This window comes from Empedobacter sp. R132-2 (genome assembly GCF_030324375.1).
Lineage (GTDB): Bacteria > Bacteroidota > Bacteroidia > Flavobacteriales > Weeksellaceae > Empedobacter > Empedobacter falsenii_B.
Genome location: NZ_JACAGG010000021.1, coordinates 1 through 49,669, shown reverse-complemented (window position 1 = coordinate 49,669; position 49,669 = coordinate 1). Strand labels below are relative to the sequence as shown.

47 protein-coding genes and 1 tRNA gene are annotated in these 49,669 nt (G+C 31.9%); 18 read left to right on the top strand and 30 right to left on the bottom strand.

What is annotated here, in order from left to right:
- Positions 1–107 precede the first annotated feature (107 nt).
- The 3 genes from HXZ69_RS10465 to HXZ69_RS10455 form a co-directional block, all read right to left on the bottom strand.
- Complete coding sequence (locus tag HXZ69_RS10465; protein ID WP_286495897.1) at positions 108–1,160, bottom strand: NAD(P)/FAD-dependent oxidoreductase; 1,053 nt, start codon at positions 1,158–1,160, stop codon at positions 108–110.
- A gap of 148 nt (positions 1,161–1,308) precedes the next feature.
- Positions 1,309–1,382 (bottom strand) — tRNA-Met (locus HXZ69_RS10460).
- Between the two features lie 203 nt (positions 1,383–1,585).
- On the bottom strand, positions 1,586–2,767 hold the full coding sequence (locus HXZ69_RS10455; RefSeq protein WP_286495896.1) for a pyridoxal phosphate-dependent aminotransferase: 1,182 nt from the start codon (positions 2,765–2,767) through the stop codon (positions 1,586–1,588).
- 112 nt (positions 2,768–2,879) lie between these two features.
- Here HXZ69_RS10455 and tpx point away from each other — a divergent pair, with 112 nt between their 5' ends.
- The gene (gene tpx / locus HXZ69_RS10450) at positions 2,880–3,380 is read left to right on the top strand and encodes a thiol peroxidase (protein WP_114997736.1); all 501 of its coding nucleotides are present in this window, start codon (positions 2,880–2,882) and stop codon (positions 3,378–3,380) included.
- Between the two features lie 67 nt (positions 3,381–3,447).
- Here the strand turns inward: tpx and HXZ69_RS10445 are convergent, their stop codons facing one another.
- Positions 3,448–4,338 carry a 3-hydroxyacyl-CoA dehydrogenase family protein gene (locus tag HXZ69_RS10445; RefSeq protein WP_114997739.1) on the bottom strand — a complete coding sequence of 297 codons (891 nt, stop codon included), beginning with the start codon at positions 4,336–4,338 and terminating at the stop codon, positions 3,448–3,450.
- A gap of 198 nt (positions 4,339–4,536) precedes the next feature.
- Complete coding sequence (locus tag HXZ69_RS10440) at positions 4,537–5,541, bottom strand: Gfo/Idh/MocA family protein (protein WP_114997742.1); 1,005 nt, start codon at positions 5,539–5,541, stop codon at positions 4,537–4,539.
- A 71-nt stretch (positions 5,542–5,612) separates the two neighbouring features.
- Here HXZ69_RS10440 and HXZ69_RS10435 point away from each other — a divergent pair, with 71 nt between their 5' ends.
- Positions 5,613–6,260, top strand: a complete 648-nt coding sequence (locus HXZ69_RS10435; protein WP_038332579.1) for a protein-L-isoaspartate(D-aspartate) O-methyltransferase — start codon at positions 5,613–5,615, stop codon at positions 6,258–6,260.
- Between the two features lie 48 nt (positions 6,261–6,308).
- Here the strand turns inward: HXZ69_RS10435 and HXZ69_RS10430 are convergent, their stop codons facing one another.
- From HXZ69_RS10430 to HXZ69_RS10420, 3 genes are all read right to left on the bottom strand, one after another.
- Positions 6,309–6,737 (bottom strand): PepSY-like domain-containing protein, encoded by a 429-nt coding sequence (locus tag HXZ69_RS10430; RefSeq protein ID WP_114997745.1) that lies wholly within the window; start codon positions 6,735–6,737, stop codon positions 6,309–6,311.
- 65 nt (positions 6,738–6,802) lie between these two features.
- A complete protein-coding gene (gene porY / locus HXZ69_RS10425; RefSeq protein ID WP_221854498.1) occupies positions 6,803–8,077 on the bottom strand; it encodes a sensor histidine kinase in 1,275 nt (424 codons plus the stop codon).
- Position 8,078: 1 nt separating this feature from the next.
- Positions 8,079–8,750 (bottom strand): response regulator transcription factor, encoded by a 672-nt coding sequence (locus HXZ69_RS10420; protein ID WP_221854497.1) that lies wholly within the window; start codon positions 8,748–8,750, stop codon positions 8,079–8,081.
- Positions 8,751–8,844: 94 nt separating this feature from the next.
- On the opposite strand from HXZ69_RS10420, the gene HXZ69_RS10415 reads away from it, so the two are divergent.
- Positions 8,845–9,861, top strand: coding sequence for a threonine aldolase family protein (locus tag HXZ69_RS10415; protein ID WP_286495895.1), 1,017 nt, complete (start codon positions 8,845–8,847; stop codon positions 9,859–9,861).
- Positions 9,862–9,899: 38 nt separating this feature from the next.
- On the opposite strand, the gene HXZ69_RS10410 is transcribed toward HXZ69_RS10415, so the two are convergent.
- Both HXZ69_RS10410 and HXZ69_RS10405 read right to left on the bottom strand, forming a co-directional pair.
- A complete protein-coding gene (locus HXZ69_RS10410) occupies positions 9,900–10,409 on the bottom strand; it encodes a hypothetical protein (RefSeq protein ID WP_286495893.1) in 510 nt (169 codons plus the stop codon).
- Positions 10,410–10,502: 93 nt separating this feature from the next.
- A complete protein-coding gene (locus tag HXZ69_RS10405; protein ID WP_286495892.1) occupies positions 10,503–11,678 on the bottom strand; it encodes a trans-sulfuration enzyme family protein in 1,176 nt (391 codons plus the stop codon).
- Positions 11,679–11,921: 243 nt separating this feature from the next.
- Between HXZ69_RS10405 and HXZ69_RS10400 the strand changes: the two genes are divergently transcribed.
- Positions 11,922–13,064 carry a DEAD/DEAH box helicase gene (locus tag HXZ69_RS10400; protein ID WP_286495891.1) on the top strand — a complete coding sequence of 381 codons (1,143 nt, stop codon included), beginning with the start codon at positions 11,922–11,924 and terminating at the stop codon, positions 13,062–13,064.
- A gap of 72 nt (positions 13,065–13,136) precedes the next feature.
- Here the strand turns inward: HXZ69_RS10400 and HXZ69_RS10395 are convergent, their stop codons facing one another.
- Both HXZ69_RS10395 and aspA read right to left on the bottom strand, forming a co-directional pair.
- Complete coding sequence (locus tag HXZ69_RS10395) at positions 13,137–13,442, bottom strand: hypothetical protein (RefSeq protein ID WP_114997765.1); 306 nt, start codon at positions 13,440–13,442, stop codon at positions 13,137–13,139.
- 52 nt (positions 13,443–13,494) lie between these two features.
- Entirely contained in the window at positions 13,495–14,892 is a 1,398-nt protein-coding gene (aspA, locus tag HXZ69_RS10390) for an aspartate ammonia-lyase (RefSeq protein ID WP_114997768.1), read from the bottom strand.
- Between the two features lie 108 nt (positions 14,893–15,000).
- Between aspA and HXZ69_RS10385 the strand changes: the two genes are divergently transcribed.
- Positions 15,001–16,209: an acyltransferase family protein gene (locus HXZ69_RS10385; RefSeq protein WP_286495890.1), complete on the top strand. Its 1,209-nt coding sequence runs from the start codon at positions 15,001–15,003 to the stop codon at positions 16,207–16,209.
- A 162-nt stretch (positions 16,210–16,371) separates the two neighbouring features.
- Here HXZ69_RS10385 and HXZ69_RS10380 read toward each other — a convergent pair whose 3' ends face one another.
- On the bottom strand, positions 16,372–17,031 hold the full coding sequence (locus HXZ69_RS10380; protein WP_286495889.1) for a helix-turn-helix domain-containing protein: 660 nt from the start codon (positions 17,029–17,031) through the stop codon (positions 16,372–16,374).
- Positions 17,032–17,124: 93 nt separating this feature from the next.
- On the opposite strand from HXZ69_RS10380, the gene HXZ69_RS10375 reads away from it, so the two are divergent.
- The 6 genes from HXZ69_RS10375 (at position 17,125) to HXZ69_RS10350 (ending at position 26,321) form a co-directional block, all read left to right on the top strand.
- Positions 17,125–17,517, top strand: coding sequence for a type III secretion system chaperone family protein (locus tag HXZ69_RS10375; RefSeq protein WP_219034890.1), 393 nt, complete (start codon positions 17,125–17,127; stop codon positions 17,515–17,517).
- A 12-nt stretch (positions 17,518–17,529) separates the two neighbouring features.
- The gene (locus tag HXZ69_RS10370) at positions 17,530–18,234 is read left to right on the top strand and encodes a PspA/IM30 family protein (RefSeq protein WP_125350044.1); all 705 of its coding nucleotides are present in this window, start codon (positions 17,530–17,532) and stop codon (positions 18,232–18,234) included.
- Positions 18,235–18,303: 69 nt separating this feature from the next.
- Entirely contained in the window at positions 18,304–18,501 is a 198-nt protein-coding gene (locus HXZ69_RS10365; RefSeq protein ID WP_125350043.1) for a DUF4177 domain-containing protein, read from the top strand.
- A 19-nt stretch (positions 18,502–18,520) separates the two neighbouring features.
- The gene (locus tag HXZ69_RS10360; protein WP_125350042.1) at positions 18,521–19,213 is read left to right on the top strand and encodes an OB-fold-containig protein; all 693 of its coding nucleotides are present in this window, start codon (positions 18,521–18,523) and stop codon (positions 19,211–19,213) included.
- Positions 19,214–19,312: 99 nt separating this feature from the next.
- Positions 19,313–21,397 (top strand): flotillin family protein, encoded by a 2,085-nt coding sequence (locus HXZ69_RS10355; protein ID WP_221856601.1) that lies wholly within the window; start codon positions 19,313–19,315, stop codon positions 21,395–21,397.
- A gap of 85 nt (positions 21,398–21,482) precedes the next feature.
- On the top strand, positions 21,483–26,321 hold the full coding sequence (locus HXZ69_RS10350; RefSeq protein ID WP_221856599.1) for a DNA repair ATPase: 4,839 nt from the start codon (positions 21,483–21,485) through the stop codon (positions 26,319–26,321).
- 30 nt (positions 26,322–26,351) lie between these two features.
- On the opposite strand, the gene prfH is transcribed toward HXZ69_RS10350, so the two are convergent.
- The 5 genes from prfH to HXZ69_RS10325 all read right to left on the bottom strand — a co-directional run bounded on the left by prfH (position 26,352) and on the right by HXZ69_RS10325 (position 31,684).
- Positions 26,352–26,975, bottom strand: coding sequence for a peptide chain release factor H (prfH, locus tag HXZ69_RS10345; RefSeq protein WP_219035381.1), 624 nt, complete (start codon positions 26,973–26,975; stop codon positions 26,352–26,354).
- A gap of 2 nt (positions 26,976–26,977) precedes the next feature.
- A complete protein-coding gene (locus HXZ69_RS10340; RefSeq protein ID WP_219035380.1) occupies positions 26,978–28,369 on the bottom strand; it encodes an RtcB family protein in 1,392 nt (463 codons plus the stop codon).
- Between the two features lie 2 nt (positions 28,370–28,371).
- On the bottom strand, positions 28,372–29,133 hold the full coding sequence (locus HXZ69_RS10335) for a hypothetical protein (protein ID WP_219035379.1): 762 nt from the start codon (positions 29,131–29,133) through the stop codon (positions 28,372–28,374).
- A gap of 374 nt (positions 29,134–29,507) precedes the next feature.
- Positions 29,508–31,196: a beta-mannosidase gene (locus HXZ69_RS10330; RefSeq protein ID WP_409450440.1), complete on the bottom strand. Its 1,689-nt coding sequence runs from the start codon at positions 31,194–31,196 to the stop codon at positions 29,508–29,510.
- Positions 31,121–31,684: a glycosyl hydrolase 2 galactose-binding domain-containing protein gene (locus HXZ69_RS10325; protein WP_219035377.1), complete on the bottom strand. Its 564-nt coding sequence runs from the start codon at positions 31,682–31,684 to the stop codon at positions 31,121–31,123. Before HXZ69_RS10325 ends, HXZ69_RS10330 begins: the two co-directional genes overlap by 76 nt.
- 263 nt (positions 31,685–31,947) lie before the next feature.
- Between HXZ69_RS10325 and HXZ69_RS10320 the strand changes: the two genes are divergently transcribed.
- The 3 genes from HXZ69_RS10320 to HXZ69_RS10310 all read left to right on the top strand — a co-directional run bounded on the left by HXZ69_RS10320 (position 31,948) and on the right by HXZ69_RS10310 (position 34,599).
- Positions 31,948–32,238, top strand: coding sequence for a helix-turn-helix transcriptional regulator (locus HXZ69_RS10320; RefSeq protein ID WP_219035376.1), 291 nt, complete (start codon positions 31,948–31,950; stop codon positions 32,236–32,238).
- Positions 32,239–32,364: 126 nt separating this feature from the next.
- Positions 32,365–34,161: a translation elongation factor 4 gene (gene lepA / locus HXZ69_RS10315; protein ID WP_038332533.1), complete on the top strand. Its 1,797-nt coding sequence runs from the start codon at positions 32,365–32,367 to the stop codon at positions 34,159–34,161.
- Positions 34,162–34,254: 93 nt separating this feature from the next.
- Positions 34,255–34,599: a DUF4260 domain-containing protein gene (locus HXZ69_RS10310; protein ID WP_286495883.1), complete on the top strand. Its 345-nt coding sequence runs from the start codon at positions 34,255–34,257 to the stop codon at positions 34,597–34,599.
- On the opposite strand, the gene HXZ69_RS10305 is transcribed toward HXZ69_RS10310, so the two are convergent.
- On the bottom strand, positions 34,594–35,586 hold the full coding sequence (locus tag HXZ69_RS10305; RefSeq protein WP_286495882.1) for a 2-hydroxyacid dehydrogenase: 993 nt from the start codon (positions 35,584–35,586) through the stop codon (positions 34,594–34,596). The genes HXZ69_RS10310 and HXZ69_RS10305 overlap by 6 nt on opposite strands.
- A gap of 172 nt (positions 35,587–35,758) precedes the next feature.
- Between HXZ69_RS10305 and HXZ69_RS10300 the strand changes: the two genes are divergently transcribed.
- From HXZ69_RS10300 to HXZ69_RS10290, 3 genes are all read left to right on the top strand, one after another.
- On the top strand, positions 35,759–37,297 hold the full coding sequence (locus HXZ69_RS10300; RefSeq protein WP_286495881.1) for a serine hydrolase: 1,539 nt from the start codon (positions 35,759–35,761) through the stop codon (positions 37,295–37,297).
- 62 nt (positions 37,298–37,359) lie between these two features.
- A complete protein-coding gene (locus HXZ69_RS10295; protein WP_286495880.1) occupies positions 37,360–38,244 on the top strand; it encodes a DMT family transporter in 885 nt (294 codons plus the stop codon).
- A 29-nt stretch (positions 38,245–38,273) separates the two neighbouring features.
- A complete protein-coding gene (locus HXZ69_RS10290; RefSeq protein WP_286495878.1) occupies positions 38,274–38,906 on the top strand; it encodes a CatA-like O-acetyltransferase in 633 nt (210 codons plus the stop codon).
- Positions 38,907–38,946: 40 nt separating this feature from the next.
- Here HXZ69_RS10290 and HXZ69_RS10285 read toward each other — a convergent pair whose 3' ends face one another.
- From HXZ69_RS10285 to HXZ69_RS10260, 6 genes are all read right to left on the bottom strand, one after another.
- Complete coding sequence (locus HXZ69_RS10285) at positions 38,947–39,537, bottom strand: hypothetical protein (protein WP_286495877.1); 591 nt, start codon at positions 39,535–39,537, stop codon at positions 38,947–38,949.
- 23 nt (positions 39,538–39,560) lie between these two features.
- Complete coding sequence (locus HXZ69_RS10280; protein ID WP_286495876.1) at positions 39,561–40,208, bottom strand: DUF2306 domain-containing protein; 648 nt, start codon at positions 40,206–40,208, stop codon at positions 39,561–39,563.
- 94 nt (positions 40,209–40,302) lie between these two features.
- Entirely contained in the window at positions 40,303–40,803 is a 501-nt protein-coding gene (locus HXZ69_RS10275; RefSeq protein WP_221856512.1) for a regulatory protein RecX, read from the bottom strand.
- Positions 40,804–40,991: 188 nt separating this feature from the next.
- Positions 40,992–41,639: a ribulose-phosphate 3-epimerase gene (rpe, locus tag HXZ69_RS10270; RefSeq protein ID WP_280036965.1), complete on the bottom strand. Its 648-nt coding sequence runs from the start codon at positions 41,637–41,639 to the stop codon at positions 40,992–40,994.
- 85 nt (positions 41,640–41,724) lie between these two features.
- Complete coding sequence (locus HXZ69_RS10265; protein WP_286495875.1) at positions 41,725–42,300, bottom strand: DUF3575 domain-containing protein; 576 nt, start codon at positions 42,298–42,300, stop codon at positions 41,725–41,727.
- A gap of 60 nt (positions 42,301–42,360) precedes the next feature.
- On the bottom strand, positions 42,361–42,750 hold the full coding sequence (locus HXZ69_RS10260) for a hypothetical protein (protein ID WP_038332499.1): 390 nt from the start codon (positions 42,748–42,750) through the stop codon (positions 42,361–42,363).
- Positions 42,751–42,848: 98 nt separating this feature from the next.
- Here HXZ69_RS10260 and mgtE point away from each other — a divergent pair, with 98 nt between their 5' ends.
- Positions 42,849–44,168: a magnesium transporter gene (mgtE, locus tag HXZ69_RS10255; RefSeq protein WP_125350025.1), complete on the top strand. Its 1,320-nt coding sequence runs from the start codon at positions 42,849–42,851 to the stop codon at positions 44,166–44,168.
- A gap of 38 nt (positions 44,169–44,206) precedes the next feature.
- Here mgtE and HXZ69_RS10250 read toward each other — a convergent pair whose 3' ends face one another.
- The 5 genes from HXZ69_RS10250 to HXZ69_RS10230 all read right to left on the bottom strand — a co-directional run bounded on the left by HXZ69_RS10250 (position 44,207) and on the right by HXZ69_RS10230 (position 48,904).
- Positions 44,207–45,073 carry a sigma-70 family RNA polymerase sigma factor gene (locus tag HXZ69_RS10250; RefSeq protein ID WP_019975176.1) on the bottom strand — a complete coding sequence of 289 codons (867 nt, stop codon included), beginning with the start codon at positions 45,071–45,073 and terminating at the stop codon, positions 44,207–44,209.
- A gap of 124 nt (positions 45,074–45,197) precedes the next feature.
- A complete protein-coding gene (hutG, locus tag HXZ69_RS10245; protein WP_286495873.1) occupies positions 45,198–46,139 on the bottom strand; it encodes a formimidoylglutamase in 942 nt (313 codons plus the stop codon).
- Between the two features lie 2 nt (positions 46,140–46,141).
- On the bottom strand, positions 46,142–46,747 hold the full coding sequence (locus HXZ69_RS10240) for a trimeric intracellular cation channel family protein (protein WP_286495872.1): 606 nt from the start codon (positions 46,745–46,747) through the stop codon (positions 46,142–46,144).
- 38 nt (positions 46,748–46,785) lie between these two features.
- Complete coding sequence (locus HXZ69_RS10235; RefSeq protein WP_221856505.1) at positions 46,786–47,394, bottom strand: trimeric intracellular cation channel family protein; 609 nt, start codon at positions 47,392–47,394, stop codon at positions 46,786–46,788.
- A gap of 127 nt (positions 47,395–47,521) precedes the next feature.
- Positions 47,522–48,904: a trimethylamine monooxygenase gene (locus HXZ69_RS10230; RefSeq protein WP_221856503.1), complete on the bottom strand. Its 1,383-nt coding sequence runs from the start codon at positions 48,902–48,904 to the stop codon at positions 47,522–47,524.
- Between the last annotated feature and the right edge of the window lie 765 nt (positions 48,905–49,669).

The window sequence follows — 49,669 nt, the reverse complement described above, 5'->3', positions numbered from 1 at the left end:
ATTCAATCAATAAACAGAAACCAAAATAGAAATATTAACAAATTAAAAATTAATATTACCTAAATGCACTACGGGTTTAAAAAATATTTCTATTTATTTTGTTAAAATTAGTCAATAGCTTTGACAACCGCTTTTTCGGCTTCTTTTCTTGTCCCGTCGAAACCATCAACACCAGAAACAGTTGTGTATTTCAAGACAAATTTTTTCCCAGGATTCATTCTATTGTAAACAGACTGACACATTAACGTTGCTTCATGGAAACCACATAAAATCAATTTCAATTTTCCTGGATAAGTATTTACGTCTCCAATCGCGTAAATTCCTTCGATATTTGTTTGATAATCTAAAGCATTATTTACCTTGATTGCATTTTTATCAATCTCCAATCCCCAATTTGCAATAGGACCTAGTTTTGGAGAAAGACCAAACAATGGAATAAAATAATCTGTTTCAAGTTCAAAAGTTTCACCTTCTTTTTCAATTACCAAACTTTCCACTTTTCCTTCACCTTTGATTCCAGTAATTTCTGCAGGAGTGATTAAATTAATTTTTCCAGCTTTTTTCAATTCAATTACTTTATCAACAGAATCTAACGCTCCACGGAACTCATTTCTTCTGTGTACCAACGTAACTTCCGCAGCCACATCAGCCAAGAAAATCGACCAATCCAAAGCAGAATCTCCACCACCAGCAATTACGATTTTTTTATCACGGAACAGTTCAGGATTTTTTACAAAATACTCCACTCCGTTTTCTTCATACGCTTCGATGTTTTCGATAATTGGCTTACGAGGCTCAAAAGATCCAAGACCACCAGCAATGGCAACCGCTTTTCCTTGTACTTGCGTTCCTTTATTTGTTGTTACAATAAAAGTTCCGTCTTCTTGCTTATCAATTGTTGCAGCTTGTTCGTTTAATGTAAAACCTGGCTCAAATTGTTTGATTTGCTCCATTAAATTGTCAATCAATTCACCTGCACCAACAGAAGGATAACCAGGAATATCAAAAATTGGTTTTTTTGGATACAATTCTGTCAATTGCCCTCCAGGTTGAGGAAGAGCATCAATAATATGACATCTCATTTTTAATAAACCTGCTTCGAAAACGGCAAAAAGACCAGTTGGTCCAGCTCCGATTATAACTATATCTGTTTGAATCATTTTTTTGAATTTTATTTAGAACGTTATTAAATTGAATGCAAATTTAATGAATTTGAAAGGATTAATCGATGATTATCATCAGAAGTCTAATAATATTTATTGATAATAAAAAAGACAAATTCAATAATGAATTTGTCTTTTGAATTTGTAGCGAAGAGCAGAATCGAACTGCCGACCTCAGGGTTATGAATCCTGCGCTCTAACCATCTGAGCTACCTCGCCTTGTTTTTAGTGGTGCAAATATAAGAGGTTATTTTCGATTAAAACAAATCTTTTTTGAAATATTTTCAATAAAAAGTCGCTTAAATAGGCTAATCAATTGAATTTCATTAAAATTAAAATCACATTTTTTTTAAGAAAATATCATCCACAAAAAAATCCTCAAGTAAAACTTGAGGATTTTGATATTTTATCTATTTTTCTACTTACGCTAAAGCATTTTTGATACGTGTCATTGCTTCTTTCAACTCTTCTACAGACGCCGCATACGAGATACGAATACAATTTTTAGACCCGAAAGCCGAACCAGAAACAACTGCAACTTGTGCATGCTCTAATAAATATAAAGCTAAATCATCTGCATTGTTAATTGTAACGCCATTGTATGTATTTCCGAAAGTTGCCGTAACGTCTGGGAATAAATAGAAAGCTCCTTTTGGTTCGTTAACTTTGAATGTTGGAATTTCTCTCGCCCAACCTAACATCAATTCACGACGTTCTGCAAACGCATCAACCATGTATTGAACTGAGCTTGGATCTGCTTCTAAAGCCGTAATTGCCGCTCGTTGAGCGATAGACGTTGCTCCCGAAGTCACTTGTCCTTGTAACGTTTCGCATGCTTTTGCTAACCAAGCTGGCGCTCCAATGAAACCAATTCTCCAACCTGTCATTGCGAAAGCTTTTGCTAAACCATTTACAGTTACTGTTTGATTATAAACTTCTGGGAAAGATGCTATCGAAACATTTTTATCTCCATAAACAATGTGCTCATAAATTTCGTCCGAAATAATAATCACATCTGGATATTTTGCTAAAACCTCAGCCAAACCTTTCAATTCTTCTCTTGTGTAAACTGATCCTGACGGATTACAAGGAGATGAATAAATAATAGCACGAGTTTTATCTGTAATTGCAGCTTCTAACTGTGCTGGTGTAATTTTGAAATCAGCTTCTAAAGTTCCTTCCACAAAAACTGGCGTTCCTCCTGATAATTCTACGATATCTGAATAAGAAACCCAATAAGGTGTTGGAATAATTACTTCAGTTCCTTCGTCTACAATTGCTTGTAAAACATTATAAATAGATTGTTTTGCTCCAGTAGAAACAACAACTTGATTTGCTGTATATTCAATATTGTTATCACGTTTAAACTTCTTACAAATTGTTTCCTTCAAATCTGCATACCCTGCAATTGGAGGATATCCTGAATAATTTTCGTCGATAGCTTTTTTAGCTGCCTCCTTGATAAAATCTGGTGTATTGAAATCTGGTTCTCCAATACTTAAACTAATCACATCGATTCCTTGTGATTTTAATTCTCTTGCTTTCGCAGACATTGCAATAGTTGCAGATGGTTTCAAATTCTGTAAACGCTTTGAAAGTTGCATAATATTTGTGTGTTATTTGTAATGTAACAATTTATTATTGCGAAGATACTTTTTTCTCCGTAGAATTTTGTTACTTTTAATCATTAAAAATCTAAGAATAAAATAAAAAATTATGGCTGAAATTACATTCAAAGGAAATCCTATTCATACAGGCGGAGATTTACCTATAATTGGTGAAAAAGCGCCGATTTTTGCTTTAACAGCAGGAGATTTAAGCGACAAAACATTGGCTGATTATGCTGGAAAAAATGTTGTTTTAAATATTTTTCCAAGTGTTGACACTGGTGTTTGTGCGCAATCTGTACGAACTTTTAACAAAGAAGTTTCTTCTGCTGCAAATACAGTTGTGTTATGTATTTCGAAAGATTTACCTTTCGCTTTATCTCGTTTTTGTGCTGCCGAAGGTTTGGATAATGTAGTCACTTTATCTGATTTCAAAAATGAAGAATTCGCAAATGCTTATGGTGTTAAAATGGTTGATGGACCATTAAATGGATTATTATCTCGCGCAGTTGTAGTAATTAATCCAAATGGAGAAGTTGCTTATGCAGAACAAGTTCCTGAAATTGGACAAGAACCAGATTACACACATGCTTTAGCTGCAATTAAGTAATCAAAATAAAAAAAAGCGTTACCCGAAAAGTAACGCTTTTTGTTTTGACTATTTTGTGTAAGATAAACTACTTCGCAAACTGAGCAGCTAATTTTTCTGCTTTTTTAGATTCTGAATAATCATAGAATCCTTCTCCAGATTTTACTCCTTTTTTACCAGCAGTTACCATGTTAACTAACAATGGACAAGGTGCATATTTAGGATTTTTGAAACCATCGTACAACACTTCTAAGATTGATAAACAAACGTCTAAACCGATAAAATCTGCTAATTGTAATGGTCCCATTGGATGAGCCATACCTAATTTCATTACTTCGTCAATTTCTTTCACGCCCGCAACTCCTTCATATAAAGAATAAATTGCTTCGTTAATCATTGGCATTAAAATACGATTGGCGATAAAACCTGGATAATCATTCACTTCAACTGGAACTTTTCCTAATTTTTCTGACATTTCCATAATCGCTTTCGTTACTTCGTCTGTTGTATCGTAACCACGAATAATTTCAACCAATTTCATCATCGGAACTGGATTCATGAAATGCATTCCAATCACTTGTTTTGGACGACTTGTAACAGACGCAATTTTTGTAATCGAAATAGAAGAAGTATTAGACGCTAAAATTGCATTTGCTGGCGCAGCTTCATCAATTTGTTTGAAGATTTTCAATTTCAAATCTAAATTTTCTGTTGCAGCTTCTACAACTAAATCCGCATTTTTTACCGCTTCCGCAGTATCTGTAAATGTTGTAATATTATTTAAAGTTGCTGTTTTGTCAGCTTCCGTAATTTTTTCTTTGGCGATCATACGCTCCAAATTTCCAGCGATTGTTTTCAATCCACGCTCCAAACTATCTTGAGAAACGTCAACCAAATTCACTGCAAATCCTGATTGTGCGAAAACGTGAGCAATTCCATTCCCCATCGTTCCAGCTCCAATAACTGTAATGTTTTTCATCTTTTTGTATGTTTGTTTTTATTATTTATTTTTTTTCGAGATTCGAAGTTCGAAATGAGTTTTGCGAAATTTGATTTTTCAGAATGAGAAGCTGAAATGAATTCAGCTTGACAAATTTTCGTCATTCTGAACTTGTTTCAAAATCACATCATATTCATGCGTTTAGCGAAATTCGAACTTCTAAAATCTAACATCGATTTATTCTTTCTCGATTGTTTGATTTTTGATGACTTGCTGTTCTTTTTCAAAATAAGCAATAATCTCCAATGCAACTTTCAATGCATTTCGTCCATCTTGTAACGAAACTTTAATTGGTGAATTATTCACAATAGAATCTGCAAAGCTTTCTAATTCATCCAAAATTGCATTATTTGGTAAAATTTCTGGATGTTCAAAACAAATTTCTCTACGATCTCCTTTATCGTTTTCCAAAATCATCGCAAATTCACTTGGATTTTCTGGCGCTTTGTGCATTTTAATAATTTCAGTCTTTTTCGTCAAGAAATCAATTGAAATATACGCATTTCGTTGAAAAACACGCATTTTTCGCATATTTTTCATTGACATTCTACTTGTCGAAACATTCACCACACAACCATTTTCAAACTCAATTCGAGCATTTGCAATATCAGGTGTATCACTAATTACCGAAACTCCAGACGAATGAATTGATTTAATTTCTGATTTTACAATCGATAAAATCACATCTAAATCATGAATCATCAAATCTAAAACTACAGGAACATCTGTACCGCGCGGATTAAATTCTGCCAAACGATGCGTTTCAATAAACAATGGTTCTTCGATAAAAGGTGCAGCCGCTGTAAATGCAGGATTAAAACGCTCTACGTGTCCAACTTGCGCTTTCAAACCTTTTTCATTTGTCAATTTCAACAAATGATCTGCCTCTTCTAAGGTATGCGTAACTGGTTTTTCGATGAAAAAATGTTTATTTTTTTCGATCACTTTCAATGCCACTTCATAATGTGATAACGTTGGTGTCACAATATCGACAACATCAACAGCATCAATCAATTCGTCCATCGAACTAAAATATTTATACCCAAATTCAGCTTCAACTTTTTTTCCATTTTCTTCAAAAGAATCAAAGAAGCCAATTAATTCGTATCTTTCCGATTGATTTAATAACTTTAAATGGATTTTTCCAAGGTGCCCAGCACCGATCACTCCTACTTTTAACATTTGGTAGATTTTGCCGTTAAAATTAATGAGAATAAGTTGTATTTAATGCATTTTTGTAAAAATTTTGGAATATGTCTGTAGACGATTTTAAACACAGAGGACGACGCAAAATGTTGGTTGATTTGTTGCGCTCGAAAGGAATTGAAGATGAAAACGTATTGGAAGCTATTAATTTAGTGCCACGACATTTATTTTTAGACAGCGCATTTACGGAATTCGCATATCGCGACGAAGCTTTTCCGATTGCTGCTGGACAAACGATTTCGCATCCGTTTACAGTTGCTTTTCAGACACAATTATTAGACATTCAGCCTAATGAAAAAGTCTTAGAAATCGGAACTGGTTCTGGTTATCAAACTGCTGTTTTGGTTGCTTTGGGTGTTGAAGTTTTTACGATTGAAAGACAAAAAGATTTGTTTGATTTCTCGAAAATCATGTTGAAAAAAATCAATTTCGAGCCACGTTATCAAACGTATGGAGATGGTTACAAAGGTTTACCTTCTTTTGCTCCTTTTGATAAAATTATTGTAACGGCTGGTGCGCCAGAAATTCCAGAAGAATTAAAAAAACAATTGAATATTGGAGGAATAATGGTGATTCCAGTTGGTGAACAATCGCAACGAATGATTGTCATTATGAGATTATCAGAAGATCAATTTGAGCATTACGAATTTGGAGATTTCAAATTTGTACCAATGTTAGAAAGCCGAGATAAATAAAATAAAAAACTCCAACTAAAGTTTAGTTGGAGTTTTTTATTTTATTTATTAATCATCAATTTTCTTAAAATTTCCGTTTTTATCAAATTTTAATTCAAGTCCATTGTTCAATTTCACTTCAATTTCTTTTCGGTCTCTTTCAATTTTTGTTATTGTAGTATTCGGAAAACTTCTTTTCACATAATTCGAAATTTTAGCTGGAATAAATCCTGTTGGAATAGCATTTCGTTTTCCATCGACTTCTTTCCAAGCTCCGTCTCCATCAAATTCTACTTTTGTTCCATTTGCCAAATACACTTTATATTCTTTCGAAAAATAATCGTCGTCCAACATCACAGAACCAACTTGTTTTACACCAAAATATTTGTTGATAAATTGCTGTCCCATTTTTGGAACTTGGTTATATTTTATTGCTTTATCTTGAGCAAAAGAAATCAACGTTGCACTTAACATGATAACACTTAAAAACTTTTTCATTTTGTTTGATTTTATAATTATTAAGACAAAGTTGCAAAGTGAATTAGGAAAGATTTGGGAATAATTTATTTTTTCAAAATAAATTGATGAAAAGGAAACTCATAATTGTAACGTAACGTCAAATTTTGTTGATTTTTGATAATCGTGTCCACAATCGAAAGCCCCAAGCCATTATTTCCATCACTTGTTCCTTGTTTATAAAAACGACTAAAAATAAGATTCGAATCCAATGTTGCGTTTTTCCCTGTATTCGAAATTATAAATTGATTTGAATCACTTTCTATCTTAATAATTTTCTCATCATTATTATGTTTGATCGCATTTCGAATCAAATTTGAAATTAAAATTCGCGCTAAATCGATATTAAAATCAAGAATAAAATCTGCCTTAAAATTCGTTTCTAATTTAATTTCTTCTGCTTCTAAAATTTCTTCATAATCTTCGATCAAATCTTTTGTCAAAGCTGTAAAATTAACTTCAACATTATTTTTGTATTGATTATTCTCGATTCGAGATAACATTAACAACGATTTATTAAGATTCACCATTCGCCAAAGTGTTTGCTTGGTTTCTACCAAACTCATCACCTCTTTTTCTTTTAAATCTGAATTTTCTATTAGCAAATCAAGTTTGTTTAGCGCAATTGTCAAAGGTGTTTGCAATTCGTGGGAAGCATTTTCGATGAACAATTTTTGTGAATTAAAAACCTCATCATTTCGATTAATCATTCGCTCAATTTCTTTTTGCAAATAAGAAAATTCTTTCACATTCGTTTCGACAAGTTTTGGTTTTTCGTTATTTCCTACTTCATATTTTCTTAATTGAGAAATAATTTGCCCAAAAGGTTTGAAGGCTTTTTTCAATCCAAAATGATTAATCAATAAAATACTAATCAAAATAAAAACATACAACGCAATCAAAGAAATCGATAAATCATAAATCAATTCATCTTCTTCGACTGTTGAGGTTCTTATTTCTAATGAATACGGATGATTTTCTTTGTCATAAAAACCAGTTCTCAATATACGATAAGGTTCCATATCATCATCGTATCCCATGTAAACCAACTCATTCGAAAAGTGATTTCTTTCATCATATTTACTTGGATCAACTTTGGAAATTTTGAATTGACTTAATCCAAATTCGGTTGTATTTAATAAATTCGGATCGCGATAAGCTTCTCGAATAATTTCAATTTTTTGATTCTTTAATCCGTCATCTACATTGTCATAAACTTCATCCAAAATCAAGGAATGAAAAAGAAATGCCCAAATCGCAATAACGATAAGCAACCAAAATGTGAGGTAACGAAATGTATAATTTTTTAGTGATATTTTCATGTTAAATCAACTTATAACCAATCCCATAAACCGCTTGTAAATCGGCTTCAGAATTTGCTTCTTTCATTTTTTTTCTTAGATTTTTTATTTGCGAATAAATAAAATCTAAATTATCAGATAGCTCAATATGATCTCCCCAAACACTTTCTGCTAAAGTTGTTTTCTGAAAAACACGTTCGGGTCTCAACATAAAATAATACAGCAAATCATATTCCTTTCTGTTTAATTTCAGTTCGATATTATTTACTTTTACCAAACGATCTTCGGGAAAAATTTGAATATTTTTATAACTCAAAACATCCTCTCCTTTTTGTAGATTTTTGCGCAAAGCAACTTTAATTCGAGCCAATAATTCAGCAAAATGAAATGGTTTCGCTAAATAATCATCCGCGCCAACCAATAATCCTTCTACTTTATCATCAACCGAATCTTTCGCCGACAAAATAATCACCGAAGTTTCTTTATGAAGATTCTTCAATTCCTTCAACAAAGACATTCCATCACCGTCTGGTAACATCATATCCAATAAAATGCAATCATAATCGAACGAAATTATTTTATCCAAAGCTTGCTGATAATTATCTGCTGTTTCGACAATCATCTTTTCCTTTTCTAAAAACTCAACAATTGTTTCTTGCAATTTTATTTCATCTTCTACGACTAAAATCTTCATAACTTCAGTTTAAATAATTGGTAAAAATAGATAGTAAAATAGGAAAGAATTAGGAAAACTCCTACTTTTATTCTCAAAATTTAAGATTTCAATTTTGAAAAAATATAGCTTTAAAAATGATTATAGCGAAGGTGCTCACCCAGCAATTTTGCAACGATTAATCGATACAAATTTAGAACAAACAATTGGTTACGGCGAAGACGAATTTTGCAATGAAGCAAGAGAGTTCATCAAAAAAAGACTGAAAAAAGATTCAGCAATTCATTTTGTTTCTGGTGGAACACAAGCCAATTTAATTGTAATTTCTTCTATTCTAAAACCACACGAATCTGTAGTTGCAGCCGAAAGCGGGCATATTGCCGTTCACGAAACGGGCGCGATAGAAGCAACAGGACATAAAATAAATACCATTGCGACGGATAATGGAAAAATAACTCCTGAGCAAATTTCGATTATTCTTGCCACACATACGGACGAGCATATGGTAAAGCCAAAATTGGTTTATATTTCTAATTCTACGGAAGTTGGAAGTGTTTATTCAAAAAAGGAATTGCAAAAGCTTTATCATTTTTGCCAAGAAAATAATTTATACCTTTTTGTTGATGGCGCACGTTTAGCTTCTGCTTTAACTTCTTCTAAATGTGATTTAAACTTAGAAGATATGGCAAATTTTGCAGATGTTTTTTACATTGGTGGAACTAAAAATGGTGCACTTTTAGGTGAAGCAATTGTGATAAATAATTTAAAATTGGACGAAGATTTTCGTTATCATATTAAGCAAAAAGGCGGAATGTTAGCGAAAGGACGTTTGATAGGAATTCAATTTTCGGAAATGTTTCGAGATGATTTATTTTTCGAGATGGGAAAACACGCCAATCAAATGGGAGAAAAATTAGCAAATGCTATTTCAGCAAAAGGTCACAACTTTTTGACAGAACCATCTTCCAATCAAATTTTCCCTATTTTACCAAATTCAATTATCGAAAAACTACAACAAGATTTTGAGTTTTATATTTGGCAAAAAATTGATGAAGAAAATTCTGCAATTAGATTAGTCACTTCTTGGACAACACCAGAGGAACAAGTAGAAAATTTTATCAAATTAATATAAAACATAAAAGGATCCATAAATTATTGGATCCTTTTATTTTAATAATAATCTTTCACATTTTTCAAACGCTCTTTCGCGCGTTTATATTCTGCTTTTCTGATTTCTTTTTTACGTTTCATCAAATTTTTATCGTAAGAATAATTACGTTCTATTCCCTTGATATCTCTTTCGTATTCGTCTTCTAAACGCTCTAACCGATCATCAATTCGATCTTTGTAATAATCGTCACGATGAGAATTTGACCATTTATAACGTTGATTATCATTTAAGATTTTATCAATATCACGTTGTAAATTGTAAGAAATCTCTCTTTTTCTTCTACCTTTTTCGTAACCAGATAAATTACGATCTCTTCCAACTCTTTCGAAATCTTTACTTGCTTGTTTTTTTAAAGCAATTATTTTATTTTTTTGACTACTTGATATTCCGTAATAATCAGATCTTTCAATTAAAATATCGACATTTCTATTATTTCCATCATTTGGTCTATTTTGCGCATAACTTGACATTGTAAACAACGCAAAACCAAAAATTAAAAACTTCTTCATATTCTAAACTTTCGTTTAGAATAAGCAAAGTCCGTGCTGAAATGAATAAATTATTAAAATTTATATTTAATCAACAACTAATCAATAAATTAATTAAACCTTAGTTTTTTCTAACGCTTGCAAAATATCTTCGATAATATCCACTTTATCCTCCAAACCGACTGATAAACGAATAGAGCCTGGCCTAATTCCCAAATCTGCACGTTCTGCATCTGATAATTTTGCGTGAGTTGTAGTTGCTGGATGCGTTGCAATCGATCTCGAATCCCCTAAATTAGACGTATATAAAATCATTTCTAATGCATCAATAAATCTGAAAGCACGTTCTTTTCCTCCTTTCACTTCAAATGTTACGATTCCACCCCCGCTTTTCATTTGTTTTTTCGCCAACTCATATTGCGGATGCGATGGTAAAAATGGATATTTTACATCTGCAATTTCAGCATGATTTTCCAAAGCTTCTGCCAACGCCAACGCATTTTCGCAATGACGATCCATACGAAGTGGCAACGTTTCTAAACTTTTAGAAATTGTCCATGCATTAAAAGCTGACATCGCTGGACCTGTATGACGAATAAAAAACATCATTTCGTTGATTAATTCTTCTTCCCCTACAACTACTCCACCCAAAACTCGACCTTGTCCGTCCATATATTTTGTTGCAGAATGAATAGATAAATCAAATCCAAATTGCAAAGGTTGTTGTAAATATGGTGTTGCGAAACAATTGTCAATTGCAAAAATAACATTCGGATGTTTTTCTTTCAATTTTGCCAAAGATTCTAAATCAAATAATTCTAATCCAGGATTTGAAGGCGATTCTAAGAAAACAATTTTTGTATTTGATTGAATTGCTTTTTCCCAATCCTCGATATTTGGCGTTTCTACATATGTATAAGTTACGCCCCAACGCGGAAATAATTGCGTAATTAATTGATGTGTAGAACCAAAAATTGCACGACTCGATACAATATGATCTCCACTTTTTATATACGAAGCAAAAGATGCAAAAACAGCAGCCATTCCCGAAGCAAAAGCTAAACCTGCATCTGCTTTTTCCAAAGCACAAACGCGATTAATAAACTCTGTTGTATTTGGATTTGCATAACGTGAATAAACCATACCTTGCTCTTCTTCTGCAAAAATTGCACGTCCTTGCTCTGCGCTATCAAAAATAAAACTTGATGTTAAATATAATGGAACCGAATGCTCGCGAGTAGCAGATCTTGGCGCTTGCTCACGAATTATCTTAGACTGATCTTTTTTCATAAGAATCAAAGTTAACGATAGTTTTATTAAGCAAAAAGCTTTTAATAAAGTTTTAAACAGAAATTATTTCTGTTTTCAATCGTTGTTTCGATAATTTGACTGTTTCTAAAAAGATTTTTAGAAATATTTCAGAAACGATTTTAAAACTTTCATTTTCATCACGATTAAAAATAATTAAACGAGTAATTATTCCTAAAATATCATTCAAATTTAATCTCTACCTTTGCAGTCTTATATCAATTTATGTCATTCGAAAATTTAGGATTATCACCATATTTATCAAAAGCAATTACAAAACTTGGATTTTTAAAACCTTTTGAAATTCAGACCGAAACAATTCCATCTATTTTAAAAGGAAAAGATGTGATGGGAATTGCAAAAACTGGTTCTGGAAAAACCTTGTGTTTTGTTGCGCCTTTGCTACAAAAAATTCAGCATCAATCGTACGAAAAATCTCGTAATATAAAAGCGTTAATTTTAGTTCCAACACGTGAATTAGCAGTTCAGATTGAACAAACTTTTGCAGGATTACAAACTGCTTTACGTCGCGAAGTACAAACACAAGCTGTTTATGGTGGAACTTCAATTAATCCACAAATGAAGAATTTATATGGAACTGAAGTTTTGATTGCAACTCCTGGTCGTTTATTGGATTTGATGGATCATAATGCGTTATCATTGGATCAATTGCAATATTTGGTGATTGACGAAGCAGACAAAATGTTCCAATTAGGATTTGGAGATGAGATGAACCGAATTTTGAAAAGTGTTCCGAAAAAGAAACAATCAATTCTATTTTCTGCAACTTTGAATGATAAAATTGATGAAATAAAATCTACATTAAGTATTGATCCAATTGTTGTTGAAATCAAAAAACAAGAAATTGATTTGGAACAAATCGAACAAGTTGCTTATAAAGTTGATGCCGAAACAAAAGGTCCTTTTTTACGTTATTTAATCAAATCTGAAAACTTAGAACAAGTTTTGGTTTTTGTTTCTTCGACACGAACTGCAGATAATTTAGTAGAAAAATTAAAAAAGAATAAAATCTCTGCAATGGCGATTCACAGTAAGAAATCCCAAGGCGCTAGAATGGATAATTTGGAAGATTTTAAACTAGGTGATATTAAAGTTTTGGTTGCAACAGATTTGATTGGACGCGGAATTCATATCGAAGGTTTACCAACTGTTATTAATTACGAATTACCTCGTTCGCCTTTAGATTATGTGCACAGAATCGGGCGTACAGGTCGTGCAAATGCAAACGGAAAAGCCATTAGTTTGATTACAGAAGAAGATTTGCATCATTTCAAAATCATTCAGAAAAAAATGGGTAAAAAAGTTGATTTACTTCCAACTGATAATGTGAATTTACACGGATATTAAAATAAGTTTTAAGTTATGAGTAACAAGTTCTAAGTTTTCTCTGAACTCATTACTCATAATTTTTTAATTAAATCAAGTCCAAAGATATTGTCTAAACTCTATTAATTTTTTCAACATTTGATTATCTTCTTCATATTGATTATTTTCTAAATTATCATTATCGAGCTTACGTTTATTCCACCAATTATATAAGTTTTCAATTTCAATTTTTGCATTTTTATGTTCATCATCATACATCCAATCAACATGACTTGTAAATAAATTTTCTTTTTCAATACAATCGCATAAAATCTGAAAACAAGCATGTAAAATAATCACATCCTTATCTAGCCATTCATCGTTTAATGTTTCTATTTTTAGAAGATTCGAAGGTTTCATTATTAATTTATTTTTTCAAAACTTATCACTCATAACTACTAACTCACAACTTCTAGATATGTGGACCAAGCATATTTTTAGGATCAAGGATTTCGTCCAAACGTTCTTTCGACAATAAACCGTGATCTAAGACCAATTGATATACACCTCCTCCTGTTTCTAAAGCTTCTTTCGCAATTTTTGTACTTGCTTTGTAACCAATGTAAGGATTTAAAGCTGTAACAATTCCAATACTATTTTGTACTTCATTTTTCAAATGTTCTGCGTTTGCTGTAATTCCATCCACACATTCAACACGTAGCGTATTCATCGCATTTGTTAAATATTGAATCGATTCCATAATCGAAAAACCAATTATTGGCTCCATTACATTTAATTGTAATTGACCAGCTTCGGCAGCCATTGTTATTGATAAATCATTTCCAATCACTTTAAAACAAACTTGATTCACTACTTCTGGAATTACTGGATTTACTTTCCCTGGCATAATCGAAGATCCTGGTTGTTTTGGAGGTAAATTAATCTCGAACAAACCTGTTCTCGGACCAGATGTTAACAAACGTAAATCATTACAAATTTTCGACAACTTCACACAAAGACGTTTCAAAGCTGATGAATAATCCACAAACGAGCTTGTATCCGAAGTTGCTTCAACTAAATTATCAGCCAACGAAACATCTTCATTCATGATTTCAGCTATTTTAGTTGTACACAATTGTGCATAACCTGGAACAGCATTCAATCCAGTTCCAATTGCAGTTGCACCCATATTAATTACTAATAATTCGGCAGCAATTCGGTTTAAATTATCAACTTCTTTATGTAATGTATTCGAAAAACCTTCAAACTCTTGCCCAAGCGTCATTGGAACTGCATCTTGCAATTGCGTACGTCCCATTTTTATAACATTACCAAATTGTTTCCCTTTTTTATCAAGTGCCTCATACAACGAAGTTAATGCCTCAACCAAAGGTTTATTCATATTAAATAATGCTAATTTCAAAGCAGATGGATAGGCATCATTCGTAGATTGCGAAAGGTTTACATGATCATTTGGCGAACAAAATTGATACTCTCCTTTTTGTTTTCCTAAATACTCCAAAGCAATATTTGCAATTACTTCATTTGCATTCATATTTGTAGAAGTTCCCGCACCACCTTGTATCATATCGATTGGAAATTGCTCTGTATATTTACCAGCTATTAACTCATTCGAAGCAAAAGAAATCGCATCAAATAATTCTTTCGATAAAATTCCTAATTCGTGATTGGCTTGCGCTGCTCCTAATTTCACAACACCAAGCGCTTTTACAAATTCGGGATAATGTGACAAATAGTTATTGGAAATTTTGAAATTATTAATGGCACGTTGCGTTTGCACACCATAATAAGCCGTTTCAGGAATTTGTAATTCTCCTAATAAATCAGACTCCGTTCTCATTTTATTTATTGTTTGTTATTGACAATTAAAGGTAAGGAATAATCTAGTATCTTTTTGAAAAGCATTTTTCCAAAAAATTTAAAAAATCTATATCTTTAAAACATTAACACAAAAGAGATGAAAGCAGCTCGTTATTATTCATTAGACGTTTTTCGTGGCGCAACTGTTGCGTTGATGATTTTGGTAAATAATCCAGGAACTTGGTCGGCTATGTTCGATCCTTTGGAGCATGCAGAATGGCACGGATGCACACCAACAGATTTGGTTTTTCCTTTCTTTTTGTTTGCCTTAGGAAATGCAATGGCTTTTATGATTCCAAAATTACAACAACAACCTCAACAAATTTTCTGGCAAAAAGTAATAAAACGAACAATTCTAATTTTCGGAATTGGATTATTCATCAATTGGTGGCCATTTTTCAAGTGGGATAATAATGAACTTATTTTCAAAGCATGGAAAGATTCAGAAGAAAGCGGAATCCGAATAATGGGCGTTTTACAACGAATTGCAATTGCTTATTTTTTCGCTTCGGTGATTGCTTTTTATTTTAAACAAAAACAAGTTTTATTGATAAGTTGTGCGATTCTTCTACTTTATTGGGTTTTAACTTTCGGACTTGGAACTTCTACCCCTTATTCATTAGAAGGTTTTATCGGAACTAAAATTGATAATCAATTGCTTGGTTTAGCGCATATTTACAAAGGAGAAGGAGTACCGTTTGATCCCGAAGGAATTTTCAGTACAATTTCTACTATTCCACAGGTTTTATTTGGGTATTTGGTTGGTGATTATATTCAGAAACAAGGAAATATCAATTGGTTGAATCGTCCTTTACCAAAAACTGACAATCCGCAATATAAAATGTTAGCTGGCTTATTTGTTTTAGGAACAATTGCGTTGACAATTGGTTACGTTTGGCAATGGGATTTTCCGTACAATAAAAAGATTTGGAGCAGTTCTTATGTTTTCAACACAACTGGTTTAGCAATTTTGACAATTGGATCAATGATTTGGTTCATCGAAATTTTAGGCATCAAAAATGGTTTCATGAAATTCTTTGATGTTTTTGGAAAAAATCCTTTATTCATCTTTGTTTTGAGCGGATTATTACCTCGATTATTAGGTTTAATCAGAATTGAAGCTGGTTTAAACGACAAAAGAGAAATCAAATTCATTTCACCATTGGGTTGGTTCTACGAAAATGTTTGCGCTAAAATTCCTGGAATTCCAGAAATTGGTTCATTTGTTTATTCGCTAATTTTCTTAGCTTTCTTTTGGTGGTTAGCTTATTTATTAGATAAAAAGAAGATTTATATTAAAGTTTAAAAGTCTTGAGTAGTAAATTATAAGTTTTTAGAAGAGATGTCTCGATTCCTCGACATGACATTAATTATCAGCCTAGATTGGATTTTCTTGTCATGTTGAGCGAGTCAAACGATGTAGAAACATCTAATATTTAGAAAACAATCTTACTTATAAAAATTATTTCTAAACCTTCTTATAAACAGCATAAAACTGATAAAAGTGCTGAATATTTTCAACATCAAAAATAATTTGTTTCCATTGATTTAATTCCAAAATCAATTGATTTTCGTGTTGAGTAAACTTCCCAACAAAAATTTCATCATCATTCAAATACAAACCAAACTTATCATTTACCAAATGTAAATTTTCCACTTCCAAATGTTCAAAAAATAAAATAGACGATTCTTCTTCTGTAAAATCGATAGGTGAAGCGATACCCGAAGAATATTCTAACGCAATAAACTGATGCGAATTATAGATTGGAAAGTAAATCGACGGATAATTTTCTATATTAGAAAATAATTCTTTTTTTAACTGAATTATTTCTCGTGATAAAAAAGGAATCGCGCTCAAATTTTTAACATTTCGTAACATATCAGCTTCCTCAAAATAGTTATCAAAGTGTAATATTTCGTTAACTGTTAAGTTTTTTTCGATCAAATGACTTATTGGAATGCTAAAATATTTAGCAATTTGAGAAATTGTTTCAATTCGTGGCTCTGCACGTTTTTCTTCATAAGATGAAATATTCCCTCTACTAACTTCGAACAAATCAGCAAAAGCCTGTTGAGTTAAGTTCTTAACTTGTCTTAATTTCTTTATATTTTCACCTATTTTTGTCATTATTTAAAATTTTAACACTTTTATTTGCTAATTATTTTAGCAAATTGTTTAATTTTATGGAAACAAATTACAAAAAACACTAATAACAACAAAATGAATTATTTTTCGAAGATTGAAAATTTTATTCAAAACATCAATTACACCATCACTTACAAAGACGAAAAAGAGGGTGTTTTTATGATTGAAAATTTATTGGATGGTGTTCAAAATCTGATTGTAGGAATTGCACCACCTGTTATCATTTTCGAGTTGTATTTATTTACAATTACAAATGATAATCTGGAAATGCTAAAAGCGTTGTTGATGAAAAATCGCGATATCATTCATGGTGCTTTTGCAATAACAGAAGACGGAAAAAAAGTTATTTATCGTTACACACTTCAAATTGCGAATCTTGATCAAAACGAATTTGAAGCAACGTTAAATTCTTTGAGCTTATTGATGAGCGAATATTCTGCTCAATTAATCGAATTTTCTAAACAATAAAACAATATCACTATGAATATTTTCAAACGTATTTTTAGAATTGGACAAGCGGAAATACATTCGGTTGTCGAAAAAATGGAAGACCCAATCAAAATGACAGAACAAGGAATTCGCGAAATGCGCGACGATCTTAATCAATCATTAGAGGCTTACGCAAAGGTAAAAGCAATGGCAATTCGTTCGCAAAATAGCGTCGACAAAAAGAAAGAAGAAGCTGCAGATTATGAACGAAAAGCAATTCTTTTGTTAGAAAAAGCTGAGCGAAATGAAATTACAATTGAACAAGCCGAAAATTTAGCGAAAGAAGCTTTGAGCTTAAAAAATCAATTGTTAGAAGAAATTACTGAATTAGAAAATCAAGTGATTATTCATGAAAAATCTGCAAATGAAGTGCACAAAAACGTTGAGGTTCTTAAATTCAACATTAATAAATGGGAAAATGAATTAACAACATTAAAAGCTCGTGTAAAAGTTGCTGATGCCACAAAACAAGTAAACAAACAAATGGCAAAAATTGATGCGAATAGCACAATTAGCATGTTAGAACGCATGAAAGCCAAAGTAGAAGAAGACGAAGCACTTGCACAAGCTTACGGAAGTTTAGCGGACAATTCGAAAACCGCTGATGACGAAATTAACGAAACCTTGAAAGGTGATTTGATTCAAAATGAATTAGAAGCTTTAAAGCTAAAAATTCAGTCGAAAAATCAAGAATAAATCACTTTTTATAGTGAATTATTTCTATAAAATTTTTAGTAAATTAATCTCTTTTAAAAAATCAAAACTATGGCATCTAAATATGAATACAAAACAATAGAAATAATGCCTAACGCTGGCTTATTTTCTATCAAAATAGATAAAACATTTTTGGATGATTTACTAAATAAATATGGAAATGAAGGCTGGGAATTAATCACTTCCACTCCGCTTTCCATCAACAGCACAACGAAAATTATTTATTATACATTCAGAAGAGCTATTTAACATTAAAAATTAACACTAAATGACCGAAATTTTAGACCTTCTTTTTAATCCATTGGCCAACGGAATTATGACCATTTTGATGGGATTTTCTCTTGTCTATTGGGTATTTCAACTGTTAGCTGGTGACGGAATTGATCTTGGAACAGATTCTGATTTTCATATCGGAGACATCAATGATGTTGATGCCCACCACGAAATTGACGCTGATCACGATGCTGATGCAGACGTGCATCACGAACCAGGTTTTTGGGCAAAATGTTTAGAATTCATCAATGTTGGTAAAGTTCCGTTAATGGTGATTATTACTTTGTTCAAATTTATCAGTTGGGTGATTACCATTATTTCTTCGATTGTTTTTGGATTAAGCAAATTAGGATTGTATTCAGTTTTAATCTTAATTCCGGTTTTCATCATCGCTTATTTTATGATGCATTGGATCACTAAACCATTAGTTAAAATGTATTCAGAATTAGGTTATCATGGAGAAGAAGAAACTGATTTTATCGGAAGAGTCGGAAAATCAAAATCTAAAATCACAGGAGATAAAATAGGCTCTGCGGAATTTCAAATCGAGAAAGATATTATTACGCTTAACATCAAAAGTCAAAATGGCGAAGAAATTAATTTTGGAGATACCATTATTATCACCGACGAATCGCCTTCAAATCATTATTATTTCGTCATCAAACATATAACCTTAAACAACATTTAACACTATTATGACACTAATATTTCAACTTACTTCGTTTCTTATCGAAGAAATTTTAATCTTAATTATTCACTAAATCAATCAAAATATAATAAAAATCTCATGACAAATTTTATTCTTTTAGCAGTTGGTGTTATCGTTTTCATCTTTATTGCTTTCATCGTCGTTTTAAGCGTTTTCTATAAAAAAGTTCCGCAAGGAAAAGCCATCGTTCGTACTGGTGTTGGTGGATCGCAAGTAGCTTTCAACAAAGGAATGTATGTAATTCCTGTTTTCCACAAAATGGAAATTATGGACATTTCGATTAAGAAAATTGATATTACTCGTCAACAACACGATGGTTTAATTTGTAAAGACAACATTCGTGCAGATATCAAAGTTGCATTTTTTGTTCGCGTTAATAAATCGGTGAATGATGTAATCAATGTTGCACAAAACTTAGGAACAGAACGAGCATCAGAACCAGAAACATTAAAAAGTATTTTCGAAGCAAAATTCTCAGAAGCTTTAAAAACAGTTGGAAAAAAATTCGATTTTATCGAATTATACGAAGCTCGTCGCGAATTTAGAGATGAAATTTTAAATATCATCGGAACAGACTTGAATGGATATATTTTAGATGACTGTGCGATTGATTATTTAGAACAAACTGAATTACAATTCTTGAGCCCTGATAATATTTTAGATTCGGAAGGTATTAAAAAAATCACGGAATTAACGGCTCAACAAAATATGAACGCCAACTTAATTCGTCGTGAAGAAGAAAAAGTAATCAAAAAACAAAACGTTGAAGCGCGCGAAGCAATCTTAGAATTAGAGCGACAATTAGCCGAAAAAGAAGAGCGTCAACGCAGAGAAATCGAAAATATAAAAGCGCGCGAAGAGGCAGAAATTGCAAAAGTTCGCGAAGAAGAACGTCTAAAAGCTGAATCTGTTCGTATTACAACAGAAGAGCAATTGGCGGTACAAGAAGAAAATAAATTGCGTCAAATTATTATCGCAGAAAAAAATAAAGTTCGTACTGATGCAATCGAAACGGAACGCGTTGAAAAAGATCGTGCATTAGAGCAAACAGAACGTGAGCGAATTGTGACTTTAGCTCAGATTGATAAAGAAAGGTCTATCGAAGTTGAGAAGAAAAATATTCAAGGCGTTATCAAAGAACGCGTTCTTTTAGAAAAAGGCGTGATTGAAGAGCAACAAGGTGTGAAAGATGTTGAAGTTTACCGTGAAGTTGAGCGTCAGAAACAAGCCGGAATTATTGCTGCATCGCAAGAAGCGGAAGAGCGTTTAATCGAAACTGTAAAAGCTGCGGAAGCGGCAAAAATTGCGGCAGAGCAAGAAGCTGCTCGTCAAGTTATCGAAGCAGATGCACAAAAACAAGTTGCAGAACGCAAAGCGCAAGAGTTATTAATTGATGCGGAAGCTAAAAAAGAAGCTTCTGCAAAAGAAGCTGAAGCTCGTAAAATAATTGCTGAAGCACAAGCAAAAGAAGAAGCTGCAATTGGTCTATCTGAAGCAGAAGTAATGGTTGCAAAAGCAGAAGCAGAAGAAAAACAAGGAACTGTAGAAGCATCTGTTATCGAGAAAAAAGCAGAAGCGTTACGTAAAGAAGGCTTAGCACAAGCAGAAGTTGTTCGTGAAAAAGCATTAGCAGAAGCAAAAGGAATTGAAGAAAAAGCAGAAGCTATGAAGAAACTGGACGGTGTTGGAAAAGAGCACGAAGAGTTCAAACTTCAATTACAAAAAGAAAAAGATATCGAATTGGCTCATATCAACATTCAAAAAGATATTGCTGGAGCCCAAGCTGAGGTGTTATCAAATGCATTGAAATCTGCGAAAATTGACATTGTTGGTGGAGAAACAATGTTCTTCGAAAATATTGTGAAACAAGTTTCGAATGCAAAAGGTTTCGATCATTTAATCGACAATTCGAAACATGCAACAGATATCAAAAATGCATTGATTGACGAAGATGGCGGAAGCGATTTAGCTGGAAAAGTGAGAAGTCTTGCCGATAAATATGGCATTTCATCAAACGACATCAAAAACTTAACAATTACTGCGGCATTAATTAAATTACAGCAAGCTGCTTCTGCTTCTGGAAACAGCGAAGACACAGGATTTATAAATTCTCTTTTCGGAATTGCGAATCAGTTAGGTGTTTCAAATAAAAAAATAGGTTAATCCATTAAACAATAATAGAGTGATTGAATCTATTCGTTTCAATCGCTCTTAATTACAGTTTAATCACCTTCTAGATTTTAATTTAATGCAAGAAGAAAAAAATATTAACGTTACCGAAACGCTTGATGCAGGCGCGTACGAAATCATCCGAAAAAGACTTCTTACACAAAAAGATTTTCTTTCGGAAAGATTAACGAAATTGAATGATGCTCGAAAAGAAGTCTTCAATTCTACCAATTTTGCATTAAGCGCAAACCAAAGAATTACGACAGAAAATACATGCGTCGCACGTGGAATTATCGCGTTCGATAAATTGTGTATTTTTGGTTACAACGTGCATTTCGGTTTACGCACAGACATTCAGTTGAGCGATGTTTTTAGTATTTATCTGTTTCAAGAAAATCAATTTATTCCTCAACCTCTCGACTTAATAAACGATCAGAATTTCTTTACAGATTTTCAGAATTTATATAAATATTACCGCGATTCTATCTTTTCTAAATTTCGTAGAACAGATAATTATCTATACATGGTTTTCCAAACCAGTAAAAGCGCACAAGATTTGAAAGCGTTTAAATGGTTAATCAAAGACGGAAAATTAATTTATCAAGATGATCGCAGCATTCACGAAGTAAAAAAAGCAGATCAATTTGATTTTGAATGGCAAAAAACTTCTATCGATGATCGTCGATTAGGAAAGTTTCCACATATTTCTATTTTAGATAAGATTTTTATCGAAGCAATTGGTGGTGATATTACTTTTAAAATTGAAGATAATACGGATTCAGGAAAAGGAATTTTCACTGAAAAAGTGACACATTTAGATCAACAATTAGACGATGCCGAATATTATTATGCCGATTTAGGAAATCTAATTGCGGTTAAAATAAAACCGTTTCAAGAAGATTTCAGAGCCTATATTTACAATGTTCGCACCAAAGAAGTTATCAACATTCCTGCACTTTTAGATGCAGCAGTTCTGTTACCCGATAATCAAGGTTTAATTTTTTCGAATGGTTATTATTTACAAAACGGAACGTATCATCTTTTCGATAATAATAATTTAGAGCATTTTCAATTTTTCCGTCGTGTAAATTCTCCGAACGGAGAAGATTTTATGTACATTTTCAATCAAGATGAAACCAATACATACATTCTTTTATCGTACAATATCATTCAACAAACTGTGGAAACACCTATAGTTTGTAATGGTTTTACGATTTTTAAAGATGGAAGTTTAATTTATTTCCGCACCGAAGAAGAAGCGACAAGACATCATCAAGTTCAAATTTGGCAAACACCTTATGTTGAACGTTTGATTGAAAATACAGAGAAAACAAATCATCCATTATATAAAATTGGGAACAAAGACATTGTGAAAGCAATGGCTGAATCTCAGGAGGTTATTCAATTAATCAACAAAGAAGATTCGTACGAAGGTTTATACGAGGACATTGTAAAAAAAGCGAATAATATTGTAGATGGCTATTTTTGGATTAATGATCAAGAGACTTTTGAGCTTGCTGTTCCTTTATTAGAAATAAAAACAGTTGCCAATACAGCGATTGATGAATTTGCTAAAGTTCAAATTCAGAAAAAATTTGCGCAAGAAACCTTAGAAAAAACGGAAGAATCGATTGAAGAAATCGTTTTCAAAGTAAATAGCACAACGTACAATCAATTGGATTTATTGGTTGAACATTTAGCTGAGGCTCGTAAAATTCAAGGAAAAGTTATTGATTTACGTTCAATTCGCTACATCAATTTAGAGCGTGTTCAAGAATTAGAAAACCGATTGCAAGAGGTAAACGAAAATTTATCAACCAAAACAATTGAGTTTCTTTTATTGGATGAAGCACTAATTCCATACGAAGAAAAAGTTGCTGAACAGAAAAACTTAGTAGCTTCTATCGAAAAAGTCATTGATGCGAAAGTTATCGAAGAAGCCTGTCTTAAAATTGCCTCAGAATTAGAATTATTGATTGATATTCTGAACAGTTTAAAAATTGAAGACGCAACACAAACAACAAAAATCATTGAGAAAATCTCGGTTATTTTTGCTTCGCTTAACGAAGTTCGTGCCCAATTAACACGTCAAACTTCTGCGTTAAAAAGCAAAGAAGCTGTTGCAGAATTTTCTGCTCAAATCACGTTGTTAGAACAAAGTGTGGTTAACTTTTTAGAATTATCAACAACTGCCGAAAAAACGGAAGAATACAATACAAAAATAATTGTTCAACTTGAAGAATTAGAAAGTAAATTTTCTGATTTTGATGATTTCGCCTTGAAAATTGCAGATAAGCGCGACGAAATTATCAAGGCATTCAATTCGAAACGTGAACAATTAGTTGAACAAACCAACAAACGCACCAATTCATTAGAACAAATTGGCTTGCGCGTCTTGAAAAATATCGAAAATAAAGCCAAAACTTTTTCTGAGAAAGAAGAAATTTTAGCGTTTTATTCTTCGGATTTAATGATTGACAAAATGCGTCAAATCATTCAAGAATTGAAGGATTTAAAAGATGTTTCGAAAGCCGAAAACCTTGAAAATCTATTAAAAAAATCGCAAGAAGATACGCTTCGTGTTTTACGAGATAAAACTGAACTTTTTGTTGATGGGCAAAATATTATTGCGCTTGGTCAAAATAAATTTACGGTCAATACGCAGCAATTAGCGCTGACATTGTTGAATCGTAACAACGAATTATTTTATCATTTAACAGGTACAAGTTTCTATCAAAAAGTTAAAAACGATGAGATTTATCGTTACCAAGATATTTGGAACCAAGAATTTGTTTCGGAAAATCAATTGGTTTATCGTGCTGAATATTTAGCTTATCAAGCTTTTTTAGCAAGAAATGAAAACGATTTTGATGCTGAAAAATTTATCAATCAAATCATTGAACAAAATTATTCGGAAGGTTATATAAAAGGCGTTCACAATTTTGATGCGTTTCGAATTTTTACTGAATTGGTCAACATAAATTCGAAATTAGATGTGTTGCAATTTGATGCGCCAACTCGTACAACTGCTCAAATTTTTTGCCATTCTTTAGAAAAGAATTTGCAAGATAAGTTGAATGCAATGATTAATTCGGCTCAATTAATTTTGAAAAATTTTCCGAATTCAACTCGATTTGAAAATATTCTAAATGAAATCAAATCGCTTTTTGAAAATTGGGAAACTGAATGGGATAAAACAATAACAACTTCAGAAAAAGTTGCCAATTATTTGTTTAGAACTTTCACAAAATATCAAGCTTTTTCGATGAGTAATGAAGCTGAAAATTTTCGAAAAGAATTCATTAATTACTTAGAGAAAAATAAAAATTCAGATGATTTTAATGCGTTGATTGCAGATGAACAATTTTCTTCAACCGAAAAATTTTACTTGATCGAAAACTGGATTCATTCTTTTATCGATGAAAATGAAAATTTTTCAACTTACAGAAATGTTGTAAATGAAGTAGCAACGATGTTATTGTTTTCTAAAGATAAATTTCAGTTAATAAATGGAAATTCATCTATTATAATTGAAGATTTAAAAGGAAATCATACCGTAATAATTGATGGTATTTATACACAAAATTATCATGAAATCATTTCTAAATTAGAGCATTTTTCAACTGTTGATGTTCCAAATTTTAAATCATTCCAAAAGTTAAAAGAAGAAATTTCGAAAGCTTATGAAAAGGATTTAAAAATCGCAGAATTTGAACCAAAAGTTTTAACATCATTTGTTCGAAATAAATTAATCAACGAAGTTTATTTTCCTTTAATCGGAAATAATTTAGCCAAACAATTGGGAACTGCAGGCGATAACAAGCGTACTGCACGAATGGGAATGTTGTTGTTAATTTCGCCTCCTGGTTATGGAAAAACGACGTTGATGGAGTATTTAGCAAAAACAATGGGCCTACATTTTGTGAAAGTAAATGGACCAACAATTGGACATAATATTACATCAATCGATCCAATAGAAGCCAAAACTTCTGGAGAAAGAGAGGAATTAAAAAAGATAAATCTTTCGTTTGAAATGGCAGATAATGTAATGTTGTACTTGGACGATATTCAGCATTTGAGTGCCGAATTTTTACAGAAATTTATTTCATTAGCCGATGGACAGCGAAAAATTGATGGAATTTTTGAAGGAGAAAGTAAAACCTACGATTTACGCGGAAAACGTTTTTGCATTGTAATGGCAGGAAATCCATATACGGAAAGCGGCTCTAAATTTCAGATTCCAGATATGTTGGCTAATCGTGCTGATGTTTATAATTTGGGTGATGTAATTGGTGATACGGAAACGTTGTTCAATTTAAGTTTGATTGAAAATGCAACAGGAGATAATCCTTATTTGGATAAAATTGCTTCAAAAAGTTTGACAGATTTTTACAAGTTAACAAATTTTGTAACCGAAAATCAAGAACAACTTCCGGATTTGGAAGGCAATTATTTGAAACAAGAAATTGATGATTTTATTGCAGTTCTAAAACATGTGATTAAGATTAGAAATATTGTCGTAAAAGTCAATCAAAATTATATTTCGAGCGCAGCAATGCAAGATGATTACAGAACGGAACCGCCTTTCAAAATGCAAGGTTCGTACAGAAATATGTCAAAATTGGTTTCGAAAATTGTTCCAATGATGAACGAAAAAGAAATTAACGAAACTATTTTAGCGCATTACGAAAGTGAATCGCAAACATTGACAACAGATACAGAATCGAATTTGTTGCGATTAAAAGAAATTGCAGGTTTGATAACTGCTAAAGAAAAAGAACGTTGGGAAACGATAAAAGCAACCTTTGTAAAAAATAACAAACACGGTGGCTTGAATAAAGACGATAAAGTTTTTGCTCAATTGCTCGAATTCAATGAAAATTTGGAAGGAATTATCCAAGCTATTTTGAAAAAATAAACTAAAAGCCGCTCATTGAGCGGCTTTTTTTTATTCACTAAATTTATCTCCTCTGAATATTTTCACAGGATTCCCTCTTGCAATAGACGTTTGATTATTCCATTTTTTTTGAACCAAGTCCTTCAATTTATTGGTTTCAAATCCTTGTAATTTCAATAACAAACGAGTTGTTGCAGTTTTTTTGTTCTGATGTTGTGAACGTAAATCCATCGAAACAGCCGAAATTCCACTTGGTTGATGTATCGCACGAACAGCCGAATTTACTTTGTTTACATTTTGTCCACCATTTCCAGAGCTTCGCATTGTTTGGTATATAATTTCATTCGGATTGATTGAATTTTCTTTCGGAATTTCTAATTCAAAACAACCAATAAACCAATTTTTTCGTTGATGAAATTTTCGGTATGGACTTTTACCAATCCATAAAATTGCTCCAAGCCAAGTTTTTAAAAACGTGTTTAAATCATTTCCTTCAAGTTCTATAATCACAGATGAAAGTTGATGAAAATCTTTATCCATTTCTCTTTCAATTATGTCAAACTTAATTTCAGATTTTGTGCACGCTTCCGAAAACTTTTTAAAAACATTAGTCACCACAAAATTGCATTCCGCTGGTCCTCTACCCGATGTAAGTTGAATAATTTTTTTCCTCATCATTATTTATCCATTCGTACAATTTTCGGTGTAAAAGTTCCCAACACTTTCACTAATTCAGTCTGTAAATTCATCACCGTTTTTATGTTTTTATATGCCAAAGGTGCTTCATCTACACTTCCGCCAATCAGCTCAATTCCTGCATCTTTCAATTGTGAATTCATAAAACTTTTAGTAATTGTTGATTTACATTTCGCACGCGACATTTTTCGTCCCGCACCATGCGAAGCCGAATTAATACTCAATTCATTTCCCAAACCTTCAACAATGTAACCGTTCGCGGTCATCGAACCTGGAATAATTCCTAAAATTCCTTTTCCAGCTGGCGTCGCTCCTTTACGATGAACAATTCGTTCCGTTCCTTCAACCATTTCTTTCCACGCAAAATTGTGATGATTTTCGATGTTAAAAACGATACGTTTTCCCAAAGCTTTCGCAATTCTTCGGTGAATATCATCGTGACAAGCCTTGGCATATTCGCCAGCCAAATTCATCGCTGCCCAATATTCTTGGCCATCGTACGTGTCCAAATCTAACCAAGCCAAATGCTGAACTTGCTTCGGAAGTGGACATTGTTTCGTCGCCAAATACGTATAATGTTTTGCAATATTTGCACCCAAACCACGCGAACCACTATGCGATAAAACAGCCAAATATTCTCCTGGAATCAAGTTCCATTCAGGTTTTACCTCATCTAATTTCACAATCCCAAATTCAACAAAATGATTCCCTCCACCAGAAGTTCCTAATTGTTGATAAGCTTTTGTTTTTAAACTTTTCAAGATTGGAATTTCATCAAAAATAGAACGTTCAAAAATTTCATGATCCGCTTTTAGTTTATGCGTTTCATACATTCCGAATTTGGTATGATCTTGCAAAATCTGAATCAATTGATGCGATTTTCCTTTCAAAAAACTAGCTGGCAAATCGTAAACCGAAAGACTCATTCTACAACCAATATCCACACCAACTCCATAAGGAATCACCGCATTATCCGTCGCTAAGACACCTCCGATTGGCAATCCATACCCCGAATGCGCATCTGGCATCAAAGCTCCTTTTACCGAAATTGGCAATTTCAATGCATCATATAATTGAAATTTTGCTTGCTCGTCAATTTCATTTTCTCCAAAAATCGAAAAAGGTGAACGCGTTGTTTTTAATTCTTGTAATCTAACCTCAACTGGTTTTATTAATCCTTCCGCAACTTTTCCCCAAATTCCGTGACCGATGTATTTTTCTGGCTCAAGTAAAACTTCTTTTGCTTCGTTAATAATCGTTTGTTTCTTTTCTTTTTTTCTGTATCGATGAATTTGCCCAATTGCAATATTGATCGAATTATATTTTGGAAAGCCTATTTTTATAAAGTCCTTTCCAGAGATTTTATTTCCCATGATTAATATCTTTTAGATAACTGATGTTCTTTTTCCATCAGCATTTCAGCGATTTCAATCGCTAAATTTTTATTATTAAAAAATTTCCTTTTTGTAAAAGGATTTTTAAATTTTGGTTTTCGTTCATACGAATACCCTCCTCCAACTATTTTCTTTAAAAGGATTCCTTGATTTTTATACTTGTCAAAAAAATGATCGATTTGCGCTTCTTCGCGCTTCAAATCAATATCAAGCGGTTTGTAATACGTAATCATATTTGGTTTTATAATCAATCGAAAACGCCACGGTTGTAGAAATTCATAAATTCCTTTGAAACGTTTTGTCTTGGGATCATACACCTGAATACACACAAAATATAGACGTTCTTCATCATTCAAAATTGAATACGGACCTGAATATTCGTAAGGTTGCAATTGTTTCAACTCTTGAATTCTCTGAACATAAATTCGCTTTCCGTTTCGTTTTCGTTTTTTTACAAACTTTCGCGTTTCTGCATATTGAGAAGTATTTATTTTCTTTAGAATTTGAGTAAAAAACTCAATCTCATTTTCTTTTTTAATATCTTCTCTCAATACAATATATCGCTCAAAACCTTTTTGACACGGCTCTTTTAAAAGAACAAGCGGAATTTCTTTTTGTTCTTTAAAAATTTCTTTTTGACGTTTATATTTCTCTCTTACATTTTTTTCTTTCGTTGTTTTTACACTTCTTTTCCTCGCTCTTTTTGTTCGTAATTGAGTAGAAAAGAAAATTGAATCTTCCATAAAATGGATTATTTGATTGCAAATAATTATTTTGAAATAATTAGCGCTAACTATTTCTTCTTCGGAAGTTTTTAGAAGTTATTCTGAATCTAGAATGGAATAATAAAAGAAAAAGCCCGAAGAATCCTCCGGGCTTTTGATATAATAAGTAAATTATTTACGATTTATAAGCACGAAGAATGCTCATTGCAAAATCTGTTGCAATAGCTAAAAACTGATATGTCGTTTCTTTGAACATTTTATTTCTTCGTTATTAAATTGTTATACGTTATGATTTTTATCAGTGCAAATTTAAGTCAATAAAATTCACATTTCCAAATCCTTTGTGAAATTTCACTAAAAATAGGGAGAAAAATATTATTGATTTTTAACATTCATTTAGTTGAAGAAGTTCCTTTCAAAATTTCATCAGTTAATTCCATTATCTTGGTTGAAGAATTTGATAAAATAATTACATCTTTATCATTAGTCCAATGTTTATTTCCATTAAAATCTACCACAGAAAATTTTACTTTTCCTTTCAAATCTTTCAATAAGTCATTTACGATATAAATTTTGTACACATTTTCTTCTTTTTCTACTGAAATTAGCACATTTTCGAAACTTCTTTTCACTTGATAATGTAACGCTTTCCAATTTCCTAATTTATCCAAAGACGACCACGAAGTTACTGGCCAAACGTCATTCAATTGCCAATACAAACTTCCCATATTATAAGGTTTTGCACGTCGATGTGCTTCAATTGCCAACTGAATTCCGCGTGCTTGTAACAATTGAGAAACGTAGTTGTACTGCACAAAATCGGTCGGAACAACATAATCTCGCTGCATATATTCGTTGATTGTTTCCCAACCTTTTGGATGTTTTTGATGCGCTAAAATTATTGCAGAATTTTTACTCAATGTATCTTTTTCAGAAAACATTGATTTCACCGTTTTCAACGTTGGCATTCCTTGAAAACCATATTCAGAAGCAAAACGTGGAACTTTTTTTTCATACGTTTCAAACGGTTCCATTCCCCACCAAACGCCCCAATAATGCGAATCTCCTTGCGTCAAACTTTCTTTTCTTCCCCAACCAATCGAAGGTGAAGACGGCCAATAGCGATTCTCTGATTTTGGTAAAATCGAATCTAAAACATTCGGAATAATATGATGAAAAGTCGTTTGATAATCTTTCCAAATACTCAACGAATCTTGTTTCGACCAGCCCATTTGTTTCTGATATCCCCAATTTTTCCACGCTTCATCAATTTCATTATTTCCACACCAAAGCGCAATAGAAGTATGATTTTTTAGGCGATTCACTTGATCAATTGTTTCTTGTTTTACATTGTGAAGAAAATCTTGATCGCCAGGATAAAAAGCACAAGCGTACATAAAATCTTGCCAAACCAACAAACCTTTTTCGTCGCATAATTCATAAAAATAATCGTCCTCATAAATTCCACCACCCCAAATACGAATCATATTCATATTGGCTTCAACCGAACTATTTATCAACTTTTCATAATCATTTTTTGAAACTCGTGAAACAAAATTATCTTGCGGAATATAATTTGCACCTTTCATATAAGTTGGAACCCTATTCACTTTAAAATAAAACCTAGAGCCAACTTCGTCTTTTTCTTGTACCAATTCTATCGTACGTAAACCAAATTTTAAATACTTAAATATCTGTTCATTCCCTTGTTTAATTTTGAATTGATAATCGTATAAATACTGTTCGCCCATTCCATTTGGCCACCATAATTTTGGATTGTGAATCGTTTCATCAATCGAAAAATGATTAATTCCTTTGGTTAATTTTTGAGTGATTATTTTCTGATTAAAATTAATTTCTACAGCTGTATTTTGTTCCGATTGGATAATAAATTTAAACTTTACTTTCGCTTGATTTTTATCCAATTTGACAATTTCATAAGACAAGTCATTCAGTTTTAAATTATTCCAAGAAATAAGTTCAATTGGTTTATAAATCGCAACCGTTACCAATCTTGGTCCCCAATCCCAACCATACTGATATTGCGCTTTTCGAGTAAAAACACGCTCACCTTCTGGTATTTATATGGAAGAAGATTTGCTAATCGTTTTCCTTCATTAGGCGACGATTTGAATTGTATTTCGAGCAAATTATTTTTATCTTTCAGTAAATCTTTGACCGAAACTTCCCAAATTCGAAACATATTATTCGCATCCAGAATTAATTTTCCGTTCAGAAAAACTTTTGCATATGTATCCAATCCATTAAATTTTAACTGAATGTTTTGCGCTTTTCGTTCGGCTTCAGTCAAATCAAAAGAAGTTTTGTAGTTCCAATCTTCGTTTTCTACCCATTGCACTTTTGCATCATTAACGTCTTTGTAAGGATTTGGAATAATATTATTTAACATCAAATCGGTATGAACAGAACCAGGAATCTCAGCTTTCAGCCATTTTGAATCTCCTTTTTGTTGAAAAGTCCAATTCTCTAAATTCAAATTTCGAGTCGTTTGAGCAGAAAGTTGAATAAATGTAAAAAAAGTAATAACAAAAAATAGTAATCTCCTCATTTTGTGCTGATTTTCATAAGGATAAAATTAGGTTTAAAATTCATATAAACACAAAAGAGATTATTAAAAACAATTTCTTTTGTTGAATACATAATATAGGCTTCGTTAATTATGGGAATAACGAATATGCTAAACTTAGGTTGACTCGGCTATATTTGAATTTCAGAAAAAAGCAACTGATTATTCAATCGATTTGTACAATCAAGATCAAGCGGAAACTACAAAAAAATGGAAATGATTCTTCTATCAATTTAAAACAAGTTATGCGAGAAGAAAATTTAATGGATTATGATTTTGAAAGTGCTAAATTTAGAATTCAAGAATTACATTCAAACTTTTTCAAAACGCTAAACGAGCATTCTAAGCAAAAACTAACACCTCTTAATTTGAAATATTGTTCGTATATCTATCTTGGTTTAGACACCAAACAAATTGCAACTCTTCTTAATATTGAACCAAAAAGTGTACGAATAACAAAGTATCGTTTGAAACAAAAATTTGGTCTAGTAAAAGAAGATAAATTATATACTTTTTTTCATCGGATAATTGCCTAGATTTATTTTTTAGTAAAAAACACACTTCAACTCTCGTTAATTTATTAAAATATAATTCATAATATTTTTCAAAATACTTGCAGTCTGCACGGAAAAGATTATTTTTGCCTATTCGACAAATAGAATATGAAAAATATCCGTAATTTCTGTATTATCGCCCATATTGACCATGGTAAAAGTACCTTGGCCGATCGTTTATTGCAAGTAACAAACACGATTTCTGATCGTGAGTTACAAAATCAAACTTTAGACGATATGGATTTGGAACGCGAACGCGGAATCACAATTAAATCGCACGCCATCCAAATGGAATATGAAAAAGATGGTGAAAAATATATTTTAAATTTAATTGACACTCCTGGTCACGTGGATTTTTCTTACGAGGTTTCTCGTTCGATTGCCGCTTGTGAAGGAGCTTTGTTAATTGTAGATGCTGCACAAAGTATACAAGCACAAACCATTTCTAACCTTTATTTGGCTTTAGAAAATGATTTGGAAATCATTCCAGTTTTGAACAAAATCGATTTACCTTCTGCAAATCCAGAAGAAGTAACAGACGATATTGTTGATTTGATTGGTTGTGATCCCGAAGATGTTTTGCGTGTAAGTGGAAAAACAGGTGAAGGTGTGTTAGAATTGTTACACACAATTATCGAGAAAGTTCCTGCACCAGTTGGTGATCCAGATGCACCGTTACAAGCCTTGATTTTTGACTCTGTTTATAATCCTTTCCGAGGAATTGAAGCTTTTTACAAAGTGGTAAATGGAGAAATCAAAAAAGGAGATCAAGTAAAATTTATGGCTACTAACAAAAAATATGGTGCCGATGAAATTGGAACGTTAAAACTGAATCAAGTTGAGAAGAAAGTCATTAAAACTGGAGATGTAGGTTATATTATTTCTGGAATTAAAGAAGCTTCTGAGGTAAAAGTTGGAGATACAATTACATTAGTTGAGAATCCTGCAAGCGAAGCTATTGATGGTTTCGAGGAAGTAAAACCAATGGTTTTCGCTGGTATTTATCCGGTTGACACAGAAGATTACGAAGATTTGCGTGCTTCTATCGAAAAGTTACGTTTGAATGATGCTTCATTAACTTTTGAAGCTGAATCTTCTGCTGCTTTAGGTTTCGGTTTCCGTTGTGGATTCTTAGGAATGTTACACTTAGAAATTATTCAGGAGCGTTTAGAACGTGAGTTCAACATGACGGTAATTACAACTGTTCCTAACGTTTCGTATGAAGCGTACTTGGAAAAAGATCCAGAAAAAATGATTCCGGTTCATAATCCATCTGAATTACCAGATCCATCAGGATTAAATCGTGTTGAAGAACCATATATTCGAGCAGCAATCATTACAAAATCTGAATTCGTAGGTCCTGTAATGAGTTTATGTATTGAGAAACGTGGTGAATTACAATCTCAAAATTATTTAACTCAACATAGAGTAGAAATGATTTTCAATATGCCTTTGGCTGAAGTTGTATTCGATTTTTATGATCGATTAAAATCTATTTCAAAAGGATATGCATCGTTTGATTATGCACCTTCTGGAATGAAAGCTTCAAAATTGGTAAAAGTTGACATCATGATTAACGGTGAAGTTGTAGATGCTTTATCTGCCTTAATTCACGTTGATAATGCCTACAATATTGGAAAGAAAATGTGTGAAAAATTACGCGAATTAATTCCTCGTCAACAGTTTGATATTCCAATTCAAGCCGCGATTGGTGCAAAAATTATTGCGCGTGAAACAATCAAAGCATTACGTAAAGACGTTACTGCAAAATGTTATGGTGGTGATATTTCTCGTAAACGTAAGTTATTAGAAAAACAAAAAGCTGGTAAGAAGAAAATGCGTCAAATTGGACGTGTAGAAGTTCCCCAATCTGCATTCTTAGCTGTTTTGAAATTGAATGATTAAAATTCTTTTTATATACCAAAAGCCGTTCTAATGAACGGCTTTTTTTGTAACAATTGGTAAAATATTTATACTAATAAATTAAGCATCAACATTATGAAAAATTTATTAAAATTAGAGCAATTAGCAATTTTAATTGTAACGCTAATCATCTATTATAAACTTGATTATTCCTTGTTTTTGTTTGCAATTCTTTTTCTTGCTCCCGATATTTTTATGTTGGGTTATCTTTTTGGAAATAAGATTGGCGCAATATCTTATAATTTTATTCATAATTATTTTACGACAATTTCATTGATTCTCATTGGTTATTTTTTACACATTGAATGGTGTTTAATGATTGGATTAATTTTTTCCGCTCATATTGCGTTAGATCGTTTTTTAGGATTTGGTCTCAAAAAATATGATGGTTTCAAATCCACTCATTTAGATAATTTATAACATCACAACCTCATCTGTTGAACCTTTTTCTAAAATTTCTGAAATACTTCGCATCGTAATTTCTGAAATTTGTTCCAACGCTTCTTGTGTAAAAAAAGCTTGATGCGCAGTTACCAAAACATTTGGAAAACTCATCAATCGCTGAATCATGTCATCCTGAATAATTTCTGCTGATAAATCTTTGAAGAATAATTTTTCTTCTTGTTCATAAACATCAATTCCCAAATAACCAATTTTATGATTTTTTAAAGCTTCAATCGCTTCATGTGTATTGATTAATCCACCTCTACTCGTATTAATAATCGTTACGCCATCTTTCATCATCGCAATCGTTTCTTGATTAATCATGTAATGATTTTCTGGCGTCAGCGGACAATGCAACGAAATAATATCTGAAGTTTTAAACAACTTATCCAGCTCAACATATTCCACGCCATTATTCATCAATTCTTGATCTGGATACAAATCATAAGCAATAATCTTACATCCAAAACCTTTCGCAATATTGATAAAAGCCTTTCCTATTTTTCCTGTTCCAACAATTCCAATCGTCTTCTGAAAAAGATTAAAACCAAGTAAACCGTTCAATGCAAAATTTTGTTCACGAACACGATTATAAGCTTTATGTGTTTTTCGATTCAATGTTAACAACATCGCCATTGTATGTTCAGCAACAGCCTCGGGAGAATATGCAGGAACACGACAAATTTTAATTCCAAATTCTTTCGCAGCTTCCAAATCGACATTATTAAAACCAGCACATCTCAATGCAATAATTTTAACGCCTTTTTTTGCTAAAATTTCAATAACTTGTCGGTTCACTTTATCATTCACAAACACACAAACAGCATGCTCATCTTCAATCGCGTTTACAATATGCGGACCTAAATGTGTTTCATAAAAATTAAGTTCAAAACCGTAATTTTTATTTTCAGCCTCAAAAAAAGTTTTGTCATAAGGCTTAGACGAAAAGAAAGCTATTTTCATTGAATTATTTTTAACTAATTTATGTTTTTAATTAATTGTAATTTACTTTCTACTTGATTATTATAAAATTTTAAATCATTCAAAATTAATTCATCCTCTATTTTTGATATTTTATTAAAAGCTATAAGCTGATGAATAAAAATTTCTAACTTCGTAAAATTCAAATTCACACATGAAAAATATACTTTTATCAACGATTACATTAGCTTCTTTTACAGCTTTTGGACAAAATATTTCGAATCAAGCTATTGATAAAGTCACAGAAAATGCAATGAAAGCATTTGATGTTCCTGGAATGTCTGTTGCGGTTATCAAAGACAGGACAATTGTGCATTCGAAAGGTTATGGCGTAAAATCTCTTAAAACGGGAGAAAAAGTTCAGTCGAATACAAATTTTGGCATTGCTTCTAACTCGAAAGCTTTTACAGCAGCTGCTTTGGCGATTTTGGTTGATGAAGGAAATATAAAGTGGGATGATAAAGTGATTACGCACATTCCTGAATTCAAGATGTACAACGATTATGTAACCAAAGAGTTTACAATTCGTGATTTATTAACGCATCGAAGTGGATTAGGTTTGGGTGCTGGAGATTTGATGGTTTGGCCTGATGGACATAATTTCACTCCAAAAGATATTATTTCTAATATTCAGTTTTTAAAACCAGTTTCAGATTTCCGTGTAAAATATGATTACGATAATTTATTATACATTATTGCAGGAGTTGTGATTGAAAGAGTTTCGGGGCAATCTTGGACAGATTTTGTAACAAAAAGATTGTTGGAACCAATTGGAATGACGAATACTGCAGCGAATTGGCATTTGCTAAAAGACAAGAAAAATGCAATTAATCCGCACGTTCCAATTGACGGAAAATTACAAGTGATTGATCGTTATACGAACACCATTTTTGATGCAGCTGCAGGAATTTATTCGAATGTAGATGATCTTGCAAAATGGTTGCAATTCAATTTAGATAAAGGAAAAGTGAATGGAAAACAAATTATTTCGGAAAAACAAATGAACGAAATGATTACACCACAAACTTTACAACCAAATCGTACTACTCCACCTTATAATTCATTATTCAAAGCGTATGGTTTGGGATGGCAATTGCAGGATATGAACGGAAAATTGGAAGTTTCGCATACTGGTGGATTGGAAGGAATTGTAACACAAACGATGTTTTATCCTCAAGAAAAATTAGGAATTGTGATTTTGACTAACCAACAATCGGGTGCAGCTTTCCGAGCAATTTCGAATACAATCAAAGATTTTTACTTAAAAAATCCATCTACAGATTGGGTAAAAACGTATGATGATATGATGAAGAAAAATGTGGAAGAAGCCGATGTTATAACTGATGAAGTTTGGAAAACAATTGAAGCAAATCAAAAAAATAAAGCCATCAAATTTGATTCAAAAAGTGTAATCGGAACGTATAAGGACAATTGGTTTGGTGATGTTGTAATTTATGAAAAGAAAGGAAAAATCATTTTCGAATCGAAACGTTCACCTCAATTAACTGGTGAAATGCTTTTTTACAAAGACAATACGTTTGCAGTAAAATGGTACAATCGTTATTTCCATGCAGACGCTTTTGTTTATGCAGAAATAAAAGATGGAAAAATGACAGGTTTCAAAATGAAGGCCATTTCTCCGTTAACAGATTTTAGTTACGACTTCCAAGATTTAGATTTTACGAGAAAATAAATTTTAATAAATACTAATCAAATGCGAAGTTCGAAATTAGAACTTCGTTTTTTCTATTAAAAATGAAATTCAAAGGTTACGCATATGGACTAATTTCTTCCATATCTTATGGATTAATTCCATTATTTATCCTACCTATAAAACAGGCAAATTTTTCGATGGATACTACATTATTCTATCGATTCTTTTTTTCTGCATTGATTGTCGGAACATATTTATTCATCAAAAAACAATCATTCAAAATAGATGTGAAACAGATTCCATTTTTAATCATTTTAGGATTATTGTACGGAATCTCAGCGGATGCTTTATTTTTAGGTTATGATTATTTAACTCCTGGAATTGCCTCCACATTATTATTCGTTTATCCGTTGATTGTTGCCATCATAATGGCTGTTTTCTTCAAAGAAAGAATTACAATTTCAACTATTGTAGCCATTGTTTTTGTACTGGCTGGTGTAATTTTATTAAGTTTTAAAGAAGGAAAATTCGAGCTAAATCCAATCGGATTAGGAATTGTTTTTATTAGTGCTTTGGGTTACGGATTATATATTGTGACAGTCAACAAATCGAAAGTACGAGATATAAAAGGCTTTACATTAAGCTTTTATTCGTTTCTATTTACAACGATTTATTACGCAACAAAAATGATTATTCACAAAGAATCCTTCATTTTACCATCATTAGAATTAACCTTCAACTTTTTTACATTTGCGTTTGTTACGACAGTTGTTTCGAGCATCGCATTGATTTATGCGATTAAAAATATTGGTTCTACAGCCACTTCTATTCTTGGCGCATCAGAACCTGTGGTTGCCGTTGCTGTAAGTGTTATGATGTTTGGTGAAGATTTTTCGCTGAGTTTAGCTTTAGGAATTTTTATGATTATTCTAGGCGTAACTCTGAATGTAATTGGTGATGCATATCAACAAAAAAGATTGAAGTAATTGTAAATCCTATTTTTAACTTTGCAGCAATGAAACAGAAATTTAATCCTGAAGGTTGGAATCGTATAGAGCATTTTAATATGTTCTCGAAAATGGATAATCCGTATGTCGGAGTTGTTGCGGAGGTTGAATGTTCTAAAACGTACAAATTTGCCAAAGCAAATAAATTGTCTTTTTTCGCAGTCTATTTACATTGCTCGATGTTGGCAGAAAATAAGATTAATGAGTTTAAATATCGCATCGAAGATGATGAAATTTTTGTGTACGATCATTTAGATTGCGGAACAACAATTGGAAGAAAAGACGGAACTTTTGGTTTTGCATTGATGAATTTTACCGAAGATTTTGATGCATTTAACGCGCAACTTCAAGAGCAAATACAAAGTGTAGAAAACTCGGTTGGTTTGCATATCAAAAATGAAGAAATTACCATTGGCTTGGTTCGTCATTCTACATTTCCATGGTCGAGATTTACAGGTCTAACACAACCAAGTAACTTTGGAACGGGAGAATCTATTCCGCGAATTATTTTTGGAAAAGCGTATACGCAAAACGATAAAATGTATATGCCTGTTTCGGTTGAGGCGAATCATGGTTTTGTAGATGGTTTTCATTTGGCGAATTATCTGCAAGAATTTGAAAACGAATTAGGTAAATATTAGAAATAGTAAGAACGAATTTCGAGTTTCGAAATTCGTTTTTTTATTTTACATCATTAGGATGAATAAATGGTTCTGGTTCTAGAATTTCCTCATATTGAATAGGAAAATATTTTTTATCTTCTTCTAAAACAAAATCATCCGTATAATTATAAAAATGCTCCAACTCTCTTAATTGATACTTTCCTTCTTCATCTTTATGAAATCGAAAAGCGTAACCTTTTATTTCACAACAGAATGTTATTTTTTCTTTATCTAAAGGGATATAATTTAAATTTGAGATATCGATATATTCATCTAATACTTCATTTTTATCTAAAAGAATAGTATAATCTGTATTTTGAATAGTAATTGGTAATGTATAATAATTCCCTATTGAACAGTCTTGTCCAGTCGAAGAAATATATAAATAAAATTTTTCTTTTGCGAAAAAGAGAGAGATTGTTCTAATTGGTATATGATTACTTTTTGTAATATCAATAGCTTGTTCAATAACTTCATTTACATTCTCATCTTTAAAAACTGAATCTGCTTTTATTTCATTCTTCTTTTCCCAACCTTTAGCAGATTGACTGCTCGGTTGCTCACATTGAACAAAAAGAATGAATAAGAGTAAAAAATATAAATTCTTCATATAAGTGTTTTGATTAAAGATAATCAATTCACTGCAACTTTTTTATTTAGTTTTTTTGACCAAGAAAAAATATAAATCGTTCCGATAATTGAAGGCACAATCCAAAAATAAATATTATCTCCAAATCCAGCGCCTGCAACCAAAAACGCTGTTACTGAAGCGATATAAGCGCCAACCATTTTTCCAACATGATTCATTGTCCATTTTTTATAATTTTCTGGATTCTTGTAAAAAACAAAATCTCGATAAGACATAAATCCTCCTAAAAACCCAAAAATTAAATACAATAATCCAATTGCATTGCTTGTAAAAAGTGGAAGTAATCCAAAAACAATCATCACAATAGATGTGATAAACATTGCTCCAGAAATGATTTTATCCAAATTATTAGAATAGTTTTTGCGCTTATAATTTAGAATTCTATTTCCGATCAAAATCATATAAATCGTGAAAATACCAATCATTATAAGAAAAGAATTGTGGTGATTTGGAAAAGCACAAATAATCAACGAAAGAACAGAACTGACTAACATACCAATCGAAAATATTTTTCCCACTTTTTTGTGTGTCGAATTTCCTTTTTTTATAATCATAACAGCTGTTCCAGCAACCAAGCCAATTCCTCCAAAAAATGCGTGAATGTAAATAATGATGTTGACTAAATTTTCCATAATGTGTTTATTTATTATGGAATAAAATTAAGTGAAGTCGTTTTTAATTTTAAAAATAGTTGACCGAATTGTCGAATTTTACGGATGAATTGTATTACTCTTTTGTTTTCACTGTTTCGATAGCATCATTCATCAAATCGAACTCGTAGCCTTTGTACGCTAAATATGCTTTTACTTTGTTTATTTTCTTGAAAGATTCTCGCTCAGAAGTTAATAAATTGAACTTTTTATGCGTTAAATGCAATAAATTATTCCAATATTTATCCAAATCAATTTCTTCTTTAAATGCTTTTTCGATTAATTTTTGGTCAATTTGACGCATTTTTAATTCTTGACGAAGACGATTTCTTCCCCACATTTTTTGATTGACTTTTCCTCGAACAAAATTATGAACAAATCGTTCTTCATTCAGGAATCCGTAATGAATTAGCTTAAAAATAATCTCATCTTTCGCTTCCGGAATCAAATCAAAATCACGAAGTTTTTTCTCTACTTCCCAATGACAACGATCTTGATAAAGACAATATTTTGCCATTTTATCTTTGATTTCATCAATCGTATAAATCTTTTTTTGGTTGTCTTTAGAGAAATTCATATAACAAAGTTAAGATTTTAATAAGAAAATTGTTTGATTAACTTGATGAGGATCCTGAAAAAAGTTCAGGATTAATCAACAAAAAAACTGAATCATTTCTGATTCAGTTTTTTATTATTTGTTTAAATAGTTGAAGGAAAAATATGAACTTCTCAATTCTAATTTCTCACATCTCAATACTATTTTTATTAAGCTTTTTGTAATTCCGCGATATATGCTGTTGGATCCTCAGCATTGAAAACTGCCGAACCAGCAACTAAAGCATCTGCACCAGCTTCTACCAATTTTGATGCATTTTGTACTCCAACTCCTCCATCAATTTCGATGATCACATTTGCATTAGCTTCTGTAATCATTTTTTTCAATTTAGAAACTTTGTTGTAAGTATTTTCAATGAATTTTTGACCTCCAAAACCTGGATTAACACTCATAATTAACACCAAATCTAAATCATTAATCACATCTTCTAAAACAGATACTGGTGTATGCGGATTAAGCGCCACTCCTGCTTTCATTCCTTCTGCTTTTATAGCCTGAATTGTACGATGTAAATGTGTACACGCTTCGTAATGAACAGTCAAAATATCTGCGCCAACTTGTTTGAAAGTTGAAATATAACGATCTGGATCAACAATCATTAAATGCACATCCAAAACTTTGTCTGTTAACGAATTTATTTTCTCGATAATTGGCATTCCGTAAGAGATATTCGGAACAAAAACGCCGTCCATTACATCTAAATGAAACCATTCGGCTTGAGAATTATTAACCATTTCGATGTCTTTTGCTAAATTCCCAAAATCGGCTGCTAAAATTGATGGTGCTACTATTGGCATAATCTTATTTGTTGTTTGTTTGTATTTTGTGGTGCAAAGGTAATGAAATAAAAAAATCGTTGAAAACTCAACGATTTATATTTTTTTAGAAATTATAACCAAATTTGAAACCTAATTCAGGTAAGAAGTCGATGTATGTTTCTTTATCTGAATATATCCAATCAGAACCATTAATAGAATATTTAAAAGGATAATAAGTATCTATAAAAATTCCTGCTCCAAAATTGAATTCATAAAAAAATTTTTTAGCAAAATTTCTTTTAATTCCATAATTCACCACAAGTTTTGCAAAATCATCATCTTTTCCCATCCCTTGGTATGTTGATAACCAATCTGTATAATAGTCAAATTTCAATCCTATAAAATTTGCAGAATTATTTAAAGTAGATTTTCCTTTTGAACTTCTTCGATCAAAATTATAGTAATAACGACCTTCTAATCCTAACTTTACTGTGAAATCCATATCCAAACCATCATCTGAACCTGTAAAATTAATTGTAGAATAATTTAAATTAACAAGAATTGTAATTTTATCTGTTATGGCTTTCTCATAATTTGCTCCAACTCCCAAAACATTAATATGTGCTGAAATCAAATCTGTTGCTTTTTCTTGAGCAAAAAGAGAAGATGATAATAAGAAAGTAAATATTAGTCTTTTCATTTTCAGTGTTAATTAATTCAATACGAATATAACTGAAAAAATGATTCAGTAAAATTATTTTTAATCCAAGAAAACTCGATTATCAATAAAGTTATAAGGTTCTTCGTCTTTCAATTCTTCGTTGATGATAAAATGAATCGAATCTTTTGACATAAAAATATAAGTATAAATATCTGCCATCTCATCAGAATCTCTAAACTCGTAATATTCATCACCAATCGTGCACCAAACACCTTCGTCTTCAGAAAAAGTTACACGATCATCACTATAAATCGTTTTAAAGTTAACCGTCATTGTGCCGTCAGCTTTTCTATTGACCATCCAACTATTTGTTTCTCCTTTAAAAAATTTCCCATGATCAGTTCCAGACCAAATTCCAACGAATCTGTCATCTACATCCATAGATTTTATATATTCTTTCATTTGGTTTTGATCAGCTTTGTTCATCATGATTTTCTATATTAAAATTAGCTTAAAAGTAGCCAATCTATACTTCTTCTCATCTCAAAAAGACTTAATTTGCAGCTTGGGATAAAAACAACAAATTTATGGAAAATAATATGCTTAATCAACATCCAGCAGATATTGCCGAACAATTAACTGCACTGAACGTAAAAGAAAGAAACATCGCTTTTTACTCGCTTTTGAATGATGATAAAGTTGAAGTATTCTCCTATTTTGAACCCGATATTCAGTACGAAATTGTAAAAAGTTTGACGGACGAAGATTTAGCCGAGGTTTTGAACAATCTTGATCCTGATGACCGAACAGAACTTTTTGAAAATTTCCCAGATCAATTAATCAAACATTCCATTAATCTTTTAAATCCTGAAGAACGTGCTACAGCACTGAATTTGATTGGATACAAAGAAGATTCGATTGCACGTTTAATGACACCAAATTATATTCAGGTAAAAGAACATTATACAGTAAAACAAGTTTTGGCTCACATCAAAAAGTATGGAAAAAAAGCCGAAACATTAACGTATATTTTTATTGTTGATGGAAAAAATAGATTGATTGATGATTTAAAAATTGGCGAAATTCTTTTGGCTGATGAAGATACTAAAGTAGAAGATTTAATCGATCATAATTTTGTTTCAATCAAGACGACAACTCCTTTAGAAGATGCGTTAGAAGTTTTTGATAAATACGATCGTTCTGCGATGCCAATTGTGACAGAAAATGATGTTTTGGTCGGAATTGTAACATTTGACGATATCTTGGATCGTATGAAAATGCGTGATACAGAAGATATTCAGAAATTTGGAGGTATGGAAGAATTGGATGTTTCGTATACTAAAACACCTATTGCGGAATTAATCAAAAAGCGCGCAGGTTGGCTGGTTATCTTATTTATTGGCGAAATGTTTACTGCTTCTGCTATGAGTTATTATGACCAAGAAATCGAAAAAGCGGTTGTGTTGGCTTTATTTGTTCCATTGATTATTTCGAGTGGTGGAAATTCTGGTTCTCAAGCGGCTTCACTAATTATCCGAGCAATGGCTTTGGGTGAATTGAAACTAAAAGATTGGTGGTATGTAATGAAGAAAGAGTTTGCTTCGGGATTAATCTTAGGTGCAATTCTAGGATTTGTTGGTTTTATCAGAATCTTAATTTGGCAAAAAACTGGAATTTATAGTTATGGAGAATATTGGCTATATGTAGCTTTAACAGTCGCTTTATCTTTAATCGTCATTGTTTTATGGGGAACACTTTCTGGATCTTTAGTTCCATTTATTTTGAGAAAAATTGGATTTGATCCCGCAACAGCATCCTCGCCTTTCGTCGCAACCTTGGTTGATGTTTCAGGATTGATTATTTATTTTACAATTGCTGCAATTTTACTAAGCGGAAAATTATTATAAAAAAAATCCAACCAATTGGCTGGATTTTTTTATTTTTATTATCGTCCGATATATGTTTTCAAAATCTTAGATCTCGAAGTATGTTTTAAACGGCGAATTGCTTTTTCTTTAATTTGACGAACACGTTCTCTTGTTAAATCAAACGTTTCTCCAATTTCTTCTAACGTCATTGGATGTTGACCGTTTAATCCGAAGTATAAACGAATTAAATCAGCTTCACGAGGCGTTAATGTTTGCAATGCACGTTCAATCTCTACACGTAATGACTCAATCATCAATTGTACATCTGGAGATGGAGATTCACCAATGTTTAATACATCGTATAAGTTAGAATCTTCTCCTTCTACTAATGGTGCATCCATTGAGACGTGACGACCAGAGTTTTTCATCGACTCTTTTACATCACCTTCAGACATATCCAAAACTTCAGAAATTTCTTCTGCAGATGGAGCACGTTCATGTTCTTGCTCTAATAAAGCATAGGCTTTATTAATTTTATTGATCGATCCAATTTTATTTAATGGTAAACGTACAATACGAGATTGCTCTGCTAATGCTTGTAAGATAGATTGACGAATCCACCAAACCGCATAAGAGATAAATTTGAAACCACGCGTTTCGTCAAAACGTTGTGCAGCTTTTATCAAACCTAAGTTTCCTTCATTAATTAAATCTGGTAAACTTAAACCTTGATTTTGATATTGTTTCGCAACAGATACCACGAAACGTAAGTTTGCTTTTGTTAATTTTTCTAAGGCAACACGATCTCCTGCTTTGATACGTTGTGCTAACTCTACTTCCTCCTCCGCTGTAATCAAATCTACTTTACCAATCTCTTGTAAGTATTTATCCAACGACGCAGTTTCACGATTTGTTACCTGCTTTGTAATTTTAAGCTGTCTCATTTAACTAAAACCCTCCTATTATTAATGATTATTATCGATTTCTTTTGGCATTTTATCAACACCACTATATATGTATACGCAGATAACTGAAAAAGGTTACAAAATATTGTAAAATATTTCAGAATTAATGTCTTAAAACTTCGTAAATCATTTGTGCAGAGAGTTTCGCTGTCGAGTTATCAACATCAAAAAGCGAATTATATTCAACTAAATCAAATATTTTCACTTTATTTGAGTTCATTAAAACCTTCAAAATATATTTAACCTGAAAAGGAGTCAAACCATTAATTGTCGTTGCACTTACACCTGGCGCATAAGCTGCATCAAAAACATCCATATCCAACGAAACATAAAGCGCATCAAATTGTTGAAGAATCGTTTTCAAATCATCTATCACTTTATTCAAATTAAGATGAACTTCGTCTGCCATGATAAAATTAACACCTAAATTTTCTGCGCGCTGAAATAAAGCATTTGTATTTCCTAATTCTTGAATACCAATTGGAATGTAATTAAACCCTATTTCATTTTCTTCGCAATACTTGGCCATTTCGTAAAAAGGCGTTCCAGAAGTTGATTGCGGATTTGGCGTTCTCAAATCAAAATGCGCATCAAGATTGATAATTCCAATATTTTTGTATGATTTTGCTAAAGCCAAAAAATCTCCTAAAGCCGTTTCGTGTCCTCCTCCAATTACAATCGGAAAATGATTTTGTTGGATGATTTTATCCACTTGATTGATTTGTTCTTCACGTGCAGATTCTAAATTATTATCATTACAATGAATATTTCCAGCATCAAAAATAAAATCAGTTTCGGAAAAATGTAAAGGCAAATTCGCTAAACTTTTTCGAATCAAATCTGGTGAATCTTTCGCACCAATTCTACCTTTATTCCGTTTAACACCTTCTTCCGAACAAAATCCTAATAATACTTTTGGTTGAACGGATGATGACTGAAAATTATCATAATTAGAAATTACTTGATGAATTCTTAAACCTAATTCTCCATCTTCAGAATCAATTCTTCCTGTCCAATTTTCTTGATTAAATGGTATTTTTTGCATGCTTAATAAAATTTAGGTAAAGACAATTTATATTTCACCGTTACAATACGAATTGTCGCAATAATAGCTCCTGAAACAATGAAATTTATATTTCGATCTAATCCGAAATTATCAAAAACCAAATACATTATTCCACCTGCAATACATGCCATTGCGTAAATTTCTTTTACAAAAACTGTTGGTGTTCTGTTCATTAAAACATCGCGCAACATACCACCCATTACAGCGGTCATCATTCCCATCATTACAGAAATAAAATTGTTTGCGCCCAAAGAATGTGCTTTTTCTAAACCAACTATCGTAAACAAAGCAATTCCTAAAGTATCGAAAAGCATTAATGTTACTCTTAATCGTGAAAAATATTTGAAAAATAATCCTGCCAATAAAATTCCAACAAAAACTGCATAAATGACATTCATATCATTTATCCAAACTAACGGATAACTGTTAAGAAATAGATCGCGTAAAGTTCCGCCACCAACAGCCGTTATAAAAGCAAAACAAGCAATTCCGAACCAATCATGTTTTTGTCTTTCATCTCCAGCTAAAGCACCAGAAATAGCAAACACAACCGTCCCAAATAATTCAAAAATGTATTGAATTTCCATCTATAAAAAATTAGTTCGCTAAGATACGAATCTATAAATTAATGGCTTTTGAATTTCGGTAATGATAAGTTGTACTTAATTGCAGTCAAACGAATTGCGACAATTACAGCGCCCGAAAAAAAGAAATTGATGTTACGATCAAGTCCCAATTTCCATAAAATCATATAAATAACTGCGCCACAAAGACATGCAAACGCATAAATTTCTTTCTTGAAGATAATAGGAACTTCGTTCAACATCATATCGCGAATAATGGATCCAAAAACCGCCGTAAACATTCCCATTACAGGTGCAATTACAGGATGAATTCCAAGATTTAGAGCTTTTTCTAAACCAACAATCGTAAATAAAGCAATTCCTAACGTATCAAAAAGCATAAATGTTTTACGAAGTTTCAACAGAGGCTCATAGAAAATTGCCGCTAAAATAACACCAATCCCTACTGCATAAATAAGATTAACATCCTTTATCCACATAATTTCAACGGAAAGTAAAATATCACGAATTGTACCACCTCCAATTGAAGTTAGGAAAGCAATAAAGGTTACACCAAACCAATCGTTACCAGATTTTTCATCTGCTGCTAAAGCGCCTGAAATTCCAAAAAAAAGTGTACCAAATAATTCGAAAAAATATTGAATCTCCATTTCTATTGTATTAAATCATATTGTGTTGTGCTCTGTCAAAAATAAACACTTTTCTTTTTTAACGATGTTTAAATATACAATCGAAAATAAAAAAAGACCAACACATTTGTTAGTCTTTTTGTTAATATTAATAATAATTTGTTTTTTCTAATTGCTTTTCATCAATTGGATCTTCATCCAAATAGCGTTCTAAACTATCATCCAATTCTTTCATCCAAGGTGTGTGATGTTTTTCTGCTTTCGTTTCGTCCATAACAGAGGTATAGGTTTTATCTCGATAAGTTAAAATATTTTCTTCTTTATCTTTTAACCAAGATTTGAACATATTAGCAACTTTATCCAAATCGAACATAGGATAATCAGTTAAATGAATTAAATCCTTCAAATAATCAGTTTGAAAATCAACATGATCATCAGCAGAAATCGATTGTTTTTCATAATCAATCCATTTCTGAATATCTTTTTGAATTTCTTCTTTTGAAGGTAAATTAATTCGTCCCAAAATATAATCACGTGCAAACCATGCTTGCGCATCAAACATATTAAATGTGTAATATTGATCCTGCATTCCCAAAAATAACAATTGAGCATTTACATCTGATATTACACCTTTATACATTCCTTCTGGATACAAACAATTTTTGGTTTTTAAACGCAAATTATCTGGTAAAAACGGAAATTTGTGTTGATAACCTGTACACATAATTACTGCATCAAACTCTTTTGATGTTCCGTCTTTGAAAAATGCTTTCTTATCTTCAAAATGTGTCACCAAAGGCAATTCTTCTATTCCATTTGGCCATTTACAATCAATTGGATTTGTACGATAAGAAATTGTGACCGATTTAGTTCCGTGTTTATAACATTGTACCGCAATATCTTCTGCCGAATAACTACTACCGATCAATAAAATTTCTTTACCTCTAAATGGATCAGCTCCACGAAAATCATGCGCATGCATTACATTTCCTGTATAATTCTCGATCCCTTTAAAATAAGGCATATTTGGTGTAGAAAAATGTCCAGTTCCGACAATTAAATAATCGAAATATTCTTCGAAAGTTTGATTTTTCTTTAAATCATCAAAAACAACGCGAAATTGTTTTTTATCCTCTACATAATCTACCCACCTTGCAACGGTATTAAACTGAATGTACTTTCGCGCATTACTTTGTTTAATTCTTCCTTCTATATAATCGAATAATACTTCTCTAGGTGGATAAGAAGATATTGTTTGACCAAAGTGTTCAGAAAATGTATAATCTGCAAATTCTAAACATTCTTTTGGTCCATTCGACCATAAATATTTATACATACTGCCATGCAATGGCTCTCCGTATTTACCTACTCCTGTACGCCAAGTGTAGTTCCACATTCCCCCCCAGTTGTCTTGCTTCTCAAAACATTTAATTTCTGGAATTTTGTTACCTTTTTTCTCTTCTGACTCAAATGCTCTTAACATTGCCAAACCACTTGGTCCAGCCCCGATAATGCCTACTTTTAAACTCATGAATTGTTTTTAATTAAACTTATATGAACTACTCAACTATCTCTCAATAGTAATTGATTTTTATGCCTGAAACGACCTGATATAGAAAAAAACATCTATAAAAATTGTGTAAAACAGAATAGAATGTGTAATCTAATGATTACAACATATAAAGAGATAGAAAACCTCTTGCTGAATAAATAAAATTTTATTCAAAATTAAATTATTCTTCAATGTACTAAAATTATAGTATATGGACAAATATTAATGAAACATAATAATAAGCTTAATTATTATGGCGTTCCCTTCGGTCGGGCTATCCGTTGCAATCTTTTGTAGAAGAAAATTGGAAGTGATTACAGGAAAATCCAATCTCTACAAAAGGATTTACAGTACTATCCCTAACGCGGGTTGTAAGTTGTAAGTTTTGAGTGATAAGTTATAATTTATAAGACATAAGATTTAAGACTTACAGGAATAGAAGTAGAAGTTAAAATATCCACTTGAGGGAAATAGGGGTATTTTCGAGTTATAAGTAGTAAATTTTAAGTTAGTTGAAAAAGGAAGCTTCCTTTTTATAAAGAAGAAGCTTCTCGTTGACTAATTAGAAGCTTCTTGTTGGATGAAAGCAAGCTTCTTGTTTCATAGAACATAGTTTGAAGATGCATTAAGCTTACAGCCTTCAGCCTAAAGCGAAATCCATAAACACAAAAAAGCCTCAAGAAATAAATCTTGAGGCTTTTAATAAAAACTGGCGACGACCTACTCTCCCGTAAGTAACAGTAC

Coding starts and splice junctions, on each gene's coding strand:
- HXZ69_RS10465 (WP_286495897.1), bottom strand. CDS start 1,160: ATGATTCAAACAGATATAGTTATAATCGGAGCTGGACCAACTGGTCTT.
- HXZ69_RS10455 (WP_286495896.1), bottom strand. CDS start 2,767: ATGCAACTTTCAAAGCGTTTACAGAATTTGAAACCATCTGCAACTATT.
- tpx (WP_114997736.1), top strand. CDS start 2,880: ATGGCTGAAATTACATTCAAAGGAAATCCTATTCATACAGGCGGAGAT.
- HXZ69_RS10445 (WP_114997739.1), bottom strand. CDS start 4,338: ATGAAAAACATTACAGTTATTGGAGCTGGAACGATGGGGAATGGAATT.
- HXZ69_RS10440 (WP_114997742.1), bottom strand. CDS start 5,541: ATGTTAAAAGTAGGAGTGATCGGTGCTGGGCACCTTGGAAAAATCCAT.
- HXZ69_RS10435 (WP_038332579.1), top strand. CDS start 5,613: ATGTCTGTAGACGATTTTAAACACAGAGGACGACGCAAAATGTTGGTT.
- HXZ69_RS10430 (WP_114997745.1), bottom strand. CDS start 6,737: ATGAAAAAGTTTTTAAGTGTTATCATGTTAAGTGCAACGTTGATTTCT.
- porY (WP_221854498.1), bottom strand. CDS start 8,077: ATGAAAATATCACTAAAAAATTATACATTTCGTTACCTCACATTTTGG.
- HXZ69_RS10420 (WP_221854497.1), bottom strand. CDS start 8,750: ATGAAGATTTTAGTCGTAGAAGATGAAATAAAATTGCAAGAAACAATT.
- HXZ69_RS10410 (WP_286495893.1), bottom strand. CDS start 10,409: ATGAAGAAGTTTTTAATTTTTGGTTTTGCGTTGTTTACAATGTCAAGT.
- HXZ69_RS10405 (WP_286495892.1), bottom strand. CDS start 11,678: ATGAAAAAAGATCAGTCTAAGATAATTCGTGAGCAAGCGCCAAGATCT.
- HXZ69_RS10400 (WP_286495891.1), top strand. CDS start 11,922: ATGTCATTCGAAAATTTAGGATTATCACCATATTTATCAAAAGCAATT.
- HXZ69_RS10395 (WP_114997765.1), bottom strand. CDS start 13,442: ATGAAACCTTCGAATCTTCTAAAAATAGAAACATTAAACGATGAATGG.
- HXZ69_RS10385 (WP_286495890.1), top strand. CDS start 15,001: ATGAAAGCAGCTCGTTATTATTCATTAGACGTTTTTCGTGGCGCAACT.
- HXZ69_RS10380 (WP_286495889.1), bottom strand. CDS start 17,031: ATGACAAAAATAGGTGAAAATATAAAGAAATTAAGACAAGTTAAGAAC.
- HXZ69_RS10375 (WP_219034890.1), top strand. CDS start 17,125: ATGAATTATTTTTCGAAGATTGAAAATTTTATTCAAAACATCAATTAC.
- HXZ69_RS10370 (WP_125350044.1), top strand. CDS start 17,530: ATGAATATTTTCAAACGTATTTTTAGAATTGGACAAGCGGAAATACAT.
- HXZ69_RS10365 (WP_125350043.1), top strand. CDS start 18,304: ATGGCATCTAAATATGAATACAAAACAATAGAAATAATGCCTAACGCT.
- HXZ69_RS10360 (WP_125350042.1), top strand. CDS start 18,521: ATGACCGAAATTTTAGACCTTCTTTTTAATCCATTGGCCAACGGAATT.
- HXZ69_RS10355 (WP_221856601.1), top strand. CDS start 19,313: ATGACAAATTTTATTCTTTTAGCAGTTGGTGTTATCGTTTTCATCTTT.
- HXZ69_RS10350 (WP_221856599.1), top strand. CDS start 21,483: ATGCAAGAAGAAAAAAATATTAACGTTACCGAAACGCTTGATGCAGGC.
- prfH (WP_219035381.1), bottom strand. CDS start 26,975: ATGAGGAAAAAAATTATTCAACTTACATCGGGTAGAGGACCAGCGGAA.
- HXZ69_RS10340 (WP_219035380.1), bottom strand. CDS start 28,369: ATGGGAAATAAAATCTCTGGAAAGGACTTTATAAAAATAGGCTTTCCA.
- HXZ69_RS10335 (WP_219035379.1), bottom strand. CDS start 29,133: ATGGAAGATTCAATTTTCTTTTCTACTCAATTACGAACAAAAAGAGCG.
- HXZ69_RS10325 (WP_219035377.1), bottom strand. CDS start 31,684: ATGAGGAGATTACTATTTTTTGTTATTACTTTTTTTACATTTATTCAA.
- HXZ69_RS10320 (WP_219035376.1), top strand. CDS start 31,948: ATGCGAGAAGAAAATTTAATGGATTATGATTTTGAAAGTGCTAAATTT.
- lepA (WP_038332533.1), top strand. CDS start 32,365: ATGAAAAATATCCGTAATTTCTGTATTATCGCCCATATTGACCATGGT.
- HXZ69_RS10310 (WP_286495883.1), top strand. CDS start 34,255: ATGAAAAATTTATTAAAATTAGAGCAATTAGCAATTTTAATTGTAACG.
- HXZ69_RS10305 (WP_286495882.1), bottom strand. CDS start 35,586: ATGAAAATAGCTTTCTTTTCGTCTAAGCCTTATGACAAAACTTTTTTT.
- HXZ69_RS10300 (WP_286495881.1), top strand. CDS start 35,759: ATGAAAAATATACTTTTATCAACGATTACATTAGCTTCTTTTACAGCT.
- HXZ69_RS10295 (WP_286495880.1), top strand. CDS start 37,360: ATGAAATTCAAAGGTTACGCATATGGACTAATTTCTTCCATATCTTAT.
- HXZ69_RS10290 (WP_286495878.1), top strand. CDS start 38,274: ATGAAACAGAAATTTAATCCTGAAGGTTGGAATCGTATAGAGCATTTT.
- HXZ69_RS10285 (WP_286495877.1), bottom strand. CDS start 39,537: ATGAAGAATTTATATTTTTTACTCTTATTCATTCTTTTTGTTCAATGT.
- HXZ69_RS10280 (WP_286495876.1), bottom strand. CDS start 40,208: ATGGAAAATTTAGTCAACATCATTATTTACATTCACGCATTTTTTGGA.
- HXZ69_RS10275 (WP_221856512.1), bottom strand. CDS start 40,803: ATGAATTTCTCTAAAGACAACCAAAAAAAGATTTATACGATTGATGAA.
- rpe (WP_280036965.1), bottom strand. CDS start 41,639: ATGCCAATAGTAGCACCATCAATTTTAGCAGCCGATTTTGGGAATTTA.
- HXZ69_RS10265 (WP_286495875.1), bottom strand. CDS start 42,300: ATGAAAAGACTAATATTTACTTTCTTATTATCATCTTCTCTTTTTGCT.
- HXZ69_RS10260 (WP_038332499.1), bottom strand. CDS start 42,750: ATGATGAACAAAGCTGATCAAAACCAAATGAAAGAATATATAAAATCT.
- mgtE (WP_125350025.1), top strand. CDS start 42,849: ATGGAAAATAATATGCTTAATCAACATCCAGCAGATATTGCCGAACAA.
- HXZ69_RS10250 (WP_019975176.1), bottom strand. CDS start 45,073: ATGAGACAGCTTAAAATTACAAAGCAGGTAACAAATCGTGAAACTGCG.
- hutG (WP_286495873.1), bottom strand. CDS start 46,139: ATGCAAAAAATACCATTTAATCAAGAAAATTGGACAGGAAGAATTGAT.
- HXZ69_RS10240 (WP_286495872.1), bottom strand. CDS start 46,747: ATGGAAATTCAATACATTTTTGAATTATTTGGGACGGTTGTGTTTGCT.
- HXZ69_RS10235 (WP_221856505.1), bottom strand. CDS start 47,394: ATGGAGATTCAATATTTTTTCGAATTATTTGGTACACTTTTTTTTGGA.
- HXZ69_RS10230 (WP_221856503.1), bottom strand. CDS start 48,904: ATGAGTTTAAAAGTAGGCATTATCGGGGCTGGACCAAGTGGTTTGGCA.